Annotated in this window: 58 protein-coding genes (1 of these 58 cut by a window edge); 25 read left to right on the top strand and 33 right to left on the bottom strand. The window is 55.4% G+C overall.

Going from position 1 to position 56,058, the window contains the following annotated elements; all coding sequences use genetic code 11:
* The first annotated feature begins 111 nt into the window (after positions 1-111).
* The 6 genes from PUV47_RS12930 (at position 112) to PUV47_RS12905 (ending at position 5,880) form a co-directional block, all read left to right on the top strand.
* On the top strand, positions 112-1,182 hold the full coding sequence (locus tag PUV47_RS12930) for a LacI family DNA-binding transcriptional regulator (protein WP_274218984.1): 1,071 nt from the start codon (positions 112-114) through the stop codon (positions 1,180-1,182).
* Between the two features lie 14 nt (positions 1,183-1,196).
* Positions 1,197-2,210 carry an ABC transporter substrate-binding protein gene (locus PUV47_RS12925; protein WP_413697797.1) on the top strand — a complete coding sequence of 338 codons (1,014 nt, stop codon included), beginning with the start codon at positions 1,197-1,199 and terminating at the stop codon, positions 2,208-2,210.
* A 108-nt stretch (positions 2,211-2,318) separates the two neighbouring features.
* A complete protein-coding gene (locus PUV47_RS12920) occupies positions 2,319-3,137 on the top strand; it encodes an ABC transporter permease (RefSeq protein WP_274218983.1) in 819 nt (272 codons plus the stop codon).
* Between the two features lie 5 nt (positions 3,138-3,142).
* Positions 3,143-3,943, top strand: coding sequence for an ABC transporter permease (locus PUV47_RS12915; protein WP_274218982.1), 801 nt, complete (start codon positions 3,143-3,145; stop codon positions 3,941-3,943).
* A 27-nt stretch (positions 3,944-3,970) separates the two neighbouring features.
* Positions 3,971-5,065, top strand: coding sequence for an ABC transporter ATP-binding protein (locus tag PUV47_RS12910; RefSeq protein WP_425313766.1), 1,095 nt, complete (start codon positions 3,971-3,973; stop codon positions 5,063-5,065).
* Entirely contained in the window at positions 5,062-5,880 is an 819-nt protein-coding gene (locus tag PUV47_RS12905) for a phosphodiesterase (RefSeq protein ID WP_274218981.1), read from the top strand. Before PUV47_RS12910 ends, PUV47_RS12905 begins: the two co-directional genes overlap by 4 nt.
* Before the next feature lie 68 nt (positions 5,881-5,948).
* Here PUV47_RS12905 and PUV47_RS12900 read toward each other — a convergent pair whose 3' ends face one another.
* A complete protein-coding gene (locus PUV47_RS12900; protein ID WP_274218980.1) occupies positions 5,949-6,860 on the bottom strand; it encodes a LysR family transcriptional regulator in 912 nt (303 codons plus the stop codon).
* A 171-nt stretch (positions 6,861-7,031) separates the two neighbouring features.
* Between PUV47_RS12900 and PUV47_RS12895 the strand changes: the two genes are divergently transcribed.
* A complete protein-coding gene (locus PUV47_RS12895; protein WP_274218979.1) occupies positions 7,032-7,727 on the top strand; it encodes an NAD(P)H-dependent oxidoreductase in 696 nt (231 codons plus the stop codon).
* Positions 7,728-7,943: 216 nt separating this feature from the next.
* Positions 7,944-8,237, top strand: a complete 294-nt coding sequence (locus tag PUV47_RS12890; protein ID WP_274218978.1) for a putative quinol monooxygenase — start codon at positions 7,944-7,946, stop codon at positions 8,235-8,237.
* Between the two features lie 70 nt (positions 8,238-8,307).
* Here PUV47_RS12890 and PUV47_RS12885 read toward each other — a convergent pair whose 3' ends face one another.
* Complete coding sequence (locus PUV47_RS12885; protein ID WP_274218977.1) at positions 8,308-8,850, bottom strand: PaaI family thioesterase; 543 nt, start codon at positions 8,848-8,850, stop codon at positions 8,308-8,310.
* Between the two features lie 69 nt (positions 8,851-8,919).
* Positions 8,920-9,816, bottom strand: coding sequence for a LysR family transcriptional regulator (locus PUV47_RS12880; protein ID WP_274218976.1), 897 nt, complete (start codon positions 9,814-9,816; stop codon positions 8,920-8,922).
* Between the two features lie 110 nt (positions 9,817-9,926).
* Between PUV47_RS12880 and PUV47_RS12875 the strand changes: the two genes are divergently transcribed.
* Together PUV47_RS12875 and PUV47_RS12870 are read left to right on the top strand one after the other, a co-directional pair.
* Positions 9,927-10,502: a flavodoxin family protein gene (locus tag PUV47_RS12875; protein WP_274218975.1), complete on the top strand. Its 576-nt coding sequence runs from the start codon at positions 9,927-9,929 to the stop codon at positions 10,500-10,502.
* A gap of 157 nt (positions 10,503-10,659) precedes the next feature.
* The gene (locus PUV47_RS12870; protein ID WP_274218974.1) at positions 10,660-11,445 is read left to right on the top strand and encodes a nitroreductase family protein; all 786 of its coding nucleotides are present in this window, start codon (positions 10,660-10,662) and stop codon (positions 11,443-11,445) included.
* 65 nt (positions 11,446-11,510) lie between these two features.
* Here the strand turns inward: PUV47_RS12870 and PUV47_RS12865 are convergent, their stop codons facing one another.
* The 12 genes from PUV47_RS12865 to PUV47_RS12810 form a co-directional block, all read right to left on the bottom strand.
* Positions 11,511-11,954 carry a MarR family winged helix-turn-helix transcriptional regulator gene (locus tag PUV47_RS12865; RefSeq protein WP_274218973.1) on the bottom strand — a complete coding sequence of 148 codons (444 nt, stop codon included), beginning with the start codon at positions 11,952-11,954 and terminating at the stop codon, positions 11,511-11,513.
* A 219-nt stretch (positions 11,955-12,173) separates the two neighbouring features.
* Positions 12,174-12,959 carry a maleate cis-trans isomerase family protein gene (locus tag PUV47_RS12860; RefSeq protein WP_274218972.1) on the bottom strand — a complete coding sequence of 262 codons (786 nt, stop codon included), beginning with the start codon at positions 12,957-12,959 and terminating at the stop codon, positions 12,174-12,176.
* Between the two features lie 15 nt (positions 12,960-12,974).
* Complete coding sequence (locus PUV47_RS12855; protein ID WP_274218971.1) at positions 12,975-13,466, bottom strand: nucleoside deaminase; 492 nt, start codon at positions 13,464-13,466, stop codon at positions 12,975-12,977.
* Positions 13,467-13,656: 190 nt separating this feature from the next.
* The gene (locus tag PUV47_RS12850) at positions 13,657-14,034 is read right to left on the bottom strand and encodes a DMT family transporter (RefSeq protein WP_274218970.1); all 378 of its coding nucleotides are present in this window, start codon (positions 14,032-14,034) and stop codon (positions 13,657-13,659) included.
* Between the two features lie 51 nt (positions 14,035-14,085).
* Positions 14,086-14,406 carry a DMT family transporter gene (locus PUV47_RS12845; RefSeq protein ID WP_274218969.1) on the bottom strand — a complete coding sequence of 107 codons (321 nt, stop codon included), beginning with the start codon at positions 14,404-14,406 and terminating at the stop codon, positions 14,086-14,088.
* An 11-nt stretch (positions 14,407-14,417) separates the two neighbouring features.
* Positions 14,418-15,086 (bottom strand): DsbA family oxidoreductase, encoded by a 669-nt coding sequence (locus tag PUV47_RS12840; protein WP_274218968.1) that lies wholly within the window; start codon positions 15,084-15,086, stop codon positions 14,418-14,420.
* 28 nt (positions 15,087-15,114) lie between these two features.
* Positions 15,115-15,840 (bottom strand): transglutaminase-like domain-containing protein, encoded by a 726-nt coding sequence (locus tag PUV47_RS12835; RefSeq protein WP_208974991.1) that lies wholly within the window; start codon positions 15,838-15,840, stop codon positions 15,115-15,117.
* Positions 15,837-16,973 (bottom strand): acyl-CoA dehydrogenase family protein, encoded by a 1,137-nt coding sequence (locus PUV47_RS12830; RefSeq protein WP_274218967.1) that lies wholly within the window; start codon positions 16,971-16,973, stop codon positions 15,837-15,839. Before PUV47_RS12830 ends, PUV47_RS12835 begins: the two co-directional genes overlap by 4 nt.
* Positions 16,974-16,994: 21 nt before the next feature.
* Positions 16,995-17,372, bottom strand: a complete 378-nt coding sequence (locus tag PUV47_RS12825; RefSeq protein WP_274218966.1) for an ectoine synthase — start codon at positions 17,370-17,372, stop codon at positions 16,995-16,997.
* Between the two features lie 33 nt (positions 17,373-17,405).
* The gene (locus PUV47_RS12820; protein ID WP_274218965.1) at positions 17,406-17,663 is read right to left on the bottom strand and encodes an acyl carrier protein; all 258 of its coding nucleotides are present in this window, start codon (positions 17,661-17,663) and stop codon (positions 17,406-17,408) included.
* On the bottom strand, positions 17,660-19,150 hold the full coding sequence (locus tag PUV47_RS12815) for an AMP-binding protein (RefSeq protein ID WP_274218964.1): 1,491 nt from the start codon (positions 19,148-19,150) through the stop codon (positions 17,660-17,662). The genes PUV47_RS12820 and PUV47_RS12815 overlap by 4 nt, the downstream gene beginning before the upstream one ends.
* A 684-nt stretch (positions 19,151-19,834) precedes the next feature.
* Entirely contained in the window at positions 19,835-20,224 is a 390-nt protein-coding gene (locus PUV47_RS12810; protein WP_274218963.1) for a VOC family protein, read from the bottom strand.
* Between the two features lie 85 nt (positions 20,225-20,309).
* Between PUV47_RS12810 and soxR the strand changes: the two genes are divergently transcribed.
* Together soxR and PUV47_RS12800 are read left to right on the top strand one after the other, a co-directional pair.
* A complete protein-coding gene (gene soxR / locus PUV47_RS12805) occupies positions 20,310-20,801 on the top strand; it encodes a redox-sensitive transcriptional activator SoxR (protein WP_274218962.1) in 492 nt (163 codons plus the stop codon).
* Positions 20,798-21,259 carry a GNAT family N-acetyltransferase gene (locus PUV47_RS12800; protein ID WP_274218961.1) on the top strand — a complete coding sequence of 154 codons (462 nt, stop codon included), beginning with the start codon at positions 20,798-20,800 and terminating at the stop codon, positions 21,257-21,259. Before soxR ends, PUV47_RS12800 begins: the two co-directional genes overlap by 4 nt.
* Before the next feature lie 66 nt (positions 21,260-21,325).
* Here the strand turns inward: PUV47_RS12800 and PUV47_RS12795 are convergent, their stop codons facing one another.
* The 6 genes from PUV47_RS12795 to PUV47_RS12770 all read right to left on the bottom strand — a co-directional run bounded on the left by PUV47_RS12795 (position 21,326) and on the right by PUV47_RS12770 (position 27,256).
* On the bottom strand, positions 21,326-22,156 hold the full coding sequence (locus tag PUV47_RS12795; RefSeq protein ID WP_028481622.1) for an inositol monophosphatase family protein: 831 nt from the start codon (positions 22,154-22,156) through the stop codon (positions 21,326-21,328).
* Entirely contained in the window at positions 22,156-22,995 is an 840-nt protein-coding gene (locus tag PUV47_RS12790; protein ID WP_274218960.1) for a glycerophosphodiester phosphodiesterase family protein, read from the bottom strand. The genes PUV47_RS12795 and PUV47_RS12790 overlap by 1 nt, the downstream gene beginning before the upstream one ends.
* 27 nt (positions 22,996-23,022) lie before the next feature.
* Positions 23,023-24,087, bottom strand: a complete 1,065-nt coding sequence (locus PUV47_RS12785; RefSeq protein ID WP_274218959.1) for an ABC transporter ATP-binding protein — start codon at positions 24,085-24,087, stop codon at positions 23,023-23,025.
* 2 nt (positions 24,088-24,089) lie between these two features.
* Entirely contained in the window at positions 24,090-25,001 is a 912-nt protein-coding gene (locus PUV47_RS12780; RefSeq protein ID WP_274218958.1) for a carbohydrate ABC transporter permease, read from the bottom strand.
* Positions 24,998-25,882: a carbohydrate ABC transporter permease gene (locus PUV47_RS12775; protein ID WP_274218957.1), complete on the bottom strand. Its 885-nt coding sequence runs from the start codon at positions 25,880-25,882 to the stop codon at positions 24,998-25,000. Before PUV47_RS12775 ends, PUV47_RS12780 begins: the two co-directional genes overlap by 4 nt.
* Before the next feature lie 69 nt (positions 25,883-25,951).
* Positions 25,952-27,256, bottom strand: a complete 1,305-nt coding sequence (locus PUV47_RS12770; RefSeq protein WP_274218956.1) for an extracellular solute-binding protein — start codon at positions 27,254-27,256, stop codon at positions 25,952-25,954.
* Between the two features lie 185 nt (positions 27,257-27,441).
* On the opposite strand from PUV47_RS12770, the gene PUV47_RS12765 reads away from it, so the two are divergent.
* Positions 27,442-28,614 (top strand): ROK family transcriptional regulator, encoded by a 1,173-nt coding sequence (locus PUV47_RS12765; RefSeq protein ID WP_337994503.1) that lies wholly within the window; start codon positions 27,442-27,444, stop codon positions 28,612-28,614.
* 170 nt (positions 28,615-28,784) lie between these two features.
* Here the strand turns inward: PUV47_RS12765 and PUV47_RS12760 are convergent, their stop codons facing one another.
* The 5 genes from PUV47_RS12760 to PUV47_RS12740 all read right to left on the bottom strand — a co-directional run bounded on the left by PUV47_RS12760 (position 28,785) and on the right by PUV47_RS12740 (position 33,367).
* Positions 28,785-29,210, bottom strand: coding sequence for a DUF134 domain-containing protein (locus PUV47_RS12760; protein WP_274218955.1), 426 nt, complete (start codon positions 29,208-29,210; stop codon positions 28,785-28,787).
* Positions 29,211-29,291: 81 nt separating this feature from the next.
* Complete coding sequence (locus PUV47_RS12755) at positions 29,292-29,714, bottom strand: PaaI family thioesterase (RefSeq protein WP_274218954.1); 423 nt, start codon at positions 29,712-29,714, stop codon at positions 29,292-29,294.
* Between the two features lie 242 nt (positions 29,715-29,956).
* A complete protein-coding gene (locus tag PUV47_RS12750) occupies positions 29,957-30,787 on the bottom strand; it encodes a siderophore-interacting protein (protein ID WP_274218953.1) in 831 nt (276 codons plus the stop codon).
* Between the two features lie 276 nt (positions 30,788-31,063).
* Positions 31,064-32,566, bottom strand: a complete 1,503-nt coding sequence (locus tag PUV47_RS12745; RefSeq protein WP_274218952.1) for an NCS1 family transporter — start codon at positions 32,564-32,566, stop codon at positions 31,064-31,066.
* Between the two features lie 411 nt (positions 32,567-32,977).
* Complete coding sequence (locus tag PUV47_RS12740) at positions 32,978-33,367, bottom strand: winged helix-turn-helix transcriptional regulator (RefSeq protein ID WP_274218951.1); 390 nt, start codon at positions 33,365-33,367, stop codon at positions 32,978-32,980.
* A gap of 85 nt (positions 33,368-33,452) precedes the next feature.
* Between PUV47_RS12740 and PUV47_RS12735 the strand changes: the two genes are divergently transcribed.
* On the top strand, positions 33,453-34,331 hold the full coding sequence (locus tag PUV47_RS12735; protein ID WP_274218950.1) for an alpha/beta hydrolase: 879 nt from the start codon (positions 33,453-33,455) through the stop codon (positions 34,329-34,331).
* Positions 34,332-34,424: 93 nt separating this feature from the next.
* Here the strand turns inward: PUV47_RS12735 and PUV47_RS12730 are convergent, their stop codons facing one another.
* Positions 34,425-35,084, bottom strand: a complete 660-nt coding sequence (locus PUV47_RS12730; protein ID WP_274218949.1) for a type 1 glutamine amidotransferase domain-containing protein — start codon at positions 35,082-35,084, stop codon at positions 34,425-34,427.
* A gap of 116 nt (positions 35,085-35,200) precedes the next feature.
* Between PUV47_RS12730 and PUV47_RS12725 the strand changes: the two genes are divergently transcribed.
* Both PUV47_RS12725 and pdxY read left to right on the top strand, forming a co-directional pair.
* Complete coding sequence (locus PUV47_RS12725) at positions 35,201-36,097, top strand: LysR family transcriptional regulator (protein ID WP_274218948.1); 897 nt, start codon at positions 35,201-35,203, stop codon at positions 36,095-36,097.
* 122 nt (positions 36,098-36,219) lie between these two features.
* Positions 36,220-37,077 (top strand): pyridoxal kinase PdxY, encoded by an 858-nt coding sequence (gene pdxY / locus PUV47_RS12720; protein ID WP_274218947.1) that lies wholly within the window; start codon positions 36,220-36,222, stop codon positions 37,075-37,077.
* A 61-nt stretch (positions 37,078-37,138) separates the two neighbouring features.
* On the opposite strand, the gene PUV47_RS12715 is transcribed toward pdxY, so the two are convergent.
* Positions 37,139-37,648: a hypothetical protein gene (locus tag PUV47_RS12715; protein ID WP_274218946.1), complete on the bottom strand. Its 510-nt coding sequence runs from the start codon at positions 37,646-37,648 to the stop codon at positions 37,139-37,141.
* Between the two features lie 279 nt (positions 37,649-37,927).
* Between PUV47_RS12715 and PUV47_RS12710 the strand changes: the two genes are divergently transcribed.
* On the top strand, positions 37,928-38,401 hold the full coding sequence (locus PUV47_RS12710) for a fasciclin domain-containing protein (RefSeq protein ID WP_274218945.1): 474 nt from the start codon (positions 37,928-37,930) through the stop codon (positions 38,399-38,401).
* 150 nt (positions 38,402-38,551) lie between these two features.
* Here PUV47_RS12710 and PUV47_RS12705 read toward each other — a convergent pair whose 3' ends face one another.
* Positions 38,552-39,448: a dienelactone hydrolase family protein gene (locus tag PUV47_RS12705; RefSeq protein ID WP_274218944.1), complete on the bottom strand. Its 897-nt coding sequence runs from the start codon at positions 39,446-39,448 to the stop codon at positions 38,552-38,554.
* Positions 39,449-39,713: 265 nt separating this feature from the next.
* Here PUV47_RS12705 and PUV47_RS12700 point away from each other — a divergent pair, with 265 nt between their 5' ends.
* Together PUV47_RS12700 and PUV47_RS12695 are read left to right on the top strand one after the other, a co-directional pair.
* A complete protein-coding gene (locus PUV47_RS12700; RefSeq protein WP_274218943.1) occupies positions 39,714-41,594 on the top strand; it encodes a glycosyltransferase in 1,881 nt (626 codons plus the stop codon).
* The gene (locus PUV47_RS12695) at positions 41,591-41,956 is read left to right on the top strand and encodes a hypothetical protein (RefSeq protein ID WP_274218942.1); all 366 of its coding nucleotides are present in this window, start codon (positions 41,591-41,593) and stop codon (positions 41,954-41,956) included. Before PUV47_RS12700 ends, PUV47_RS12695 begins: the two co-directional genes overlap by 4 nt.
* A gap of 68 nt (positions 41,957-42,024) precedes the next feature.
* Here PUV47_RS12695 and PUV47_RS12690 read toward each other — a convergent pair whose 3' ends face one another.
* Both PUV47_RS12690 and PUV47_RS12685 read right to left on the bottom strand, forming a co-directional pair.
* Positions 42,025-43,008 (bottom strand): TRAP transporter substrate-binding protein, encoded by a 984-nt coding sequence (locus tag PUV47_RS12690; RefSeq protein ID WP_274218941.1) that lies wholly within the window; start codon positions 43,006-43,008, stop codon positions 42,025-42,027.
* A gap of 407 nt (positions 43,009-43,415) precedes the next feature.
* Positions 43,416-44,411: a TRAP transporter substrate-binding protein gene (locus PUV47_RS12685; protein WP_274218940.1), complete on the bottom strand. Its 996-nt coding sequence runs from the start codon at positions 44,409-44,411 to the stop codon at positions 43,416-43,418.
* Positions 44,412-44,748: 337 nt separating this feature from the next.
* Between PUV47_RS12685 and PUV47_RS12680 the strand changes: the two genes are divergently transcribed.
* The 5 genes from PUV47_RS12680 (at position 44,749) to uxaC (ending at position 52,040) form a co-directional block, all read left to right on the top strand.
* Positions 44,749-45,264 carry a TRAP transporter small permease gene (locus PUV47_RS12680; RefSeq protein WP_274218939.1) on the top strand — a complete coding sequence of 172 codons (516 nt, stop codon included), beginning with the start codon at positions 44,749-44,751 and terminating at the stop codon, positions 45,262-45,264.
* 21 nt (positions 45,265-45,285) lie between these two features.
* On the top strand, positions 45,286-46,593 hold the full coding sequence (locus PUV47_RS12675) for a TRAP transporter large permease (RefSeq protein ID WP_274218938.1): 1,308 nt from the start codon (positions 45,286-45,288) through the stop codon (positions 46,591-46,593).
* A 4-nt stretch (positions 46,594-46,597) separates the two neighbouring features.
* Positions 46,598-48,997, top strand: coding sequence for a glycoside hydrolase family 31 protein (locus PUV47_RS12670; RefSeq protein ID WP_274218937.1), 2,400 nt, complete (start codon positions 46,598-46,600; stop codon positions 48,995-48,997).
* Positions 48,998-49,010: 13 nt separating this feature from the next.
* On the top strand, positions 49,011-50,489 hold the full coding sequence (locus tag PUV47_RS12665) for a mannitol dehydrogenase family protein (protein ID WP_274218936.1): 1,479 nt from the start codon (positions 49,011-49,013) through the stop codon (positions 50,487-50,489).
* 138 nt (positions 50,490-50,627) lie between these two features.
* Positions 50,628-52,040, top strand: coding sequence for a glucuronate isomerase (gene uxaC, locus PUV47_RS12660; protein ID WP_274218935.1), 1,413 nt, complete (start codon positions 50,628-50,630; stop codon positions 52,038-52,040).
* A 56-nt stretch (positions 52,041-52,096) separates the two neighbouring features.
* Here the strand turns inward: uxaC and PUV47_RS12655 are convergent, their stop codons facing one another.
* Both PUV47_RS12655 and PUV47_RS12650 read right to left on the bottom strand, forming a co-directional pair.
* Positions 52,097-53,917, bottom strand: coding sequence for an AMP-dependent synthetase/ligase (locus PUV47_RS12655; RefSeq protein WP_274218934.1), 1,821 nt, complete (start codon positions 53,915-53,917; stop codon positions 52,097-52,099).
* Positions 53,918-54,028: 111 nt separating this feature from the next.
* A complete protein-coding gene (locus PUV47_RS12650) occupies positions 54,029-55,057 on the bottom strand; it encodes a hypothetical protein (RefSeq protein ID WP_274218933.1) in 1,029 nt (342 codons plus the stop codon).
* Positions 55,058-55,273: 216 nt separating this feature from the next.
* Between PUV47_RS12650 and PUV47_RS12645 the strand changes: the two genes are divergently transcribed.
* Positions 55,274-56,058, top strand: partial view of a GAK system CofD-like protein gene (locus PUV47_RS12645; protein ID WP_274218932.1) — the 5' portion only. Its footprint extends 391 nt past the window's final position; only the first 785 of its 1,176 coding nucleotides appear in the window; the start codon lies at positions 55,274-55,276; the stop codon falls past the right edge of the window.

Below are 56,058 nucleotides of genomic sequence, written 5' to 3'. Positions count from 1 at the left end.
CACCTAAGCCTCTGACATTTCATCTCAAAAAACGTCATCAAAAGTTCACTTGAACCCTAGAGGTAAACGTTTACCTTCGCCCCTCGAGATTAACGAGGATGACTGTCCACCATGGCCGGTTCAACGACCATCAAAGATGTTGCACAACACGCAGGTGTTTCTGTTGCCACCGTCTCGCGTTTGCTGAATGGCAAAGGCAAAGGGCGTGTGAGCACTGAAGTTGCCGCTAAGGTGCATGCCGCAGTGGAAGCTCTTGGCTATCGGCCCTCTGCGGCCGGTCGGTCGTTAAAAACCCGCCAAACGCGCAATATCGGCATCCTAATTCCCTCGCTTTCCAACCCTGTCTTCGCTGAAATCTTCGCAGGGGTGAACGATCATGCCCGCCGTGAAGGCTACACCTTGCTCGCAACCGTTTCCGAGTATGACAGGGAGCTGGAGCTGGACGGCATACAGACATTCCTGAACCATCAGGTGGACGCCGCAATCCTGACCGTGACCAACCCGTCCCAATGCGAAGGTTTGGCGCTGTTGAAAGCCGCAAAAGTACCCTCAGTGCTGGTGTTCAATCAGGAAAACGATGCAACACGCGATGCCATGCCGCTGGTGACCGTTGACAATGAGCAGGTTGGCCGGGATGTGGCAAAGAAGCTGATCGCCTTGGGGCACAAGTCCATGGCCATGATCGCCGGGCACTTTTCCGCGTCAGACCGAAGCCGCGCACGCCGCATGGGCTTTGAACGCGCACTGACGGAAGCGGGCTTGCCGAACCCTCGCGTGTGCGAAGTGGATTTCGTAAGCGCCGAAGTTGCCAGCGCGCTGGACAGTCTGAATGTGGGCTCTGCCACCGGCCCGACCGCGCTGTTTTGCTCCAATGACCTTCTTGCCATTGCTGTGATGAAGGAGCTGCGCCGCCGCAGCGTCCGCGTCCCCGGCGATGTCTCTGTAATCGGGGTGGATGGCATTGCCATCGGCTCCCTCATGTCTCCCACTCTCGCATCCATAACCCAGCCGTCGCGAGAGATGGGTGAAAAGGCTGCTGCCCTCGTGCTCAGCCAGTTGAAAGGGGAGGCCTGTGCTGCAACGCAGTTGCTTGCCCACGACTATCAAGAGGGCGAGTCGGTGGGGCCGGCTGCAACCAAGTCCCCACCATCGTCCTCAGACCCATTGCAACCAAAAGCATGAACAGGGGTACTGTTATGTTTTCGAAGGTACTGAAGTCCGTCGCGCTCGGCGCAACTCTCATGGTTAGTGCGCCTTTCGCTTCAGCGCAAGCGGCAGACGCGATTTGCTACAATTGTCCTCCTCAATGGGCAGACTGGGCAGGCCAGCTGAAGAACATCGAGAAAGAACTCGGGTATGTTCTGCCACACGACAACAAGAACTCCGGCCAAACCCTTTCCCAGCTGCTGGCTGAAAAGGACAACCCGGTCGCAGACATTGCCTACTATGGCGTGTCATTTGGCATTCAGGCCGGTGAAAAGGGCGTCGTTGAGGCTTACAAGCCAGCGCATTTCGACGAAATTCCGGAAGGCCTGAAGGATCCGGAAGGCCGTTGGTTCACCATTCACTCTGGCACTCTGGGCTTCTTCGTGAACAAGGACGCTCTGGGCGGGGCACCAGTCCCAACCTCATGGGCCGATCTTCTCAAGGAAGAGTACCGCGGCATGGTGGGCTACCTTGACCCAACCTCCGCATTCGTCGGCTATGCTGGCGCAGTTGCCGTGAACCGCGCCATGGGCGGTGATTTCGACAACTGGCAGCCGGGCATCAACTGGTTCAAGGAACTGGGTGAAAACGACCCGATCGTTCCAAAGCAAACCTCCTATGCCCGCGTCCTGTCCGGCGAAATCCCGATCCTGCTGGACTACGACTTCAACGCCTACCGCGCAAAGTACACTGACGAAGCCAATGTTGAGTTCGTCATTCCAGCGGAAGGCACCGTTGTGGTTCCCTATGTGATGAGCTTGGTCAAGAACTCTCCGAACCCGGAAAAGGGCAAGGAAATCCTTGATTTCATCATGTCAGACAAGGGTCAGGCTGTTTGGGCAAACGCGTTCCTGCGTCCAGTGCGCGCCTCTGCAATGTCTGAGGAAGCGGCTGCCAAGTTCCTGCCAGAAGCAGAATACGCCCGCGCCAAGCCAGTGGACTACGCCAAAATGGCGACAGCCCAGGAAGCTTTCAAAGAGGCCTATCTGAACGAAGTACGCTAATCCGCACTTCGTCTCCCCCTTCAGGGTCTCCCACCCATCGGCTCTGAAGGGGCTTTCAAAACGCGCTACAAACGCGCGCAGCCCATCCCAACTCTCTGGACCTATCCAATGAAACACTCCTCGCTTTCAATGGGGCTTTTGCTGCTTCCGGCGAGCATTCTGGTTCTGGCGTTCTTTGCGCTGCCCATGGTGCAACTGGTGATCACCGGTGCCAGCGGAGAAGAGGGGCTGGCCGCCTATTGGAGCATCCTGACCGTGCCGCGCCACCGCGAAGCGCTGATTGCAACGCTGGTGCTCTCCCTCGTGGTGACACTGACCGCGCTGGTCATTTCCACCATCGTGGGCGTGTTCTTGGTACGCAACAAGTTTCCAGGGTCCAATCTGCTTGTGTCCATGCTGACCTTCCCGCTGGCGTTTCCCGGTGTCGTCATAGGCTTTCTCATCATCATGCTCGCGGGCCGTCAGGGCCTCATCGGAACGGTGAGCCAAGCGGTGACCGGCAGCAAGCTGGTGTTTGCCTACTCCATGACCGGCCTGTTCCTCGGCTATCTGTACTTCTCGATCCCACGGGTGATCTTGACCGTTATGGCGGCAGCCGAGAAGCTCGACATTTCGCTGGAAGAAGCCGCGCGTTCTCTGGGTGCGAGCCAGTGGCGCGTCATCAAAGACGTGCTTCTGCCCGCTTTGAAACCCGGACTGATTGCTTCAGGCGCCATCTGCTTTGCCACATCCGTTGGCGCGTTTGGCACGGCTTTCACACTTGCAACCAAAATCGATGTGCTGGCGATGACCATCTATACCGAGTTCACGCTTGGCGCGAACATGGCAAGTGCCGCCAGCCTTTCCGTTGTGCTGGGGCTGATCACGTGGGCCGCGTTGTTCATTGCGCGTTCGCTCTCCGGCAACAACGTTGCCGCAGCGGGGTAGGGACCATGCAACGCAAGACACTGTTTTATTCCGCGCTCGCGCTTACCCTTCTCACCGTGGCCTTTCTGGTGGTGCCGGTAATCATGTCCGTCATGGCGGGCCTGACAAAGAACTTCTTTCTCGGCATCAAAAGCGGCCTGACGCTGGAATGGGTCGTGCAGGTCTGGGACCTCTATCAGGACACCATCTGGCGCTCCATGGGCATCGCCCTGGCATGCCTCATCATCACGCTGGTGGCAGGTGTTCCAGCCGCCTATGCATTGGCTCTTTCCAAAAGCCGTTGGGCGCGCATCTTTGAGGAAACGCTAATCCTGCCCGTTGCCATTCCCGGCCTTGCGATCGCACTGGCGCTGATCCAGACCTATGGCGGCTTTCGCGAATTCCGCATGAGCTGGGCGTTCATTCTGGTGGGCCATGTGCTTTACACCCTGCCGTTCATGGTGCGCTCCGTGCTGGCGGTACTGTCCTCCATTCCGCTCCATGAGTATGAGGAGGCCGCTGCAAGTTTGGGGGCCGCCAAACGCCGCCGCTTCTTTGACATTGTGGTACCCAATGCCATGCCGGGCATTTTGGCGGGCAGCTTGATGGTGGTGACCCTTTCAATTGGTGAGTTCAACCTCTCGTGGATGCTTCACACGCCGCTGACCAAGACCTTGCCGGTGGGGCTGGCAGACTCCTATGCCTCCATGCGGCTGGAAGTGGCCAGCGCGTACACCCTTGTCTTCTTCATCATGATCGTGCCGCTCTTGATCGCCATGCAGAAATTTGGCGAGACGGGCCGCGCACGCAAGTCAGCCCGGCGCTGACGCTGAGTTTCAAAGGATCTTTTCATCATGACGATGACCCAGACTGGCTCCGGCAGCACCGAAATTTCCTTGATGAACTGCGCAAAGAGCTTTGGCGGCCAACAGGTCCTCAAGCCTGTGACGCTTACGATTGAGGCCGGTGAAACGCTGGTGTTGCTTGGCCCTTCCGGGTGCGGCAAGACCACTTTGCTGCGCATCATCTCCGGCTTGGAAAGCCCGGATAACGGAAGCGCGGTGCTCTTCAACGGTGAGGATGTAACCCGTCTGCCAATTGAAAAGCGCCACGTGGGCATGGTGTTCCAATCCTACGCGCTGTTTCCCAACATGACCGTGCGCCAAAACGTGGGGTACGGCCTGACAACGGGGCAGGGCAACGAACGTCTTTCAAAGGCCGAGCGGGACGCCCGTGTTGAGGACATGCTCAAGATGATGCGCATCCATGAGCTGGCAGACCGCTCCATCGATCAACTTTCAGGGGGACAGCGCCAGCGTGTGGCGCTTGCGCGCGCCATCGCGCCCCGTCCCCGTGTGTTGCTGCTGGATGAGCCACTGACCGCGCTGGATGCCACCTTGCGTGATGACCTGCGCATGGAAATCAACGCCCTTTTGCGCAGCCTTGGCATTACCGCCATCTACGTGACCCATGACCAAGCAGAGGCCATGGCCCTTGGCGACCGGATCGTGGTGATGAGCAAAGGCACCATCGAACAGATCGGCTCGCCGGAGGAAATCTACCACCAGCCCGTGAACATGTTCGTTGCAACCTTCATCGGCGCAACCAATGCGCTCTCCGGCAAGTGGACGCGGGAGGGATTTGTGCCAGATGGGCAGGAGAAGCCTGTGGCCACGCCGCGCTCTTCCGCGTTTGGCGGCAATACCCTTTGTTTCAGGCCGGAAACCATTGAGCGGATTGAAGAGAGCCACAACGCAGACGGCAGCCTTGAGGGCACCGTGAAAACGGCAGCATTCCTCGGTTCCTGCCACAGGGTTGTGGTGGAAATGCCCGGCGGGCAGCGCCTCACGCTTGAAGGGGCATGGGCGAGTGCGCCAGCGCCGGGTGACGTGTTCAAGTTCAAAATTGACGAGGGCGGTGTACTGCCCGTTTGGAGTACAAACCAATGATCATTGCGCAGCTTACCGACCTTCACATCAAGGCGGAGGGCCGTCTTGCCTACGGACACGTGGATACGCTCGGGGCACTGGCAAGGGCAGTCGACCATCTCAACGCCTTCCAACCGGCAATCGACCTTGTGGTTGTGAGCGGGGACTTGGGTGACTACGGCACGCGTGAAGAATATGCGGTCCTGCGCAAGGAGCTTGACCGTCTGTCAATGCCCTACCATGTGATCCCCGGCAATCATGACGACTACCGCGTCATGCGCGAGGCGTTTTCCGATCACGACTACCTGTCACAACAGGGCGCACTGACGTTCTCCATTGAGCGGGAAGGCCTTCGGATCATTGGCCTCGACAGCTCGGTTCCCGGTAAGTCCGAGGGTCACTTTGGTGCAGATAAACAGGCATGGCTGAAAGCCGAACTTGAGGCCCACGAAGACCAGCCGACACTGATCTTCATTCACCATCCGCCGTTTGAAACCGGCATCAAGCACATGGATCGCATCATGCTGCAAAATGCTGACGAGGACTTTTGGCCGCTGTTCCGCGATCAGGTGCAAGTGCTTCACATTGCGTGCGGGCACGTTCACCGCAACATCGATTCCATGAAGAACGGCATTCCGGTAAGCATCGGTTCATGTGTTGCGCATATCGTTACACTGGATCTGGATCCTGAGGGCGCTTCCTCCTTCACCATGGATCCGCCAAGCCTGCGACTGTTTTATTGGAATAACGATACGCTGGTGTCTCATCAGAGTTTCATCGGCAACTTTTCCGGGCCTCACCCCTTTTTCGGCCCGGATGGTAAGCTGATCGACTGATCTGTCGACTGGCTGACCTCCAGAGAGGGGCGGGCGTAGCGCGCCCCTCGACCCTTGCTTTCCGAAAGCTAACGCAGCGCTTCCTCCCATATCGGCTGTTGCAGCTTGAGTTCGGCCTCCATGAACTCACGGAAAACCCGAACACGTGCCGGGGTATGGCCCGTGCTTGTCTGCACTGCATAGATGTTCCAATCGGGTAGCAGCTCGACCTCTGGCAGGACCACACGCAGCGCGCCCTGTTTTAGCGCCTCATGCGCATGCCAAAGGGACAAGGCCGCAATACCGAAACCATCCAGCGCAGCGGCGGAAAACGCCTCTCCGATGTTTGACTTGAAACGTCCACTGACACGCACGTTCTCCTCACGCCCGTCCGGGTGACGGAACCGCCAACTGTTTTTGTAGCCATCCACCAAACACTCATGCACGCTCAAGTCTGCGGGAGTTGAAATCGGCGGGTGCTTTTCCAGATAACAGGGCGAGGCCACAAGAACGCGCCGACAGGGGGCAAGCTTTTTGGCGAGGAGCTGAGAGTCTCGAAGCACCCCGATACGCAAGGCCAGATCGAACCCGCCCTCAACCATGTCCAAGACCGTATCACTGAGGTTCAACTCCAGCTCAAGTTTCGGATGCAAGTCCATAAAGCGGCGCAGATGCGGCATGATATAGAGCCGTCCAAACGTTGCGGAGGAGGTGACCCGCAAGGTGCCGGAGACCTCCGCTTCGCCAGATAGCTCGGAATACGCTTCATCCATGCTGGCGACGATATTCGTGGCGTGTCGCAAAAAGGCCTCGCCATCGGGCGTTAGCGAAACGGAACGCGTGCTTCGGTTCAAAAGGCGGGTGCCCAGAACATTCTCAAGCGCTTTTATCCGCTGCGTCGCCGAGGTTGGAGAGAGCCGGAACTCCCGGCCCGCAGCACCAATCTGACCCAATGCCGCGATGCGCGTGAAGAGTTGAATAGATTTCAGATCGAAACTCATTATTTGGATTTTCCAAATTCTTTTTGCGCAACAAGCGATATTGTTTCGATTTTGCCAACCTCTTATGTTCCGGTCAACATCAATCGTGTGCTGTAAGCGAGGCAATAAGTAATTGTCTCTAATAAGCTTTAGGGCCTCGCTGTGGCCGCACACCAGAAAAAGGAATGACCTGTGACTGTTCCAGCCATCTCGCGCGAGGCCCTCATCGAAGCCATGACGTTTCGCCATGCAACCAAGGTTTTCGATCCGGCACGACACATTTCAGAGGAAGACTTCAACACCATTTTGGAGGCCGCACGGTTGTCTCCAAGTTCCTTCGGCTTTGAGCCCTGGCAGATCCTTGTCATCGACACGCCAGAGCAACGTGAAAAGCTGCGGGAGTTCTCTTGGGGGGCGAATGGCAAGTTCAGTGGTTCTACCGGTCAGCTTGGCACCGCAAGCCGCTTTATGGTGATCCTGACCCACACCGAAAAGCAAATGCGCCATGACAGTGACTACCTGCAGACTTTCATGCGTGATATCAAGCAGCTTCCAGAAGATGCTTTGGCGTTCCGCACGACCGCCTACAAGACGTTCCAGGTGAGCGACTTCAAGATTACATCGCCAGAACAAATCAGCGACTGGGCTGGAAAGCAGGCCTATATCGCCCTTGCCAACATGATGACTGCGGCTGCGCTGCTTGGTATCGACTCCTGCCCAATTGAAGGGTTTGACATGGACGAAGCAAACCGAGTGGCACGAGAAGACTATGGTGTAGACACCGACAAATACCGGGTTTGCGTGATGGCCGCCTTCGGATACCGCGCTTCCGAACCGTCCGTCGAAAAGACACGCCGCCCGATGGCGCAGATTGTGCGCACAATCTAATTCATTGGGAAAAATATAATATCGGGACGGTATACCTTCGCATTCACACGTAGGCCACTTCCCTTGCCCCAATAAGTTGCTGGTTTATCGTAGAGGGAGAGTCGTCTCCCTCCTTTTTAGTCGGCTTTGTTAGCTGGGATAAGAGCGCCAGCACTGTTTTCTGGGTTGCCTGTTTTGGAGGTCAGTAATGGGGCCCAAGCCAACGAAAGATGAATTATGTCGGAAAAAATCATTATTGTTGCCGAAATCATTTCCAAACCAGGTGAAATCGAAAACCTGAAGGCAGAAGTTCTCAAGCTCATCGAACCTTCGCGCGCGGAACCTGGCAACATTTCCTATGAACTTCATCGCGACCTAGAAGATGACAATAAGCTAGTCATGATCGAACAGTTCAAAGACGAAGAAGCTTTCGAAAAGCACGCAGCCTCTGAGCACTTCCAGTCGTTCGGTGAGAGTGCGAAGCCATACCTGGCGGGCGTGAACATCAAGAAGCTCAACCGCCTCGCATAAGCTCCCGGCTTCCAGAGAGCAGGAAACCTCCAGCCGCTAAACGGCGGCTCGGAGGTTTTGTTATTACCAGTTACCCTGCCACCTGCCCCTTGTGCAGCTTTAGCGGAAACAGAAAACATGTGGTTGTGGCGTGTGCGTAGAGCTTGCCATCCTCAACCCCATGCAGGTAGCCCTCGGCTGTTGCCATTTGCCGTCCTGAATGGATCACCTTGCCCTGAGCGCGCAATTTGCCGGTGCTCGGCAATATGGCGCGGGTGTAGTTGAGGTTCAGCTGTGCGGTGGTGTAGCCAATGCCTTTTGGCAGCGACGTGTGAACGGCAATACCCACGACCGTATCCAAGATGGTGGCGGCAAATCCGCCATGCACAAACCCCATTGGATTAAGCAGGAAGTCCGCAGGATAGGCCTCTACAATGGCACTGCCTTCTTCCAGCGCGAAGGGCAGGGACATGTTGACCGTCTGCGCAATGGGGGGCGGGGCGCCGATTTCGCCTGCGGCGAGGGCACGCATGTACTCCAGCCCGCTCATGTTCATGGCCGCTTCAATGTTGAACTTGGCCACCGCGTATTCATAGCTGCGGCTCTTGGTTGTCAGCGTGTCGTTGTTGTCCATTGCATCCTCCTCTTTCGGGGAGGAACCTATGGGCGGAACCGCAGCCAGACAATTGCGCCTTTAGACCGGTCACGCCGAGGTATCGCGCAAAGCCGTGCGAAGCTCCGCCTGTAGCAGCTCCACGAAGCTTTTTGCCGCAACCGAGACGTAACGCCCCGGCGGATGAATGGCCCAGATGCTCATGTTTGTTGTTACTGGGTACGTCGGGAGCACCTGTACCAAAGTGCCGGACGCCAACTCCTCGCGAATGCTCCATTTGGAGCGAAGAGCGATGCCAAGGCCATTGACGGCAGCAAACTTGTCGATTTCGGCGCTGTCTGTGCGCAGCGTTCCTGACACCAGGATGATCCTTGGTCCATCTGCGGTCTCCAGTGTCCATTTGTTCTGACCGGCAAAAACCATACAGTTGTGGTCCTTCAGGTCCTCGGGCGTTTGCGGTGCCCCATATCTTTCAAGATAAGCCGGAGAGGCCACCAACACGGAGACATTGTCACCCAGCTTGCGTCCGCGATAGCTGCTATCGGGAATGTTGCCGATGCGAATAGCGAGATCAAACCCCCTCGCAGCGTAGTCTTCCACGTGATCGGAAAGAGACAGGTCCAGTGCCGCCTTCGGATAGCGGGTCAAGAACGCCTCGATAACGGTTGGCAGAAACAGCCGCCCGAAGAATGACGGCGCCGTAACACGCAAAGATCCTGTTGGCTCCTGCGAGCGCGTTCCAACGCTGTGCCGGGCTTCCTCGTAAGCCTCCAGGAGCACCTTTGCCCGTTCCAGAAACTGACGCCCCTCATCGGTGAGTGACAAGCTCCGCGTGGTTCTGGTGGCAAGCGTACAAGACAAGGTACGCTCCAGGCGCGCAAGACGCTCACTTGCCAGATTAGGCGTAATGCCAAGCGCCTCGCCCGCTGCGGAAACAGAGCCCAGCTCCGCTATGCGTTCAAAGAGTGCAACATCTTCGATTTTCATTTTCCGATAAATCCGATAAGTGTTTCCTCCACACTCCTGCTTTTTTTGATAAATGCAAGTGCTAGTGTGCAACCGACAAAACAGTCCTCACCGAGTAAGGAAAGACAAAGATGGCGACAACGGCAATCGTTTATCACAGCGGCTATGGCCATACCCAGCGTCAGGCAGAAGCAGTACGCGACGGCGCACAGAGTGTACCGGGCGCTGAGGTGCTGTTCTTCCATACCGACGAGTTCGAAGGTGAAGGCGCAGATGCGGCTTGGGCGGCACTTGATAAGGCTGACGCTATCATCTTTGGCGCGCCAACCTACATGGGCTCAGCCTCTGCGCAGATGAAAGTCTTCATGGACAAGACCTCCGGTGCATGGATGGAGCAGCGTTGGGCCAATAAGCTGGCCGCTGGCTTCACCAACTCCGGTGCAATGTCCGGCGACAAGCTCAACACCCTGATCGGTTTCTCGCTGCTTGCAGCTCAGCATGGCATGATCTGGGTGAACCTCAACCTGATGCCGGGCAACAACAGCTCTCAAGGCTCTGAAAGCGACCTGAACCGCGTTGGTGGTTTCATCGGTGCCATGGCGCAGTCCAACGTGGACCAAGGCGCAGATGCCATGAGCGAAGCGGATCTGGCCACAGCCAAGCACCTTGGCCAGCGCGTTGCCACAATGGCGGCGAAGCTTCGCTGAACCGGGTAGGTGGTTCCCCCCACTTGTTCGAGGGTGGGTACTCGACCGACATCTTGGATGACACGTGCATTCATGCATTGCCCAGGAGAAGGCCCGCGTTTCCGCGGGTCTTTGCTGTTTACCGCCAAGACCGATTTGAACCATCAGGATTTAAGCGATGACCAACAAGACAATTGAGCAGATGATGAGCCGCCGCTCCGTGCGCGCCTTTACTGGCGAAGCGGTCAAGCAGGACGATCTCAACCTGATCCTGAAAGCGGGCCAGCAGGCTCCAACCTCCATCAACGGCCAGCAAATCTCGCTTGTTGTGACGCAGGACAAGGAGACCATCAAAAAGATCGCTGAGATCGCAGGTGGCCAGCCGCAAGTTGCGGGCGCAGATGTGTTCATCACGGTTGTGATGGATTATGTACGGCCGGGCTTTGCGACCTATCTGGCCGGCGAGGAAATTGTCATTGAGAAGTCCGCCGAGGGCCTGCTTGTGGGTGCCGTTGACGCTGGCATCATGACCAACGCCTTGCAAACAGCCGCCGAAAGCCTCGGCTATGGCTCCACTGCAATTGGCGGCATTCGCCGTGCACCGGAAGCCATGATTGAGCTGCTTGGCCTGCCTCAGCGCACTTTCCCGATCAACGGCCTGACGCTTGGCGTACCAGACAAGGCAAAGCTCTCCGGCGTGAAGCCGCGCGTTCCATTGGAGAGTTTCGCCATGTTTGAAAAGTATGACGCGCAGAAGGTCGCCGACGGCGTCAAGCGTTATGAGGCAACTTTGCAGGAATGGTGGAACGAACAAGGCCTGCCGGAAATGCCAAGCTATTCCGCCTCTACCGCAGGGTACTACAAGAGCATTTACTTCCCGAAAGTGGCGCCGGTTTTGAGGTCACAAGGCTTCGATATGGAGCGGCCTGAATGGATGCCGGAAAGCGATGTCTTCGACGGATAAGCCAATCCGCCGTCACCCTAAAAACAAAGCCCTCCGTCTCTGCAAAGAACGGAGGGCTTTCGGGTTCAGCTGGCCTCAACTTCTTCTTTGGCGGAGAGCGCATTCAGCAAAGTAAGCACGTCCCCTGCACTAAACTTGTCCTTGGCTTCTTCAAGAGCCGCACAGAGCGCTTTTTCGTAGTCAACCCTGGCCTCTGAAAGACGCTTGCGCCCCCGGTTCGTGAGAACAGTATAGATGCCGCGCTTGTCGTCAGGGCACAGGTCTCTCACCGTATAGCCATTGTTCTCAAGCCGCCCGACCAGACGGGTGACGGAACTCTGGTTCAATCCCAGAAGGCCAGCCAATTCTTGCATACGCAGTTCAGAATCCTTGGCGACCTCCAAGAACTTAAGGGCACGAAACTCCGAGAGTCCGATGTTGTGTTTGCGCTGCATATCCTTGGCGACAAAGCTTTCGACAAAATCAACCAGGTAAATCAACCGCTCCCATGCGGCACTCTGGAGGGACATGGTATTGCTCGCTTCCTGCGCATCGATTCATTTAGACTTTTTATATATGCACATGCAAATGAATAAGGAAAGAGGCAGAGCGCGTTGCGAAGAAATTACGAGGGTTCATCAATTCCCCAAGCGCGCAATGCCGACCATAATATGACTTCGGAAAAACAAAGAGTTATGCGCCCAGCAGGCCAGAAACCATGACCGGGCGCAGAATTACTTTAAGCAGGTTCACCCGAACAGGCGTCCGTATCCCGTCACCGCTGGCTTTTCTGAAAGCGCGGAGAGCGTATCCCAGAACAGCACCTGGTTTGCAGAAGTCATGGTGACATTGAGGTTCTTTTCGACGGCATCGATAATCCCCACAGCGCGCTGGCCATTGCCAGCAACGAATACGGTATCGACATCGTTTTCTGCGACCACTTTGGCAACCCAATCATAAAGCCCGGCAGGGGTGATATGCGGCTGTCCGCTCGGCAAACCACAAGGCCCATGGTAAGCAACAGGAACGCCAGCCTTCTCAAAATAATCCGCCCCCTCTTGGGACAGAGCATCATCAAACCAGGGTGGATTGATCAAAGCCAACCGTTTGGTCCCAAGCTTCTGAAAGGCCTTGGCCGCAGCACTGCAGGTTGTTGTAGTGGGGATGCCGCGCAGAACCGGCTTCAAGCGCTCAAGCAACGCGGCCTCGCCGTCCGGCCCGTGTTTGTAGGCAGAACTAGTAAAGGCAAGGCCGATGGCGTCCAGAGGAGAGGTGGCGAGGGACGCAACCGCCTCATCCAGATGCGGCGGCGCAGTGAAAGCTTCAACCGGCTGGTGAGCAATCTTCTCGTCCATGACACCACCGGCGCGCATGGCGGAAAAGTGCACGCGCCCGCCGTGAATAGACACCTCGCCGCCCGCCATTGCGCCGAACTCGGCTTCAGGCCCCACATCCGCGTGAGGTACAATCACGCCAATGCGGGCAGGGGCGCTCCATCCATCAGCCTTCCATTGCTTTTCAAGTACAGCGTCCATCAGTGCAGACCTCCATTAAAACCGCATGAAGCTGGATTTGGCCAGCCACATTCGGAAGGGTTCAAAACCATTTTCCACTTCGTGAAGTTGCGGGCGCATGGCCCAATGCTCTGTTGGCACAGCGAAAATCTCGTAGGAGCGCGAGTAGTTGAAACCACCTTGTGCAGCGCCGTCTCTGTCCACCGCATAGACAATGCGTGAGACACCGGAATAGAGCGCAGCCATGTAACACAGGGCACATGGCTCACCGGAGGCGATCAAGGTCAAACCGCTCAGACTGGGGTGCTGACGGTGCTTGCACGCGTTTCGGATGGCCACAACCTCTGCATGAGCGGTCGGGTCATGGTCTTCGGAGACACGGTTGACGCCGCTGCCATAGACCTTGCCGTTTTGGTCGGCAATCAGCGCTGTGAACGGAATGCCACCCTTTTCGACATGCTCGATAGACATGTCCACCGCCTGCTGAACCAGACTGTGAATGACGTCGTGTTCTGTTTTTGAGGGCATGAGTACTGCGCTCCCTGATAGTCTTTCGGAATTGGTGGGAGGGGAGACAAGGCTGGCACCGGGCATTCACCCCCGCGGCGAACACATGACTGAAGCTCACTAAGAACCTGTTCATGCGTTAACCGCGAGGACCAGTGCCCAAGGACGGCATCAAGCACCGAAACGACGCCAGCCTTCGATCCCGGTTGACTTAGCCGTTAAGCTGCTTGCTGTCTGCCAGCTTGAGCCAAACAACGCCGCCGATGATCACAGCAAGCCATACACCCTGGTAAAAGGTCAGGGTCTGGTCCAGCAGGATGCTGCCGAAGACCGCCGCACCGATGGCGCCGATACCTGCCCAAACGGCGTAGCCAATACCAACATCGATCTGCTTCAAGGCCACACTCAGGAAGTAGAGCGTAAGCAGGAAGAAGATGACCGCAGAGATCGACCAGCTCAGCACCGTGAAGGCCTGGCTTCCGCCAACGCTCAAAGCGTACCCTATCTCAAAAAGGCCAGCGAGGAGCAGAGCCAGCCATGCCTTACCGTGACTTTCGGTTGTTTCGTTGCGTTCTGTTGTTGCCGACATTTTAAAATTCCTTCTCTTGAAGCTTGAGGTTTGCGGGCTGAAAGCGGCCGCTTATGCCGCGCCCGTCAGACGCAGACCGACAACCCCGCCAACCACCAGGAGGATGCCAAGGGCTTTCTGCCAATTGAGACGCTGATTGAAGAACAAAGCGCCCAGGATCACGATCCCGACCCCGGAAACGGAAGTCCAGATTGCGTAACCTACACCAACGTCGAAGGTGAGGAGCGCGAGGCTGAGGAAGAACGTGGCAATTGCACCAGCTACAAGAGTTGCCGCGGTCCATTTGACATTTGTGAAACCTTTTGCATTACCTGCTGAAATCGCAACAGCGATTTCAAAGATCACTGCAACACCAAGATAAAACCAACTCATGACATACCTTTCTATGCTTTTGACTGAGTGAGGGGAGTGGTTGAGTTTTGGGCAGTTGCCTTCAACAGCCCGGCTTCTTGAAGGGCGGCGCGCAGTTCGCCCTCCGACGGAACGCCTTGCAGGCGCCTGTCTCCGATGAAAATGGTTGGAACAGCCGAGATGTTTGCTTGCTCCTTGGCCTGCTCCAATGCCTTGCGATGGGTGAACGCATAGGTGCCCTTGTCGAGAGCTTCGCGCAGCTCCGCACCATCCAAGCCGACTTCTTCGCCTAGCCGAACAATGACTTCGATGTCGCCAATGTCCTGCTCTTCTTGAAAGAAGGCCCGCAAGAACCGATTGGAGTAGGCCTCGCCAAGGCCCTTTTCCTGCGCCAGCTGGAAACCCTCGAACGCTTTTTGCGTGCGTGGTTGAGGAGAAATTTGCGGAAGCTTGATCGGCACACCGAGTTCCTCAGCCATGGGGTAGACCGAGCGCTCCCATACGGTGGGCAGGTATGGATCCTCGACCCGGAGCGTTGGCACCGGATCGGGACGCAGCTCATAAGGCCGCCATTCGATAGGCACATCGTGACCGTCGATGACACGTCGAATGACCGTCTCAGCCAAGAGGCAATACGGGCACACATAGTCGGTGTAGACGACAATGCTGTTTGATGGGTCACCGGTGTTTTTGTTGTACATGCAAATATATCCTCAAAAAAATTTGTGATCAGGCAGCCCGGAACTCACGCTCCTTCGGCACTGATCCCTTGCCTGTCACCATCAAGGGGTGCTGGGACTGAACCAGACACACAAGTTCCGAGTGCTTGGGGTTAGAGAAACGTGTCGGCTCTCCAAGGTATTCCATGGACCGACCCTTGGTATGCGGCTGATGGACCGCATCGCTGAAACCGTCGAATTCGAGCGGTTCAATCTTGTAGAGCTTGCAAAGCAAGCTATTGAAAACAGGTGCAGTCTTCAGCCATTGACCGTCTACTTTCACCTCATTGTACCAATGCAGAAACACCTTGCCGCCGACCAATTTTTCCAGGCTTGGTGTGGTGATGTGGTTCTGAACCTTAGAGGCCACAACACGGCACGGCACACTGGCGGCACGGCAACATGCAGCATACAAAATGGCCTTGTGCAAACAGAAGCCACGCCCGGCATTGATGATGCCGGAGGCCTTCAAGCCGTCTTTGCTGATGTCCGTTCCAAACACCTCGTAGAAGATGCCATCGCGGATCTTGTAGTACAGCGTGACTGCCACGGACCGGTCGGAATGATCTTTCCGACCGAGTGCATGCTTCACGTAGTTCTGAACCCCAGGGTCGAGATAATCCAGAACCTCGCCGGGCTGGCACTCGACACCGAGAAAACTAAAGTCAGTGTCCAAACCAAAATGGTTCAGAGCAACGGACGGGTCTTGATTGGAGTGGATGTGCGACGTGCTCATGCTCTGATCCCCATCATGGCTGCAATTCGGGAGCGCTGAATGTCGTTTGTTCCGGAGTAAATCGGTCCCGCCAGAGCATTGCACACCTCAGCGCCAAGTCCGTTTTCCGCCAGAAAGCCGTAACCACCGAACACATGGACCGCGTCAATGGCCGTGGACAGGGCGCTTTCGCTCACATAGACCTTTGCAATCGCAACATCGGTCGTCACGTCTTTGTTCTGGCTGACCTTTTCCGCTACGTGCAGGATCCAGTTGCGGCTCATTTCGTAGCGCATTTTCATCTCTACGATCTTGTTGGCCACAGACTGGAAAGCCCCGATGGACGTGCCAAATTGCTCGCGGGTGTTGGCATACCGAACACACCGGTCAATTCGGCGCTTCATTTCGCCGACATTCATCATGAAGGAATAGAGGATCTCACGCTTCATGACATAGCTCAGGATCAGGAAACCTGCGCCTTCGCGGCCAATGAGATTGGCTGCCGGAATGCGGCAGTCATCCAGCGTCAGCTCGCTGAGGGGAGAAGAAATCAGACCAACCTTCTTCATGGTTGGCCCAATCTTCACGCCCTTAGTGGTTGTTGGCACAAGAAACGCGGAAATGCCGCCTGCCTTGCTGTCACTGGTCTTGGCGTAAACCACGATCACGTCGGCGATCGGGCCGTTTGTTACGAATGCCTTGTGGCCATTCAGGACGTACTCATCTCCATGCTTGGCAGCCGTTGCCTGCATGGAAACAGCATCAGACCCGGCACCAGGCTCACTGATTGCGTGCGCACCGATCAACCGCCCGGCGGAAAGATCAGCCAGATAGCGGGCCTTGAGATCCTCGCTACCGAACTGTTCCAGCGCTGAAATTGTGCTCGCCAGATGGGTCGCAACGGTGAAGTTGAGGCCTGAATCCTGAGAAACCTCTCCCAGTGTTTCGCAAAGGGTCAGCATGCCCTTCAAACGATCGTTGAGGGAGAAGGCTTGATCTACAGCCGCTTCGAAGAACCCGGCATCGGAGATTGCCTGCCACTTGGACCGGGGAAATTCTGTCTCGGACGGCGCGCCCTCATTGATTGAGGGGTCGAGCTTACGAAGAGCTGAAACCAGCTCTTCGAAGCGCGCAGAAGGATTAGTTGAGAGCATGACGCTCGCACTCCTTTTGGCTTAGTAGCGGGAGAACCCTTCTGGGTCGAGCTTATGTCGTTCATCGCCGTTCAACGGCGGGTTGAAGACGCTCACGAGGTGCATGTCTTCGCCTTCGTTCGCGACGAGAATATGCGGGTCATGTTCATCGAGCGCATAGATGTCGCCAGGCTCGATGTTGAAGACGATACTGCGATCCTTGCTATAGACCTTGCCACTACCGGAAATGCAGTAGCAGGCTTCCAGATGACGCTCATACTGCAAGCGAGACTCTGAACCAGCATTTACAACAGTGTGGGCAACAGTGAAGCCCATGTTGTCCTTCTTAGTAATCAGACGGTGACTAGATCCATTGCCCCAGTTAACGCCCTCAAGTTCATCTTTCTTGCGGTAGAACATTACTCTATCCTCCTAATAGATATCTGGTTAAAACTAGGCGACTGCTTTCTGTTCATGCTTCAGAATGAAGTCGTCTATGGCCTTCACACTCAAAAAATCCTCCGGTGCAAGGTCCATTTCGTTGATCGGCAGTGAGAAAGTCTCTCCCAGCCATGCAATCAGGCGTACCAATGCCAGACTGTCCAAAACACCCGAGGCCAACAGGTCATAGTCCTCAGGGATTTCATCGGCAGAGACATCTGTGGTCAGTTCGCTACAGATGAAGCTGCGAATTTCATGGGAATAAGTCATGAAGTTGTTTCTCCGGCTTCTTGGAAGAACCCGGCAAGTGACTTGCGGTCTGGCTTGCCTGTTGAGGTTCTCGCGAGTGGATCACTTGTAATTTTGTAAAGGGAAGGTATCGCTGAGCGTGGAATGTGCTCGGCACAATAGCTGCGCAGTGTAAGGCTGTTCAACTTTGCACCAGGGGAGACCTGCACCACAGCAGCCAGCTTTGTGCCTGCAGCGGCGTCAGGTAGAGGGATCACGGCAGCCGCCTCCACATCCGGATGGGAGGTAAGGGCGATCTCGACATCGACAATGTTGGTGCGGACGCCGCGAACTTTCACAATAAAATCGCTACGGCCTTCAAGGTAAATCAGGCCATTTTTCTTCATGCGGACCAGATCTCCGGTCTTGTAGAACGTCTGAGCAACGCCCTCTACAACCCGGGTCAGAAACGCATCTTCGGTTTTTACAGGATCTGTGTATCCAGTTGCCTGAAACGGCGTAGAAACAAGCAGTTCACCGCGGGCGATATCGTCTGCCTCTGGCTCATCCGTCGGCTCCACCAGAACTTTCACATGAGGGAGCGGCATGCCAACCGGCATCACCTCAAGGTCTGTCAGCTCCTCAGCATTGCAAGAAAAGATCAGGCTGTCGTTGGTTTCGGTGGCCCCATAAACATTGCGGAAGATCGCCTTCGGAAACATATGGGCCAGCTGTAGGCGCTGTTCTTTGGAGAACTTCTCGCCGGTCATGATGACGTTCTTGACGAAGGGAGCCTTGAAAGCCGCGCTGCCATCTGTCTCCGCCAGCATTCGATAAAGCAGCGGAACACCTTCGATCAGGTCCGGCTTATGCTTGGAAACCAGCGCCCGCAGATACGCCCCATCTGCACCTTTTGCAGGATCTGCCAGGACCGAGCAGGCCCCAATGGAGAGCGGGGTCCAGATCTCAAGCAGGGCGAGATCGAAGTTCAGCGGAGCGTAGCTAAAGACCTTGCTGTTCTGCACTAAGGAGAACTGTTGTTTCGCCCAAGCGAAGAAGCTCTTCAACGCGTTTGCGGGAAGCATCACACCTTTAGGTACGCCAGTGCTGCCCGAGGTGGTGAGTATCAAAGCGCAGTTGTCGGTGCTTTTGGTAAAGCCCTTGCCACGCACTTCCTTCAGAATCTCGATGGTTCCGTGCGCATCAAGGCCGATCTGCGCGAAGATCGCTGCATCTTCAAAGACCTTGTCGCATGCTTTGTCACCAAGACCTGCGGGCACAATCATAACCGGATGGCCGTGGTGCCAGAGCGCCAGGATCAAGGCGAGGGTGCGGGCGCTTTTTTCTGCAAACAAAGCAACACGGGAGCCAGAGGGCAGCGGGAGGTTTTCGACCTGATGGCAGAAGGCACCATGCAACTCCAATAGGTCAAGATATCGTACCTCGCCATCATCGGTATGCAACGCCACCGCTTCTCTAACCTTTTGAAACTCCTCCAAGAAACCTTGGCTCAATGTCTCGCAGACCATAGCACGTCGTTCTCTCTGTCTCGTGGGGCAACTCCTGCCCGATTGCTTGCGCATACAAGTATATTTGCTGATCCCTGTCAACATGCATGTGCAAGCAATTTTATGAACTTTCGATGGCAAAGCGTGCTCGAAATAAGGCCTAAAGCTGCGAGGTACCCACAACAAGGCGGCAGGAACAGGCGCTAACCTATTGAAAATGCGTAATATGCGTTTTCACGCCCGCTAGGCATCCCTGAATTTTCGTAGAACTAATGATATGCGTGAATCTACGTGCCACCCAAATCTTGCATGCATTAGACACTTAAGCATCTGAATATACGTGTAACCACACGGCGCGCATGTCTGAGAGCTATGCAAGGCGTGAGCCGAGCCTTGGGAAAACGGCATAAAAAAGGGACCGCGCTCGTGTATTCAACACAAACACGGTCCCTGCTCAATTGGTAGGGGTAGCTTGGATCTCATGCTGTTGCGGGAATCAAACCTCTGATTCTCGATTAGCAAGACGGCCGGAAGGGCAGGTGGCGTTGCCAATCTTGCCCCTCAGGCCCATTGGGGCATTCGTTTTTCGGGCGACAGCCGCAATCTGAATACCAAAGCGGATCATAGTCCCGACGCTTCAACATTCGGTCCGGAGATCCGGAACGCAGGCGAGCGAGCGTGCCAATGAAGCTTGAAAAACTGGCGTTACGAAACATAGCTCACAACCTCAAACTCGATTTCGTCATCATCATGAAAATAGAAGCGGCGCCCCGGCTCATAGTCCCCGTGATTGTGGGTTTTGATGCCATCAGCCAGAATGCGCTTTTCCGTTGCATCCAGGTCGTCAACCACGATGGCAACGTGGTTCAGGCCACCACGGGTGATGTAAGTGTCTTGTCCAGGCAGCTGATCCACATCGGGCTTTGCGTAGAGTGCGACGTAGCTGTTTTCATTGCCAACGTGCACCGCATAGCCTTTGTCTTTGGCAGGACCGGACCATCGCACATGCCAGCCAAACCATTTAATCAGTCTTTCAGCGGTTGCATCCGGATTGGTGACGGTGAAGTTTACGTGTTCCAAAAAGCTTGTTGTCATCTCGTTTCCTCGGGGTTTGACAGCAGATGACATCCTGTTTAATTCCTCAAGTTAAGTTGAGGTCAAGGACTTTTTTGGGGGTGCTGTGAAGACTGCGAGGAGCCCGGATCTGCTGACGATTGGCGAGTTGGCAGATAGAACCGGCCTGTCCGTTTCCGCCATCCGGTTTTACGAATCCAAGGGACTTGTGACGCCAGCGCGCAATGCAGGCGGTCAACGCCGTTTCATGCGCGCCGATATCCGGCGTCTATCGCTCGTACTTGTTGCGCAGGAGTTCGGTTTTACCATTGCCGAGATTTGCGAACAGATGGCAAGTCTCCCCACAGGGCGTGCGCCCACAAAGAAGGACTGGAGCAAACTCAGCACGCAATTTCGACGCCACCTTGATGAACGCATTGCAAAAATGACCCGACTTCGCGACAAGCTCGACAGCTGCATTGGCTGCGGGTGTCTGTCGCTGCAGTCCTGTAAACTTTACAATGCGGGTGACGCTGCCGCCGCTTATGGCCGTGGCCCGCGCTACATCATTGGCGACAAGCCCATTGTCACAGAACCCAAGGATACAACCAAGGCATGACGAGCCTCTCTCAAAACCGGCGTATCATCCGCCCAGTTACGCTTCAAGACTATGAAGAGGTCGTCGATCTCTATTTCCAGCTGACGGAAGGCCGCCCCGTTGCTTCAGGAGCAGAAGGTCGTACCCACTTCCAAAAGCTGCTCGCGCATCCGGGAACGGTGATCTTTGGCGCAGAAGTTGATCGCTGCATCCGATCCATGGCAACGCTGCATCTCTTGCCCAACATGACCACCCTTGGCAGGCCTTACGCGCTGGTTGAGAACGTGGTCACTCATGAGGCATACCGCGGGATCGGACTGGGAAGGGCTGTCTTGGAAGCCTTGATCGCGGCTGCTTGGGCAGAAGGCGCCTACAAGATCATGCTGCTGACCGGCAAGCAACGGACGGCCGTTCAATTCTATGAAAAGATCGGATTTGTTGCTGACCAGAAGCACGGGATGGTTCTGCGCCGCGATTGAAGGAGCGGGAGCCCACGTGAAAAGCCCGGTTCCATACATTACCAAGAACCGGGCTTTTTAGATTGCTCAAACCTGCAAGGCAGGCCGTAGACGCGAGAGCGCGTCCTCCATCATTTGCGGACTTGCGGCAGTCAGCAGCATGCCCTCAGACATGGTTGGACGATACCGCTCGCCAGTAATCAACTGCGCCGCGCCTCCCGCTTCTTCAACAATAAGCGCCCCCGCTGCGTGGTCCCATGGCTTCAGGTTGGCAGCCAGGCAGAAGCCAATTCGGCCTTGCGATACCAACCGATACTCGTGACAGGAACACCGCAGGGAGTTAAGGCGATTGAACTCCGACAAACGCGCTCCGACCGCCAGACGCTGGTCAGGCGACAGCAGGTACAAGGGCACCATGCCAGTAAGAAGCCCCGGCCCCTCAAGACTGGAGATCTTTCTGGTATGACCCGCTGCTGTTTGAAACCGGCTGCCAGCACCTTTTTCCGCGCAGATCCAGTCATCCAGAACTGGGTCATAGAGCAGGCCGAATACCGTCTCACCCTTGTACGTAACGGCGATAATAACGCCGAAGGTCGCAAGGCCATTGGCGTAATTCCAGGTCCCGTCAACGGGATCGACAATCACGCAAATGTCTTCACGGTCAATCAGGGAGAGCCGGGACGGATCATCGGAGACCGCTTCCTCACCCACCACAGCAGCACTCGGCAACAGGCGGCCCACAGCCTCAGTCAGGCGCTCTTCAGAGCGTTTGTCAGCGATGGTCACCAGATCATCGGGCGCAGTCTTGCTGTCGATCTGCGTGGTTTCCAAGTTCCGAAAGCGCGGCATGATCTCTTCACGAGCGATCTGCCGCACTTCGTTGATCAGCGCTTCATAAAAGGCTGGTGTCAGCTTCATCAAGCTACTTTCGCCAGTTGGGAGCGGTAAGCCTGAAGGGCTTCCGGCTCGTCGGTTTGAATAACACTCACACCTGCGTCCATGAGACGGCCCCATACGGCTGCAGGTTCTTGCGCACCCAATGTGTCCGTCAGGCCGCAACAGGCAACACCATCCAGCGTGTTAACCCAGACAGCCAGTCCCGCCTCACGAAAGCGGTCCGCCCGTGAGGCAATGGTGTTCAGGTCATCAAACTTGGTTTCAACGATGGAAGCACCCGTTTCAGCAAGCAAATCAATGAGTACGTCCACATTGTGCGCTTCAAAGCGTGTCATTGGCATGACCATGACCCCATTGGCCTGTTGCAGTTCCAGCAGGAGTGACGCTTGCTCGGCGGTCTGCACCTTCACCTTCAAGTCCACATGCTCGCTCATGCCATAGTCTGAGACGAGCCGGGACGCATCGGTAAGATCGCGGCCGATCTTCACATCGATGTCGAGATAGACACGGTCCTTGGCCGCTTCCAGAGCCTCTCCAAGTGTCGGGATCAGGTGCTCCGTGAAGGGTTGGTTTTCACCACCATCGCGCGCCTTGAGACGCAGCTCTTTCAGCTCCGCGATGGTCAGGCTTTCAGCAGGTACATCCATGCCGGCCATACGCTCCAGAGTGTCATCGTGGCAAATGAACAGAACATCATCACGAGAGCGGCGCACGTCGATCTCCACGATTTCATAGCCTGCTTCAGCCGCGTTGAGGATCGACTGGACGGAGTTCTCAGGTGCGTTGTGCCACGCGCCCCGGTGGGCCACGATGGTTGGGGTAGCACGGACGCCGCGGATAAAGTCGCGATAAGGTTTCATCTCAATATCCTTTTGTTCTTGATTGGCTTAGTCGCTGCGAAGGGCGTCGCCCGTGGCGGCGTCGAAAAAGTGCAGCTTGTCTTCTGGGATGGTGATATGAACCCATTCACCACCGCGAATGGGTTCGCCCAATTGCGTTGCAAGGCGCAGGGTCTGACCGTTCTCCATCTCCACCACCATGGTGCTGTGGGAGCCAAGATCTTCCCTGTAGGCCACGTGCACTGGAATGCCGCTTTCCGTAACCTTGATGTGTTCCGGCCGAATGCCGACTGTCACATCCCCGCTGGTTTCAGTTGCCGCAAGGCGCACACCACCCACGCTCACCGCACCGTTCGAGGCTTGAGCCTCAACAAGGTTCATGGGAGGGGAGCCTATGAACCCCGCGACAAAGGTATTGGCAGGCTTGTGGTAGATGTTGTTCGGGGTGTCAAACTGCTGAATGCGACCGTGATTGAGGATCAGAATGCGGTCAGCCAGCGTCATGGCCTCAACCTGATCATGGGTTACGAAAACGCTGGTTGCGCCAATGCGGCGGTGCAGGGACGACAGTTCCATGCGCATGTCGTGACGCAACTTGGCATCCAGATTTGACAGCGGTTCATCGAACAGAAGCACCTGCGGTTCACGCACGATCGCGCGGGCAATCGCAACACGCTGGCGCTGTCCGCCGGAAAGCTCTGAAGGTCGGCGATCAAGGTAGTCACCCAGATTCACGACGTTTGCAGCCGCCTGAATCCGGCTGGTGCGCTCATCCTTTGGCACACCAGCAACCTTCAGCGCGTAGCCAATGTTGTCTGCTACGCTCATGTGCGGGTAGAGGGCATAGTTTTGGAAAACCATGGCAAGGCCACGGTCCTTGGGCGGGATGTCTTGCACCTCGCGCGACCCGATCATGATCTTGCCACCGGAGACTTTCTCAAGACCGGCGATCATGTTGAGCAAAGTGGACTTCCCACATCCGGACGGACCGAGAATTACCGTGAACTCGCCAGATGCAAGGTCGGCAGTGAGGCCCGGAATGACCGGCGTTTTGCTGTAGGTCTTTTGCAAATCGACCAGATGAATGCCTGCGGCATGGGCTAAAGCGGTCATGATTATTTCTCCGAGAGAACCAGCCCGCGCACAATGAGGCGCTGGGTCAGGGCGATCAGAACGAGCGGGATGGCGGTGACCATGATGGCGCCGGCCATTTGCAACGGGAAGTTGGGGATCTCGTCTTCTCCCATGCCGCTATCCAATGCGGTGAGGCCCACCACAGCGGTCTGCATGTCGGGAGAGGAGATGGAGACCAGTGGCCACATGTAGGCAACCCACCCACCAATAAAGAGATAGATGAACAGGCTGAGCAGCGGTCCCTTGCTGAGCGGCAAAAGAATGTCCACCATGAAGCGCAGAGGGCTCGCCCCATCCAGAGTGGCCGCCTTTGCGAGATCCACCGGAAGGGTCTTGAAGTACTGCACCATAATCAGCGTGCCAGTCCCTTGCGCCATCAGTGGGATCGCAGCACCGGCGTAGGTATTGAGCAGGTTGAGCTGCAAATCCAGTGGCGCTCCGAAAAGAGTTTCCCAGGCACCACCCAGATTGGCCACCGCGTTGATGGGCATGGCAACGTTGGCCGCGACCTGATAGGCCGGGATCACCATGAGATCGAGCGGCAGCATGATGGAGGCGAGCACCGCAGCATAAATAAATATGCTGTAGCGCGGCGCAAAGAACACCACCGCGTAGGCCGTGGTGAATGCCAGAAAGCAACGCCCGAATGCGGAAACGAAAGCCACCACGAAACTGTTGAAGGTCTGCCGTGGCAGGAGCGTGAGTTCCCAGACTTGCTGGAGGTTTTCAAAAAAGTGGGTCCCAGGCACCAGCGAAAAGTTGTTGCGCAGGAAGTCGCCATAACTTTGCGTTGCCGTGATGACCACGAAGACAAGAGGTGCCAGAACAAAGGCACAGCCAGCCAGAAGAAGCAGTGTCGCCGTGGTGTTGATGGAGCGGGTATCTTCAATCATCTTTCGTATTTCACCCGTTTTTCGACGACCAGATACTGGAACGCGGTTACGGCAGCGACGACGATCATCAGCATGGCCGTTTGTGTGGCTGCACCGGACAGGTCGTAAGCTTTGAAACCATCCACGTAGATCTTGTAGACAAGCAGATTGGTGGCGCCGCCAGGGCCGCCTTGGCTCATTGTGTCGATCAGTGCGAACGAGCCAGACAGACTGTCAGCAATTTCCAGCACCACCACGATGAAGAGCTGCGGGGTTAGCAATGGCAGCTGAATGTCAAACAACCGCCGCCATGGGCCCGCCCCATCAATGGCTGCCGCTTTGTGAAGCGTGTCTGGAATGGATTGCAGCCCGGTAAGCAGGATGATGAAGGTGAACGGGATCGCGCTCCAGATGTTGGCGATGTAGATCATGATCCACGTATGCACCGGGTTGATGCGTGGGTTCCAAAACCCCGGAAACATCTCGTTCAGCGGCGCAAGAATGCCCATGAACGGGTTGAAGATGAACAGAAAGATGACACCGATAGAGGCAGCAGCAACAGCCTTTGGCCAGATCAGGACGTTGCGCGCCAACGGCGACATGCGAATGCCGCGATCGGCAGCAAGTGCAAGGACCAGAGCACAAATGATGGAGGTGGAGGACGCCACAACCATGTAGGTCAGCGTGCGCCAAAGCGACGTCCAAAATTCAGGATCGCTCAGGACACGCTCAAAGTTCTGCCAGCCCACGAACTGGGAGCCGCCACCAAAGGGGCGCTCCAAATAAAACGACCAGAAGAACGCCAGAAACACCGGCAGATAGAAGAAGAAAAACAACACCACAAGCTGCGGACTAGCCAGCCAGAGCGGAAGCCATTTGTTTCTGTAAAAGCGGTTTGACATGGAAGTCGGCCTTTAACGGGAAAAGGGGGCCGGATGCACCGGCCCGCCATGGTTCGCGTGATTGGGGAGTTAAGGCAGTTCAACGCCGCGGTAGGTCTGTTCGAAGCGACGCAGCAGGGCATCACCACGGGCCTTGGCTGCATCGAGGGCCGCCTGCATGGTCTGGCCGCCGTTAAAGGCCTTTTGGGTTTCTTCCATGAAGATGTCGCGGAACTGCACGTAGAAGCCAAGTCGCAGGCCACGGCTGTTCACGTCACCCGGCTGGTTCAAGGAGTTCACGCCCATTTCGGCGGTTGCAAACTCTTTCATGTCCGCCTTGCCGCTTTCTTTAAGCTTGGTCAGCGCTGACTGGGTGACAGGCATGTAACCGGTCATGCGGGTGAACTCGATCTGCACGTCATCCTGGCGCAGGTAGTTCAGGAACGCTTTTGCAGCTTCCAGCTTTTCGCCTTCGTGGCCCTTCATGACCCACAAGGACGCGCCACCGATCAGGGTGTTGCGGCGCTCAACTCCTTCATACATTGGCGCCATTGCGATCTCGACCTTGTCGCCCAGAGCTTCAAAGGCAGAACGGTAGGAACCGGTAGAGGCTTCCATCATGGCGCATTCGCCCTGATTGAAGGCAACGTTGTACTTGCCTGCCTTGGTGTCCTGATTGAGCTTAAGGAGGCCTTCTTCGCGCCACTGGGCAAGGTTGTTCAGATGGTCAGCAACCGGGCCTTCGTTAAAGATGTATTCGGCATCCAGACCGCCGTAACCGTTGTTGTTGGAAGCAATTGGCGCACCGTGACGGGCAGAGAACTGCTCCAGAACGCGCCATGGATGCGCATCTGTGGTTACAGGGCATTCGTGGCCAGCTTCCTTCAGCTTGCGCGCCGCTTCAACCATTGCCTCATAGGTGGCCGGCACTTCGGTAACACCAACTTCGCCCAGTTGCTCCATGTTGGCATAGAAGATCAGCGTGGAGCCGTTATATGGCTGGGAGAACAGCTCACCCGTGGAGGTCTCGTAGTAAGAGCGTGCACCAGTCAGATAGTCGCCCCAATTGACGTCTGGCATGATGTCCTGAACTGGAACCACAGCATCTGAAAGCATCAGATCCAGCGTGCCCGCATCAAAGAACTGAATGAGAACCGGGTGCTTGCCAGAACGGTAGGCCGCGATCGCCTTCTGCATGCCGGCTTCATAACCACCCTGACCGATGCAGTTTGCAGTGTGTTCTTCCTGAGACGCGTTGAACGCATCGCAAGCGGCCTGAATTGCAGTTTCTACAGAACCGGTGTTGCCGTACCAGAATTCGAACTGCGCAGCGTTAACCGCTGTGGCTGCAGTGGAGAGCATCAACGCGGATGCTGCGATCTTCAAGAGTTTCATTTGCGCCCCCAAATTGTTTGGACCAGAAGTGAATTGGCGCGGCAGTTATCACAGTTTCGGTGTGACAACATAATGACACATAAAGTGTGATAATAAGCTCAAACTTAAGAAAACTCATGGGAAACAGGCGACAATCCAGAAAGATAAATCTTTCATGACGCCATTTCCACACCTATGCTGTGATAATGGTACATCTGTCCTACACTCCACGTCATTTGATTCGAGCCCCATTTCTAAGAGGGGGCCGCAATGCCGACGTCGCCTCTCGGAATGAGCGTCATCTGCTTTCGGAAATTCACCGCAAGCCGGGGCTGGCGCGGGCGGAGCTGATCAGCCACCTAGACCTGACCCAGCAATCAGTGCATCGCTTGGTCGAAACGTTGGCGGAGCGTGGCCTATTGAGGATCGGCGATCCGGTTCCACCAAAGGGGCGAGGGCAGCCGAGCCCGGCCGTGTTCCTCAATCCGGATTACGCCTACACCCTCGGTATCTCCGTGAACACGGACAAGGCGGGTGTCTGCCTTATGGACTTCGCCGGAGGCCATGACACCCTAACCGTTGATATCGAAGGCCTGAACAGAGAAACCGCACTGGACCGAATAGAGGAGGCCGTCGCCAAGCTGATTACGTCCTCTGGTCGTTCGGAAGACAAACTCTTTGGTGTTGGCTTTGCAATTGCGGGCTATCACGTTACCGGGACACAGTATAATGCACCGCTGCCTTTGCAGGATTGGTCCCTCATCGAGCTGGGCCCCTTGCTTTCCGGCCGCTTTAAAGCGCCGGTCTGGCTCGAAAATGGGGCTAACGCAGCTGCAATCTGCGAAAATCTCATGGGGGTGGGACGGCACATCTCCGACTTCGCCTACCTGTCATTCAACTATGGCTTCGGCGGCGGCGTCGTCGTCAACGGCAAACTCATGCGCGGCGCTCATGGCAACGCCGGTGAGTTCAGCGGCATGTTCGATGATGAAAACAACTACAAACGACCGGCACTTGAACTGCTGATCCGACGCCTGAATGAGAATGGCGTCTCCATTACCTCTGTTGACCGATTGAAACGCGAGTTCAATCCAGATTGGCCAGGGGTTGCCGAGTGGATTGAGGAAGTGGTGCCGAACTACAACCTCATGATGAACGCCATCTGCGCCATTGTTGATCCGCAGGCCATTGTCTTTGGGGGCGAAATACCCCGCGCTTTGGCCGAGGCTTTCATCGCCCGAACCCAGTGGTTCAGTCGTCCCAGATATGGCGTGCCAAGGGTGGTAGCCAAACCGATCATCTCCGAAATAGAACGGGATGCATCAGCAATCGGCGCAGCGGCACTGCCGTTTACCTCGGAATTTTTCCGCGGCAGTTAGATTTTCGGCAACGCTGCCGCTCATTGCAGCGTGGATGGAGCTGTTTGGCTCCGCGAGCGGCAACGTTGCCTTCTCACGAGAAAGAAAACCGGGAGGAGGCCCGACGAGAATGGGCCTGGGACTTTAAGGTTTTCCTTCTCGTTTCCCTGATGCAGGTGTTTGACAGCAGCTCAAAGATCGCTTTCGCGCGCATGTACAGGCTCGACTTCCTCAGTCACCAAGGAAGCGCGCCCGCAGAACCCACGACGGCGGCGCATTCTGCGGCAATGACCGTTGTCCTCGTCCTCGATGAGCCCTGTTCCTTCGAGAATCTCGACCTCTCCACCCTCAATTTTGAGCGCAAGCCCCTCTGTCAACGCGGTCGCCACCGTCGTGCGCGCGTGCGAGACGAGGCGCGAAAAGGTCGGGCGGGAAATACCCATCAGCTCGGCGGCCGTTGCTTGCTCCAGACCTTCCGCATCAGCGAGCCTCAAGGCTTCCAAGCCATCTTCTGGCAGCACAACAGCTCTCAGCTCTCGCATCGGGATGCCTTGCGGCTTGTAAAAGCGGACGCGGGTTTCTTCCTGGATGCGGCGCATCTTTCTTGGACGTGGCATTGTTGGCACTCCGTGTAATGAACTTATGTTCACTATAATATCCAGACCCTGAGTCGCGCAAGGATAATGAACATAGGTTCATTACATAGGCCCGCGCGGCAGGAACTTGCCCTTGGCCCACGCGAGAACATCCCCAGTCTCACTGCGAACTTCAGCAACAAGCAGGTGAAGATTACGGCGCTGCCCTTCACGTTTGGCGCGCACGCTAAGATTGCCCTCAACAGGGACAGGCTTTACATAGCGCACTTGAAGCTCAGCGGTGACGGCCTCCACGCCCTCAAAAAAAAGCAACTGCGCCATGGCACCGTCCAATAAGGTAGCAATCACACCGCCATGAACCTGACCGGCATAGCCTTGCACTTTGGTACTCGGCATGAACGGGGCTGAGACGGTCCCGTCTGAACTGGCAGAAAAACGCAGCGCTAAACCGTTCTCGACATTTTGTCCGCACACGCAGCACCCGCTGTGGGAACTCGGTGTATTGATGAATGCAGGATGGGACATGGTGCACTCTCTCTCGATTTGTTTATCGGAGCGCTGGACACGAAAAAGGGCCCAACGCTGGGTTAGGCCCTAACTTTAGATCCCACGAGTCAAGTGCGCCATGATTTAGAACATATGTTCATAATTACCATAGACAGCAAGCGTGTATTGTTGGTTCAGTGCGTCCCCTTGAGAGCCACTAACCATGTCGGCGACATACGGATCACCCTATCTGGGGAGTTGCGCGGAAAATTGTGAAAGCGTCAAGCTGCTGCAGCGTCCTCGCGCTTCATCTTCTGGTGCTCATCTTCAACAAGACCGATTTTCCAATAGCCCGAGATGTAAGTATCCTTGGCAGGAAGGCTTTTTTCTTTCAGCAAAAACTCGCGAAAACCCTTGATCACACTATGCTCACCTGCAATGCAGGTCTGGATCGGACCGTCGGGCCAGCTGATCGACTTCAGAAGATCAAGCTGCGCGGTTGACGGTTTGTGCGGGTCCGGATTGATGAGCCAGCGAACATCGAAGCCTTCGGGAATATCAATCGCCTGCTTGTCGTCCTCCGACATCACTTCGAAAATGGCGATGCCTTTCGCGTCCCGTGGCATGGCTTCCAGAGCCGCCGCCGCAACGGGCAGGGCGCTCATGTCCGCCGCGACAATGTAGTAGCGGGCGTAAAACAGCGACATCTTCACGGGCCCCGGTCCCATCAACATGAGATAGTCGCCCGGCTTGGCAGCCTGCGCCCAACGTGTGGCCGGCCCTTCATCACCGTGGGCAACGAAATCAATGTCCAGTTCCTGTGCCTCTTCGCGATAATGGCGGATGGTGTAGGTACGCACAGGGAAGGTGCCTTTTTTCGGCGGTCCCTCCTCAAAATGCGAGAGAAACTCCGCTTTGCTCCCCATGCCCTCTGGAAAAATAAGTTTGCAATTTGCCCCTTCCCGACCCTTCGGAAAGTCCTTGAGGCCGCCACCAATGAACGTGACGCGGATCATGTTCTTGGTCAGGTATCGAGCAGACTTGACCGTCAGCAAGCGGGGTCCACGTTTTTCAGAGGGCTGTGGCGCAGGCGCGCTGGGGGTTGGTGCCATTGTCGTGGCTCCTTTCTCCGGCATTGTTCTGTAGGTTTTTCTGGAATATGCCTAATAAGTTGAATTTCATACTCATATTTATTTCCAAGTACGCAGAAACGCAATACCCCATAGAAAGTTAGCCCGATCAAGGTGCAGCAGTGGATGTCCGCAGTCCTCTTTTAGGCGTTCGCGCGAGAAGGCTCGGGCTGGGTCTCTGCGCTCGCACGGGAAAAAAGAAAACCCGGCGGAAGACGCCTCCCACCGGGTTTCAATTCTCTTCATTTGCGGCAAAGCCTAGAGGTCTTCACGGGCCAGCGCATGTGCAGGAATTGCTGAGGTTTCCATCTGCACCATGCCGTTGCCTTCTACATAGACCCAGTTGCGATCGATGCTGGTGGCCAGATATTTGTCCATGTCCGGATGTTCCACTTCGTCCTGCTTGAAACGCGGCAGAACCCAAGCCTTCATCAGGAGGTAGTAAAGCCCAAAGCCAACCGGGAAGCCCACCAGATAGGAGTAGTCGATGAAGGCCACCGCCAGCACACCGCCTACAGCCCATGCAATCAGACCCGCCGGGTTCCAGCCGCCAAAGTAGCGGAATTGACCTTCTTCTTCAAAAAGATCCGGCACGTTCAAGCGGCGACGGCGGATGACAAAGTAATCGCAGATCATGATGCCGCCGAGCGAAGCCAGCATTCCGCCGTAGAAGCTGAGGTAGGTGAAGAGGTGATCAAGGATCAACCACGGCATGGCGATGGTGCCCACGATGGCCGCCAAAATCAGACCCATGAAGTAGTTGATCCACGGCGCGCCTGCGTTGATGAAGGTCAGCGCGGCCGGAATAAGGTTCGCACTGGTGTTGGTGGACCATTGCGCCAAGACGACCATCACCAACAGCACCACAAGAGTGAAACCCGCCCCTTGGCTCTGGATCACGGCGATTGGGTTCCAATCTCCGGCAGCGATAAAGGAAATAGCGCCGATAAAGGCAATCCAAACCTGCACCACAGGAAGCGCGAGAAACTGCGCGGCGAAGATGTTCTTGTTGCGCTTGAAGAAGTTCTTGGTGCCGCTCTCAACCTTGATGAAGCGCGTGATGTTAGGGATATCGACCGCTAGGGACGACCAGAACGCCATGTTTGCTACCAAAAGCGCGACCACTGACATTTCCGCGTCACCCACGAACGTCCAGATGTCCTTGCCACTTGCCGTCGCCAGGTTGTCCAGCGTGAAGTACATCCATACGGAGATTGCGAGGATGGCAGGCGCGGCAATCTTGGCCAGAAGCTCAACCGCGCGAATGCCCATGGCGGTGTTTGCCACCTGAAGCACCGCAAACCCGATGTACCACGGCACCCAGTTATCAAAGCCGGTCAGGTGCGCAAAGATGCCGTTCAGAGCCAGCGCACCAAGGTAAGTCTGGATGCCAAACCAGATCGCCGCCACCACGCCGCGTGTGATGGAGGGGATGTGGGTGCCAACCGTACCGAACGGCGCACGCAGGTAAACCGCGAAGGAGATACCATGCTCTGTACCGATGTCTGCGGTCATGGCCATGACAACACCGAGAAGCACATTGGCCGCGAAGATGGTGATCAGAACAGTGGAGAGCGGGAGGCCAGCTACGCCGCCTGCGCCAAGCTGGAATGTGGCGATGATCACCGCCATGGAAATCCAGAGACCGATATATCCTTTGTTGGAAATGGCGCGTTGATTGAGCCAAACGGGAAGGATTGCCTGTTCAAGTAGGCGTGACTTGCCATACGAAGTCTCATTCAGAACTTCGGTTTGCGCCATAATTCTGTTCCTCAGCAGTATAAAAATGTCTAGTGCAGATAATAAAATAGCCGGCACCAGTAATGCTTAAGCATTACTTGGATATGCGCACGAAAAAGCGCAGCACTGACCATTGCCAGTAACTACACTAGACGCACATGTGGACCCGATCCGGCCCGACTAAATTTTGCTGCTGAAGTCAGCTCTTTAACCTGATCTTCAAAAACGCGCAAGTACCCACATGAGATATTTTAAAGAACTTGAACTTGGCTGTTTGCCCCGCGACAATCATCTACCGGCAAGCCAAAGAGAACGTTGGGGCAGATCTCATGGAACAGCCATGACCGAGGCGGCGCAGCTTAGCCACTTAACAAAGCCAAATAGCAAGTCAGCGCCTCGGGAGGGGGAATCGAACCCGTTTTTACGTGCCGCTCAACCAGCCTCTTGAAAAGCAGGATCAAGTTTGATTTCTCCGCTTCTTACCCGCTCCACCACCACCCCTTCAGCCCAGGTTTTGAGCGCAGTGATAAGCGGCACAAGTTCCTCTCCTTTGGGTGTGAGGGTGTATTCAACCCGAAGCGGCATCTCATCATAGAGCTTGCGGGTCAGCAGACCGTCGCTCTCAAGGTTTTTCAGCGACTGTGTCAGCATTTTCTTTGAAACGCCCTCGATCCGGCGATGCAAGGCACCAAAGCGCACCGAGCCCTCGGCCAATGCCACGATGATGAGCATGGTCCATTTCTCGCCAATTCGGGTCAGTAGACCTCTGGACGGACAATGCGCCACAAAAGCGTCTGCTACCGGATTTTCAGGTTCTTGCATGGTTACCTCAAGGTACCTAGTTGACTGTAGAGACTCAAGCTTACACCTTGCAACCAATCTCTCATCAAGTAAAGAGGATGGCCTGATGACAACACCAGAGCGTATCGTGTTTTCGGTCGAAGGAGTGAAGGTGGTTGGGGATCTTCACCTTCCCGAAGGCAATGGTCCTTTTTCCTCTGTACTCGTTGCGGGGCCCATGACATCCGTCAAGGAACAGGTCACCGGCACTTATGCCCGCGCTCTTGCCGCACACGGTTTTGCCGCGCTGGCAATCGATCACCGTCATTATGGTGAAAGCGGTGGGGAGCCCCGCCAATGGGAATACTATCCGCACAAACTGGCGGATCTCGTTGAAGCGGTGGCTTGGTTGAAAGCAGATGCACGCGTGAACGCAAACAGGATTGGGGCGGTTGGCATCTGTCTTGGTGCGGGCTACGCATTGCAAGCTCTGGCGGGTCATCCGGATGTGAACGCCATCGCAGCGGTCGCAGGGTACTACCGGGATGTACCAGCCATGCAGGCGGCTGACCCGGAGGGTTTTGCCGACCGTGTGGCGCAAGGGAAAGCGGCGCGTGAGCACTATGAAAAGACCGGTGAGGTCGAACTCATCCCTGCCGTCGCACTGGAGGGAGACGCGGCAATGCTGCTTCAGTCAACCTATGACTACTATGCAGGCCGCGCCAGGCACCCAAACTACCGAAACGAGTTCGCCGTCATGTCGCGTGAGGCGTTCCTTCAGTTCGATGTGCAGTCGGCAGCTTCCAAGGTGAAACAGCCTTTCTTGATGCTGCATGGCCCAAATGCACTCAATCCATCGTGGGCGGAGAAGTTTTTCGACAACGTGCAGGGCCCAAAGGAACGAGCCTTCCTCACCTCAAAGGGACAGACGGACATCTATGATGACCCAAAGATCGTAGGCCCGGCCTCGGCGCACATTGCCCAATTTCTGGAGGAGAACCTATAGGGGCTGCACGTTTTCTGTAGGAATACCAAACGAAAACGGCGCGCTCGAAGGCGCGCCGGTTGGTCTTGAGCCGATTGTGGGGCTTACACCGCGTTACGCCAGCGCCTCTTTGAGGAGTTCGGCCACTGCAGCTGAAGACTGAGGGTTCTGACCGGTAATCAAGTTCCCGTCTCGCACCGCCTTGGGCGTCCAGTCATCAGAACGCTGGTGGATAGCGCCAAGTTCGATGAGCCGGGTTTCCAGCAAGAACGGTACATTCTTGGTCGCACCTGCGGCCTCTTCTTCGCTGTTGGTGAAGGCAGCCAATGTACGTCCCTTGACAAACGGCAGGCCGTTTTCGTCCCGCATTCCGCCAAACACCGCGGGCGCATGGCAGACACTGGACACCACTTTACCTGCCTTGTCGAACGCGAAGATCAAATCATGAAGCTTCTTGTTGAACGGCATGTCGAACACGGTGCCATGGCCGCCCGGCATGTAGATCGCATCAAATTCCTCCGCTGAGAACGCCTCAAAGCTTGGCGTGTTCTCAAGCTTCGCAATCGCAGCCGCCCATGCTTCTTTTTGCTCTTCAGAAGGCGCACTGTTCGGATCCACTGGCACTTGCCCGCCAACGACAGATGAGACTGTTACATCGTGCCCCGCGGTTGCGAGTGCCATGTAGGGCACGGCAAATTCTTCCAGCCACAGGCCGGTTGGCGTACCATCAAGCATGAAAGGGTTGCTGGTCAGGACAAACAGGATCTTGCTCATGGGGTATCTCCTTAAATAGGTGCGGGTGAGCGTGTTCTGTAAGTGGAGATAAGCCCGCCCTTTGTATTTCTCAAATTTATCCTGCTTATTCTAGATATTCATGATAGGAATATCTTATGCGATATGACCTGAACGCCATGAGAACATTCGTTACTCTGCTTGAGGAGCGCAGCGTGAGCCGTGCTGCGGAACGACTTGGGATCACGCAACCAGCGCTCAGCAACAGTTTGGCACGCCTGCGCGAGCTTCTTCAGGACCCACTGTTCGTTCGCGAGCGTTATGGCATGCGGCCAACAGAGAAGGCGGAGACCATTGGTCCTGTCATCGCTGAGGCACTGCGCCAGATTGATGGCGTAGTACAAGCGCAGCAGGACTTCGACCCACTCAGCGCCCACCGGCATTTCGTTATCGCGGCCAACAGCTACGTTGAATTCATCCTGATACCCGACCTCATGGCCCGCCTCAGAGAGCTGGCACCACACATCTCGATCCGGGTCATTCCTTTCGGAGCCAGCATATCCGAAAGTGGCTTGATGTCCGGAGACACGGCTTTTGCCTTGGGACGGATGGTAGACCCGCCGGACAATCTGGTGGTGCACCGCTTGTTTGAGGATGGCCTCCATTGCGTTGTGCGGGCAGACCTGCCGGGCATAGGAGACAGGCTGACCAAGCAACACTATGAGAACCTCAAGCATGTGAACGTGCTTCCGCCCGGCACATTGAAAGCAGGGTTGTTTCAAGTGCTGGAGCGGGAGGGATTGCACCGCGACCTTGCGGCGTCCCTTACCCACTTTCTGTCCGTGCCAGATCTCATTGCGGCAACGGATTACTGCGCGACCCTGCCGGACCGGGTATGCGAGCGACTCAAGAGCGATCCGAGACTGAAGATTGTCGCCCCGCCGGTGGACCTTGGACGGTTTCCGGTCGAGCTGGCCTGGCATAGCCGCTACCGCACCGATCCCGCCCACCGGTGGCTGCGCCGATTGATCACAAAAACCTTTGGAGAACTCTAAAATCGCGGTATTTGCACTGAGAGATATCTGCTGGTTTTTAGGGGGTAAAGCGGCTAGGACAAAGATATCTCAGAGATACTTCTCCCATTCTCGAGAAGCTCACGACTAAGAAGGGGCTGTCTATGAGCATTCTGTCGATCCAATCTCACGTGGCTTTTGGCCATGTTGGAAATGCCGCTGCGGTGTTCCCGCTCCAGCTGATGGGGCAAGACACCTGGCCAATTCATACGGTTCAGTTCTCCAACCACACGGGCTACGGCGCATGGACCGGACGCGTGTTTGATGGTGAAATGATCCGCGAACTCGTTGATGGCATTGAAGCGCGTGGAGCGCTGCCAAAATGTGATGCCATTCTCTCCGGTTACATGGGCGGCGCACCGATCGTGGAAGCGGTCGTTGACACCGTATCGCGCGTGCGGGCCGTGAGCCCAGAAGCAATTTACTGCTGCGATCCCGTGATGGGGGATGTGGGCCGAGGCATCTTTGTTCAGGAAGGCATCCCTGACCTGATCATCAACAAAGCCATCCCGCAAGCCGATATCATCACGCCAAACCTGTTCGAGCTTGAACTGGCTTCAGGACGCACCGTGAAGACCTTGGCAGATGCTCTGGAAGCAGCCCACGCGCTGCGCGCACGCGGGCCAAAGGTTGTGGTTGTTTCGTCCCTGCTGGTTGAAGAAACCGCAGACGACAGCATCAACGTTCTGGTTGTTTCCGGCGAGGGTGCTTGGATGGTGAAGACACCAATCCTTCCATTGCCAATCGCGCCAAACGGCGCTGGCGACATGTTGAGCTCTCTGTTTCTGGGCAATACGTTGCGCGGCTACAGCCCGGATGAAGCGCTGAGCCGCACTGTGTCCGCGCTCTATCAGGTGCTCAAAACCACCTTGGAAGAAGGCACCCGCGAGCTGCAGATTGTCAAAACCGGCTTCAAGCTGCTTGAGCCTGACACCTTGTTCAAGGCTGAGAAGGTCGCCTGATCCAGCCAAACGGCACATGACGCAAGGCGGGCAGGGGAGCGCTTTCCTGCCCGCCTTTTTGTTAGTACTCTACGCCTTTGAAGTTGTAGTGCACCAACGGATCCGCGCCGGGCGACAGGGCCGCACTTGGGGTGTAGATCGTGCCATGGTGTGACGTGCGACGCTCAAGATCTTCGGCCAAGTTATGCGCAAACCGCGTGTCGGCGGCCTTTTCACCGCACACAGACAAAATCACTTTGTTCTTCCGGTAGCCCATATCCATGAGCATGCTCGCCACATGATGCGGCTGAAGGTTCGGGCCGGGCACTGACGCATTGGGCCGACCAATCTCATGGCCATCTCCGTAGCCAGCAAACGCAATGCACTGATCCATGTCAGTGGTCATTTGGGGCGGGCTCTCCATGGGGAGCCACTGTCCATTTTCCGGATCATAAATGGCGTAGCCCTTTTCGCTGTGCACCTTGTAGGAGTAAACGGCTTCAGCCCGCGGCTTGTGTGACATGCCAAGTGTTTCGGTCGCTGCACCAATGATGCTTGGGTCATTTGCAACTACCACAATAAAATTACCCATGGGGCCCTCCAGATTTTTGTTGGCATCTGGAGGGACGAGAAAAGGCACCCGCTTGTGACCGATGTCATGCCAGCAGGGTTAACCAGTCGTTTTCAATAGGGCCTTGACGTGATGAGAAAGGCCTTCATTACGAAGCAAGAAAGCGTCTAGATCATTCAAATCGCAGCGGCATTTAAGCACAAACTTGTGACCAGCCTCCACACCGATTTTTAAAACCATACCGAGCAAACCTGTCGTAGAGGGTCACGTCAATTACATAACCACTTGGAGGTTAGCCCCATGAAGTTTCTAAAGGTCACCGCAGCCGCCGCACTGCTTTCTGCTTCTGTTGCATCCACCGCCCTTGCTGCCAACATCGTTGACACTGCCAAGAGCGCTGGTCAGTTTAACACTCTGCTCGCCGCTGCAACGGCCGCCGGTCTGGTAGAAACCCTGTCCGGTCCGGGCCCCTTCACTGTGTTTGCCCCAACCGATGAAGCATTTGCCGCGTTGCCAGATGGCACCGTAGAAAGCTTGCTTCAGCCAGAAAACAAAGATCAGCTTGTCGCCGTGCTGACCTACCACGTCGTGGCTGGGAAGGTTATGTCCTCCGATCTACAGGACGATATGACGGCAACGACCGTGCAGGGTAGTGATATCACCATCGATTTGGACAACGGTCCAATGGTGAACGATGCGAAGGTCGTTTCCGCAGATATCGAAGCGGATAACGGTGTCATCCACGTCATCGACAAGGTGATCTTGCCGAAATAAAGGTCGGGCTCAAGCCGGAACGATCCGGCCAGCCGCTAACTGCGGCTGGCTTTTTTTGCGTTTTCGCTCTGGCCTCTACAGCACTTCGACAAGGCCTTGGTTTAGTTAGACGAAAGTCGGCAAAGCCTTGATACTCTAGGACCGCAACCTTTAGGACTGCAGCTTCTCCTTGAAAAACGCCAATGTGCGCTTCCATGCCAACTCTGCGGCCTTCTCATCATACCGCGCCTCAGAAGTGTCGTTGTTGAAGGCATGGTTGACGCCCTCATACATGTAAATGGTGAAGTCCTTGCCGTGATCGGTCAACGCACTGCGGAAGTCCTCAATGCCCGCGTTAATGCGGTCGTCGAGCCCTGCGTAGTGCAGCAAGAGCGCGGCGGAGATCTGCGGCACCAGTGTTGTGTCTGGTTGCCTGCCATAATAGGAGACCGCTGCTTTAAGCTCCGGCGAAACCACGGCGAGATTGTTCACCAGATAGCCACCCCAGCAAAAACCAATAGCCCCAACCGCGCCTGTGCTGTCCGCTCTGATGCCGAGATAGGCCACGGCTTCCTCTGCATTTTGCAGGGTCTGCTGCGCGTCAAGAGCACGGATCTTTTGCCGGGCTTCATCCTCGTCGTCCGGCGTGCCGCCAACAGGAGAGAGGAAGTCTACCGCCATTGCCATGTAGCCCGCGATCGCAAGGCGGCGGGCGACATCTCTCAGGTGCTCATTCAAACCTCGGTTTTCATGCACCACGAGAATGGCGGGCAGCTTGTCCGTGTTGCCTGCCGGGCGCACGAGGTAGCCCTCAACCTTGCTTGTTGCCCCCTGAAAGCGCACTGTCTCACTCGATATGCGACTGTCGTCCGGTGCAACGAGAGCAGCCCGAGCCCCGTTAGCCTGTAGCAAAGGCACAATGGCTGCAGCAGCTGCGCTGGAACCGGCGAGCTTGTTCAACTGCCTCATGAAACCACGCCGGTCCAAAGTAAGATGAGTGTACTCGTCATAAGCCTTGATCATCTCTTGAGTAATCACAGGGCGGCTGTTTGGTGAGGTCTTGGACATGACAGGCTCCGAGAAGGGCGCTTGGCGCACTCGTTTTCTTTGGAGCTTAATGGGTCATTCCCTAAGGTCAACGGATATGATCACCCTCCTGCTGCTGAGGTTAACAAGACCATCAGCGAGGGGCACCGGCACCGATTTTTCTCTCCCTCAGTGCCATTAGTCAATTACGCCTAGTGCCACGCTGCGGGCCATTTCACCCAGAAGTCGGCGTCTGTGAATCCGACTAATACTTGCATCAGGTTTATTCACGACTTGGTGCCATCACATGCTTTTCGACTTTACTTTAGTGACCGCTGTGCGCCTGCATGATGGGAACCCCTGGGTCGCAGAGCGGCTGCGCAGAATTGGACGCTATTACACCGCTTTACCGCCGGTCATTGTTGTAGATTTCGGTTCTGAAGAGCAGTTCGCTACAACGATCCAAGACATCTGCAAGGAGCATGATTTCCAATATGTTCATGTTCCGGATCATGGCGTCTTTTCTTTGGCGCAGGCTCGAAATGCTGCCGTCGAGCACGTAAAGACTCCATTGATCTTTTTTACCGACCCGGACTTCTTTTTGTTCCGCAATAGCTTTGAACGCCTGCAAGGGCTTTCGAAGGATCTTCACCTTTGCGAAAACATGGACCGCATCATCAACTTGCCTGCCTATCATTTATCAAAGGCAACGACAGAGGCCTTTGATAAAGCCGAAGATAGTGATGCATTCTTGAACAAACTGGCGTTCAACGGCCTCTTTGAAAAGTTCGGCGGTTCATTCGAGTTCGTTGCACCCTATTCAAACATCTTTTTGATCCATAAGGACTACCTGAAGCTGGTGGGCGGATGGAACGCGATCTTTCGCGGCCACGGCTCTGAAGACTTCGACTTTCTGTTGCGTGCCATGCTGTTAACAGGCGACATCCCTCTTGCAAATGAACCGGGCTTTCATGGCTATGGTCCAACAAAGGGGCGCTTTTTCCATACGCGCGCTTACAGGGGATACCGCAGGATGCTTGAGGTCCTGAGCCTTCCCGCAGAACTCAGCGGCCTAAAGGCATTTCACCTTTGGCACGATAGAAATAAATCAGATCAATGGTTTCGACAGAATGACTGGAAGCGCGACAATCTCACTCGTGTGATGGAACCTTACCTGCAGGATCGCCGAAAGCTCTTGGAGCAGGACTTCCTTCCCACCTCATACAAGCCCTCGGTGCTTTGCATCATCAAGGATCCAGCCCACTATGAGTACCACCTGCCGCTCAAAAGCGCTGGCTACAAGTTGATCACCATGGGTGACTTTAGTGACACAAGCTTGAAATGGGCGACCAAGCTTATCAAGAGCCGCGCTATCGACGCGCTGGCAATCTACAATCCCTACATGAAAAGCCATTCGAGAGCCAAACCGTTGTTTGACCTTGCAAAACAACTTGGCCTTGAAACGTTGGTGATCGAAAGAGGTGCGCTTCCAAGCACAATCTACTACGCTGACGACATTTGCTATGCATCAGAAGATTTCTCCAAGGCCCGCTTTAAAGCTTACGAAGCAACGCCGGAACACCAGAGTGGCGCGAAGCAGTACATGGCTCAACTTCGAAAGGGAGCAGACACTTTGGAGGCGAACGCACCTTATGCGGCGACCCTTTCCAAGTATCCGCCACGCACTTGGAAAGGAAAACCCACTTGCTTCATCCCACTTCAACTGGAAGACGACACTGCAGTTACGCTTTTCAACGAAGGTTTTGAGAGCTATCAGAGTTTCCTTGACCAACTGCCCCAGCTTTGCAATCGGCATAAAGACACAACATTTGTCATCAAGCCTCACCCCTTGTCTAAACAAAGTACTCGGTTCGAGGCACCCAACGTCGTTTGGGCGGATCAGGAAGACAACATTCACTGCCTTCTGGAGCTGGCTCAGGCTGTGATCTGTTACAACTCGGGCGTAGGTTTGCTGGCGCTGTTACACGGCAAGCCCACCATCACTATCGGAAACGCCTTCTACAACCTTGTTCCAAACGCGCTCGTTGCATCTTCCACGCAACATGCATTCGTCCTGGCGAGCAACAGACCTGCGCCACCGAACCAGCCAGACCTCGAAAAACTGTGCGCATGGTTCCTGTACCAACGGTACAGCAGATTTACAGCAGATTTACAGCAGAGGATGTGATCAAAGAAACCAGTTCAAGGAAGATCCATCACTACAAGCGTATCCGGGTTACAGAACTGGCACTCTCCGGAAGTCGGCACACTCTCCCGTGGCAGGGCGAGGCACCGAGCTATGAGGCCTTCAGCTATGGCGGCGCGCGCGTGGGTATGCTTCATGAGGAACCGCAGCCCTTTGGAAAGCGGAGGGCCGAAGCCTCCCTCAAGAGCGCCAAGCACAAAACCGAGTTGGCAGTGGTTTCTCTGTTCTGGAATGAGGCGCAAGTTGAAAAGTACCTGACCGACCGCAAGGCATTTTTCGAGCAAGGCTCAAACAGTCTCGCCAGCAGATTGTGCTCGGCGTACATCAAGCTCTTTCCAGGTTGACCCAAAAGCAAAAAGGCGCCCCGGATGAGGCGCCTTCTTAAAACTCAGCTCAGTAAACCCGAGGGGTCTTACTTGGCCATGCCCTTGATGCGTTCGATCAGGTCTGCAAGCTGATCAGACTTTGCAGCCAGCTCTTCGTGCATTGGCAGAACTGCTTCAATGAACGGACCCTTTTCAACTTCGATGAACTTCACACCCAGCTCGTCCTGAGCGATCTGCGCCATCTTCTTGGTCTGCTCGTTGTAGATGTCGCGGTGGTAAGCCATCATTTCCTTACCAGCTTCCTGCAGTGCTGCCTGCTGATCTTCAGGCAGAGTGTCCCAAACCTGAGAGGAGATCATCAGAACACCTGGGATCATGGTGTGTTCGTCCTGAGAGTAGACTTTAGCTACTTCACCGTGACGTACGTCAACCAGAGCCTGCGGGTTGTTTTCAGCACCATCTACGACGCCCTGCTGCAGTGCGGAGTACAGCTCACCAAATGCGATTGGTGTAGGTGCACCACCGAGCAGTTCAACCATCTGAATAGCGGATGGGGAAGGCTGCACGCGGATCTTCATGCCCTTCAGATCTGCAGGTGTTCTGATTTCCTTGTTCGCATAGAACGAACGGGAACCATCCACCATGAATGCCAGGCCGATGAAGCCCTTGTCCTTGGATGCCATGAAGATTTCATCGGCAACGTCAGACATCAGAACGTCAAAGTAGTGTGGCTCGGACTCGAAGATGTAAGGCAGGTTCATGACGCCGTATGTAGGCTCGAAAGCTTCCATTTCAGCAGCGTTGGAACGAGCCATGTCGAGAAGGCCGTTCTGCACCAGTTCAACGGACTCACGCTGAGTGCCGAGCTGGGCGTTAGGGAAGATGCGCATCTTCAGTGCGCCGTCGGTCTTTTCTTCGACCAGGTCAGCCATGTACTCGAGAGAAATGTGAGCAGGGTTCTCTGTAGGCAGGTTGTGGCTTACACGCAGCGTCTTTGCGTCAGCGGTAGTCGCGCCAACCATCACGACTGAGGTCAGAAGCGCGCCGAGAAGATGTGTCTTGCGGAACATTAAATATTTCTCCCGTTGTATTCGTGGCCATCTGGCTCAGGGTACAGACGATCACCCTCGTTTACCCCAAGTGAGAATCGACTGCATGGGAGGAGATATCAAACCTTTTGCCCCATTTGGTCAACCTATTTTGATGCGCCTTAGTGTTATCACCTAATATTTCAAGGTGGGTCTCGCATGCGGAAAAACTGAATAATTCACTACAAAATCAGCATTTTTCAGCGCATACGTTATCTGACTGCCTTACCATACAAGAAAGGCCAGTCGTTAATATTGGACAACCACTTGATGAATGCGCGTGGAACTAGCGTCATGCACCCATCTCTTTCAAAAGGATATGTCCAAATTCTGCACGGGTTGTGACACCTGCAAATTTCTCTTCGATCTAGCTTAACAGAATGCCTCAGCTACTGACTAGCTTGGGAAGCTTTGGCATTGATGCGCTGAAGCAAGTCCGCCATCTGCTCGGACCGCCCTGCAAGCTCCTCATACATGGGCTGCACGGCCTCGATGAACGCCTCCTTGTTGACCGAAACAAACTCAACACCAAGCTCAGTCCTAGCTTCTTCGATCACCTTTTCCGTCTGCGCGTTATATAGCGCGCGATGATAATCCATCATTTCGCGCGCAGCTTGCCTCAGCGCCTCTTGCTGCTCTTTGGGCAACGTGTCCCAAACGCGCGTTGAGATCATCAACACACCCGGAATCATGGTGTGCTCATCCTGCGAATAGACTTTGGCAACCTCCCCATGGCGCACCTCAATCAGCGCCCGCGGGTTGTTCTCGGCACCGTCAACCAGTCCGGTTTGAAGGGCAGAATACAGCTCACCGAACGAGATCGGCGTAGGTGTCCCGCCCAACAGCTCGACCATCTGAATGGAAGAGGGCGCGGGTTGCACGCGTATCCGCATACCTTCGAGATCTTTCGGAGAGTTGATCGGGGTATTGGCATAAAATGAGCGGGAACCATCCACCATGAAGGCGAGGCCAATAAAACCCTTCCCTCTTGATGCCTCAAGGATCTCATCGGCGATATCGCTTGTCAGCACATCATAATAGTGCTGTTCACTCTCAAAGACGTAAGGCAGGTTCATGACCGCGTATGCAGGTTCAAACGCTTCCATTTCTGCGGCGTTGGAGCGGGCCATATCAAGTAACCCCTCCTGCATCAACAAAACGGTTTCCTTCTGCGTACCAAGCTCCCCCTCTGGAAAAACCCGAATGCGCAGATCACCATCCGTGAGCTCCTTTACGCGATCAGCTAAAAATTCCAGAGAGACATGCGCAGGATTCGCCGTAGGCAAATTGTGGCTCAGCCGCAACAATTTGGTGTTGGCCGCCACTGAAGAGGCAACCAGACAACTTGAGATGACAAACGAGAGAAGAAAGGGGGTCGCTCGCATTCTTTTTGTTTCTCCCAAGGGGATTTTAGCGCACACACCAGATTTACGCGTTTTTTGCTTGATGATCCACCCAAACCTCACGCAAGGTATATCAGCTTTATACCAAACGGGGCGTATCGGCCAAAAGGGCAAATAGGTCGACCAAAATTGCAATCTAAGTGTTCTTGCGGGCTGCCTTTGGGGGGCAAAGTCGCTAGCATTGCGGCAATTCAGTCGAAGTTGAAGGGCAAATTCGACGACAATCCGGGCACTGGCGCGCAGGTTGAACCCTCCCGATAATTGGCGGACCAATTGTAGCGACACTGCTGAACCCTTCAGTGACAGATGGATGATCGAAATGAAATCACTATCGAATATTGTTAATCGCTTACTCAGCACAGTTACGGTTTTTGTTTTTGCTGTGCTTGTTGTTTGTGTTGTGTGGCAGGTTGTGTCGCGCTTTATCCTTGGTCAGCCCAGCACGGTGACCGATGAGATGGCGCGGTTCATGTTCATGTGGATTGGTCTGATTGGCGCGGCGTATACGCTTGGCCAGCGCCGCCACCTTGCCATTGACCTTTTGACCGGCTCTCTTGTCGGGCGCACCAAGCTGCTGTCCGACCTGTTCATCACCCTGGCCATTGCCGTGTTCGCCATCACCATCATGCTGTATGGCGGCTCCAATCTGGTCACAAAGACCCTCGCCACCGGCCAACTGTCTCCGGCCCTACGCATCCCCATGGGCTACATCTACGCAGCCATTCCGTTCTCCGGAGCCGTGATCCTGTTTTACTGCGTGGAATTCGCAATCGGTCTGATCAACGGCACCGGCACCGGGCCCAACGATCAACCCGTCGAAGACGCCGCTGAATAGCAGAGAGTTAGAGAGATCCCCATGGAACTGCAAAGCGCACTTATCCTGTTTGGCGTATTCGCCGTGCTGGTGACCTTCGGCGTGCCGATTTCCTTTGCCATCGGCTTGGCAACCGTCACCTGCATCACCGTTCTCATGTCCTTCGACCAAGCCGTGTTCGTGGTGGCACAGCGCATGGCCACCGGTCTGGACAGCTTCACCCTTCTGGCCATTCCGTTCTTCATTCTGGCCGGCAACGTCATGAACCGGGGCGGCATCGCAGCCCGCATGATCGAGCTTGCCAAGGTTCTGGGCGGCCGCCTGCCGGGCGCACTGGCCCACTGTAACGTGCTGGCCAACATGCTGTTTGGCGCCATCTCCGGTTCGGCCGTGGCATCGGCTGCTGCGGTCGGCGGCATCATGTCCCCGCTGCAGAAGAAGGAAGGCTACGACCCGGCTTATTCCGCAGCCGTCAACGCCGCCTCTTGCCCAACCGGCATGCTCATTCCGCCATCCTCCACCTTGATCGTCTACTCCCTGATCTCAGGCGGCACCTCTGTGGCCACCCTGTTTGTGGCGGGCTACATTCCCGGCATTCTCATGGGGCTGGGCGTAATGGTCGTGGCCGGCATCATTGCCGCCAAACGCGGCTATCCCATCATCCCCATGCCGCCCATGAAGGAAGTGCTCTACAAGACCCTCGACGCCATCTTGCCCCTGATGCTCATTGTCATCATCATGGGCGGCATCATCGGCGGCATCTTCACCGCAACGGAAGCCTCCGCGGTGGCCGTGGTCTACTCGCTCGTACTTGCGGTGTTCATCTACCGGGAAGTGAAAATCACCGATCTGCCAAGCGTGATCCTGGAATCGGCCATCACCTCTTCCATCGTGCTGCTGCTGATCGGCTGTTCCATCGGCATGTCCTGGGCCATGGCGTTCTCCGACATTCCTTACGCCATCGCCGATGCGCTGGCCAATGTCTCCCAGAACCCGCTGATCATCATGCTGGTCATCAACCTGTGCCTGCTGGTCATCGGCACCTTCATGGACATGACCCCAGCACTCTTGATCTTCACGCCAATCTTCCTGCCGGTGGCAACCGAGCTCGGCATGGACCCGGTCCACTTCGGCATCATGATGACCTACAACCTGTGTATCGGCATCATCACTCCGCCGGTGGGCAGCGCCCTGTTCATCTCATGCTCCGTGGGCAAGGTCGCCATCAAGGACATCATCAAGCCGATGCTCCCGTTCTACGTGGCCGTGATTTCAATCCTCATGCTCGTCACATTCGTCCCGGAAATCAGCCTGTTCCTGCCACGGGTAATCCTAGGATACGGAGGGTAAAAAAATGAAAGCACTGAAGCACTGGTCTCATCTCTCCACCGATGGCAACCGCGTCGATCTTGAAGTCGACGGCCGCCACCTGTTCTCCATCTTTGTTCTGGAAGACGACGTTGTCCGCGTCCTGCTTCAGAACAACAAGGAACTGCGTCAGGGCCGCACCTGGTCCATTCAGCCCCACGGGACAACCGTTCCGTGGGAGGGACGGTCACGCCTTTCAACTGACGGCTTCTCGCTTCCGCAGTTCAAACAGGAAGTGAGCGACGACAAACTGGTCATCGAAACCGCCAAACTTCGCGTCACTGTGGTGACACCGCTCGCACTGATCTGGGATGCGAAGGACGAAAACGGCGAGTGGATCAACATCGCTGCGGACCGTCCAACGCATGCATACATGCTTGGCCTGCGCGATAACAAGAACTCCCACTTCCTGCGCCGTTACAAGAGTGACCGGTACTACGGACTGGGAGAAAAAGCAGGCAATCTGCAACGGAACGGTCGTCGCTATGAAATGCGCAACCTCGACGCCATGGGGTATGACGCTGAGACAACAGATCCGCTCTACAAGCACCTGCCCTTCACCATAACCAAGAGTGAAAGCGGCATCGCCTACGGTGTGTTCTACGACAATCTGGCCACATGCTGGTTCGATCTCGGCAACGAGCTCGACAACTACCATGTCGCTTACCGCGCCTACCGCTGTGAAGACGGGGATCTGGACTACTACTTCACCCTCGGTCCGACCATTAAAGAGGTCACAAAGGCGCAAGTGCGTCTGACCGGTAAGACAGCATTCCCTCCGAAGTGGTCTTTGGGCTATTCCGGCTCGACCATGTCTTACACCGACGCGCCCAATGCGCAGGAGCAACTTGAAGGCTTTATCGATCTGGTCGAAGAGCACGCCATTCCATGCGACAGCTTCCAGCTTTCCTCCGGCTATACTTCCATCGGCAACCTGCGCTACGTCTTCAACTGGAACTACGACAAGATCCCTGATCCAAAGGGAATGACCGACAAGTTCCTCAAGGCGGGCATTAATCTGGCGGCCAATATCAAGCCATGCCTGCTGACCAGCCATCCAGCCTACGGGGATCTGGCCAAGCGGGGCCTGTTCATCAAGGACAGTGAAGCCGACCAGCCCGAAATCTCTCTCTATTGGGACTCTGACGGCTCGCATCTGGACTTCACCAAACAGGAAACCATTGATTGGTGGAAACAGAACGTCACCGATCAATTGTTGGCCCGTGGCATTGGATCCACCTGGAACGACAACAACGAGTATGAAATCTGGGACTTCAAGGCGCAATGCGATGGATTTGGCGAACCAATTGACGTTGGCCTTATTCGCCCGCTGTTCTCCTTGCTCATGATGCGTGCATCAGAAGAAGCTCAGTTGGAGTTTGCGCCAGCAGAACGTCCATACCTGATCTCAAGAAGCGGGTGCCCAGGCCTTCAGCGCCACGTTCAAACGTGGACCGGCGACAACCGCACCGCCTGGAACAATCTGAAGTACAACGTGAAAATGGGCCTCGGCCTGTCCATGTCAGGCATCTACAACATCGGCCATGATGTTGGTGGCTTTTCTGGCGATCGCCCGGATCCGGAACTGTTTGTGCGCTGGGTTCAGAACGGTGTCATGCATCCGCGCTTCACCATTCACTCCTGGAACGACGACCATACGGTGAACGAAGCTTGGATGTATCCGGAAGTCACGCCGATGATCCGTGCGGCCATGCAGGTACGTCAACAGCTCCTGCCCTACTTCTACACCCTGCTATGGCGCGCCCACGTAAATGATGAACCCATGATCCGCCCTACTTTGATGGATCATGAAGACGACACCAACACCTTTGCGGAGAATGATGACTTCATGCTCGGCGACGACATTCTGGTGGCTTCTGTCGTCGAAAAAGGAGCGCGCACCCGTGAAGTTTACCTGCCAAACAATGGTACTGGTTGGTATGAGTTTGACACTGGTATTTATCACGCCGGTGGTCAAACCATAACAGTTGACGCCCCTCTTGAGCGTCTGCCACTGTTTGTCCGCGCAGGTACGGTAATTCCGCTGGCAAACGCATTTGCCAAGAACACAACTGAATGCCACGTGGAAGAGCTGGCCGTATTCCCGTTCCAGGGAACTGGTACACGCACCACAACCGTCTTTGAAGACGATGGCATCAGTCATCAATGGGAACAGGGAGAGCACTCAACTCTCGAAATACAATTGACCGGAAAATCATCCGGCAATGAGCTCGTCGTGAAACGGTCGGGCACCCTCGAGCCCGGCGAACGACAGATCACAGTCAGTGTTGCAGGACTTGGCACCAATGGATTGGATATTCCTCTGTCAATGAACGGGGAAACTTTGCCAAGCGCATCCATGACTTTTGCCCTCAGCGAATTTTAAAGGTTGATCACCAATGGGAACAGAATTCAAAGCTCTCGATTTGAACACGCTACCAAGCAGTGTCGAACGGCCAGCCTATGACCGCTCCAAGCTGAAGGCACGCGTTGCACACATTGGCTTTGGCGCCTTTGCCCGGGCTCACATTGCAATGCACCTGCATGAAACACTCGTTGCCAGTGGCGACGACTGGGGCATGCGAGTGATTGAACTGTTCGGCACACCGGACCTGTTCAACATGCTGGACGAAAATCAACGCCTCTACACACTTGTAGAGACCAGCGACGAAGGCAAATCCACCCGCCTTCTTGGCGCTGTGTGCGAAACTCAGCACGTTGCGCGGGATGGCATTCAGGCCATCATCGATGGTCTCGCAGAAGAAGACCTCAAAGTGATCTCAATGACGATCACGGAGAAAGGCTACTGCGTCAAGAATGAGCATCTGGACACGGACAACCCGATGATCCAGCATGACCTTGAAAACCTCAACACCCCAAAGACCGCAATCGGCCTTATCGTTGCAGCTCTCGCAAAACGGCGCGAACTGGGAATTGGGGCCGTCACCGTGATGTCCTGCGATAACCTGCCCCACAACGGGCATTTGACCAGTATTGCCGTACAGGAATTTGCAGCTAAGGTGGATCCGGACCTCGCCACTTGGGTGAAGGAAAACGTCTCCTTCCCGTCCACAATGGTCGACCGCATCGTACCGGCGCTGACAGATGAGTCCCGCGATATCGTCCGCGCAGAATTGGGCGGTCAGGCTGACCCGAACTGCATCGTTTGCGAACCGTTCCGTCAGTGGGTCATTGAAGACAACTTCAAGGTTGGCCGCCCGAAATGGGAGCTGGCCGGAGCGCAGCTTGTTGCCGATGTTGAGCCGTTTGAAGAAATGAAGCTGCGTACGCTGAATGGATCGCACTCCTTCTTGGCCTACCTTGGCTTCCTCGCTGGTAAGGAAACCATTGCCGATTGCGCAGCAGATCCTGTGTTCTATGCAGAAGCTCGCAAACTCATGGTTGATGAACAGCGCCCAACCCTGAACGTACCGGGTGATGTGGACCTTGTTGCGTATGCAGACATGCTCTTGAAGCGTTATTCCAACTCTCAACTGAAGCACCGCACCTGGCAGATTGCAGCAGACGGCACCCAGAAAATGCCTCAGCGCTGGTTGAACTCAGTCCGCTATCACCTTCAGCATGGAACTGATCATCGCCACCTGATCCTCGGAATCGGCGGCTGGATGAACTACATCAAAGGCAAGCGGGGTGAGGAAACCTTTGAGGTCGTGGACCCAATGAAAGATGTCCTTGCCGAGATCGTGTCAAAATATGGCGACGATCGCGAAGCGTATGTGAATGCTCTTCTGGCACTGGATGCAGTCTTCCCGGCTGATCTTGTGGCCAACGAGCAGTTCACTCAATCTGTCCACGCAGCCTATGCTGAAGTAGCTGACAAGGGCGCAGGTCAAGCCGTCGCCGACCTTGCCAACTAGACAGGTCCCAAACGTCAGGACCTCTGCGACCGGCCACGATTTGCTACAGGCGACAGATCGGGCCGGTCAGCTTCCTTCATCACACATTCAAGATGCAGGCCGCCGCCGTATCTTAAGAAAATAGAAGGCCAGATCGTTATGCAGCCATTCCTAGGAAAAGACTTCCTGCTTGAAACAGAAGCGGCTCAGAAGCTTTATCATGAATATGCGGCAGACATGCCGATCGTTGACTACCATAACCACCTCGATCCGAAGGCGATTGCCGAGAACCAGCAGTTTGAAGATATTGGCAGCACCTGGCTTGCAGGAGATCACTACAAGTGGCGTGCCATGCGTTGGGCCGGTGTGAATGAGCGCTTCATCACAGGCACCGAAACCACGTTTCGCGACAAGTTCAATGCCTATGCTGAGGTGATGCCAAAGTTTATTGGCAACCCGCTTTATCACTGGTCCCATTTGGAAATGTACCGCTACTTCGGCCTCGAAGGCACGGTTCTGTCTTCAAAGACGGCTGACCATGTTTGGGAGGCTTGTAACGCCAAATTGGCCAAGCCGGAGTTCGGCGCGCGCGGCCTTCTGGAAATGCAGAAGGTGGTCATGCTCGGCACCACGGACGACCCGGCTGACGACCTGCGTTATCACAAGCAGATCGCCGAGGACGCCAACATTTCCATGAAAGTGCGTCCAACCTTCCGCCCAGACAACGCATTCAAGATCAACAAGCCAGCTTTCCCGGGTTATATCGAACGCCTCGGCGGTGTTGTAGGTTTCGAAATCTCTTCCTACGAGAAGCTTCTTGAAGCACTCAAGCTGCGTCTTGATCATTTCGATGCGCACGGCTGCCGCGCCGCAGATCATGGCCTCGATTGCATGTTGTTCTCGCCAGTTCCAGGCTCAGCGGAGTTGGAGCGTATTTTCAAGCTCGGCCTCGATGCTGAGAGCCTGAACCTTGACGACATCACCGCATTCCAGTCTGCCGTGCAGGTGTTTCTTGGCAAGGAATACGCCAGACGCGGTTGGGTAATGCAGATCCACGTGGGGGCAACTCGTAACAATCGCACGCGCCTGTTCAAGGCACTTGGTCCAGATGTAGGCGTTGATGGCATAGATGACCGCGAGCTGGCAAATCCACTGAACCAGTTCCTTGACACACTGGATCAGGAAGACCTGCTGCCACGCACCGTCCTTTACAGCCTGGACCCAACCAAGAACGAAGTTGTCGTCACGACCGCAGGCAATTTCCAGGATGGCTCTATCGGCGGCAAGGTACAGGCAGGCACAGGCTGGTGGCACAATGACCAGCTCGACGGCATGGAACGCCAGATGACACAGCTGGCACAGATGGGTCTTCTCTCCCAGTTCTTGGGCATGTTGACCGACAGCCGCTCGTTCCTGTCTTTCCCGCGCCACGAATACTTCCGTCGTCTGCTCTGTAAGATGGTGGGAGAATGGATGGCAAAGGGCCATATTCCTGCTGATTTTGATCTGGCAGGCGGCATCATTCAGGACATTTGCTACCGCAACGCAGCTAAGTGGTTCCTCGAAGATTAAGACTTGGATGAATAGGTAAAAAGAAGCCCCGCAGAAGTTCTGCGGGGCTTTGTTTTTCAAGAAGCATAAATCTTGTCAACGAGTGCGCCATGCTTATCAAGCACACCAGCGCGCCTTACTTTCATGGTCGCGGTAAGCTCGCCAGCATTGATTGACAGGCCATCTCGAATAATCTGGAAACCTCTGATCTGTTCCGCACGGCCCACAGAAGCGTTTACCCGCTCAATCCCTTGACTGAGCGTCTCATGCAACTCTGGGGAGTCCAAGACCTTGTCCGAGGCAATTCCACGCGCCTCTGCAAACTCTGCGAGCGCTTGAGGATCCAACGACAGGAGTGCCCCCAAATAGTTTCGGTTGTTGCCAACAACGACAGAATACTCAATCAACGGAATACCACCGAGGAGCCCTTCAAGCTTGGCCGGGGCAATGTTCTTGCCACCTGACGTAACAATGATGTCTTTCTTGCGCCCTGTGATGAACAGATAACCATCACTATCGATATACCCAATGTCGCCTGTTCTCAGCCAACCATCATCAAAGACCTCATCGGTCGCCTCAGGATCGTGGGAGTAGCCCGTAAAATTCGCGCCGCCCCGGCAAAGGATTTCACCATCCTCGGCGATCTTCACTTCCATGCCTTCGATTGGCTTGCCGACAGAACCTATGCGCGTGTTTTCCGGAGAATTGAAGGTTGTCGCACCGCAGGTCTCCGACATTCCGTAGACCACGCGCAACACGACGCCAAGCCCCAGAAAGAACCGCTGAACCTCAACAGGAAGTGGCGCACCGCCGCTGATAATGATGTGCTGCTGATCAAATCCGATGGTGCGCTGAACCTTGTCTATAACCAATGCCTTCGCAATCTTTGCCTTGAAATCAAGCAGCGGCCCGGTTGCACGTCCCTCAATGCGGCGCTCGTACCATTCTCTCATGGTGCTCAACGACCACAATGCCAGCCTCTTCTTGAACCCTTCGGCCTGATCCAGACGCTCCTGGATCTTGACCATCATCTTCTCATAGACGCGCGGGACGCCAAAGAAGATGGAGGGTCTGACTTCTCTAAGGTCTTCTGGCACCTGAGGGATTGAGCGCGCAAAGTACACCCGATAGCCGTGATCGCTGTGCTGGATGATCGTACCCACCTGCTCCGCAACATGTGCCAACGGCAAATAGCAGAGATATCGATCTTCATTTGTCATGCGCTGGACTGAGGTCAGGCCGTTCGACTCCTCGCGCAGCGCACGATGGCTAAGTTGCACAGCCTTGGGTTTTCCAGTGGTGCCTGACGTATAAATCTGCAACGCGATATCTTCGGGCTCAATACGAGCGAGACGTCGCTGACGCTCTTCTTCCAGCTCCCCTATCGGGGCCCCGAGATCCATAAAGCTCTGCCAGTCGAGCTCCAAGTCAGAAGCGGGAGAACCATTAAGGCGCACTATTCGGCGCAGGTGCGGAAAGTCCTGCAAATGCTCCTCAAGTTGCGCCAGCTGCGCCTCATCTTCCACCACCAGAACCCGGCCCTCGCTGTGGCGCAGGATGTAGCGCACTTCATCGAGGGAAGCTGTCCAGTAGATGCCCGTGGGCGCGGCGCCAATCATCATCGCCGCGAGATCTGTAATCGCCCATTCCGGCCGGTTATAGCTCAGGATGCAAACCGTATCTCCGGGCCTAACCCCGCTGGCAATCAGGGCTCTGGCCGCCTGACATACTTCTTCAGCATAGCCGGTCCAGCTTGTGGGTTCCCACACTTGGGTGCCGCGAACATAGTACGCAGGATCAGAGCCCAATCTTTTAGCTGTGTTCAGGAATGCTACCGGAATGGAGACAAAGCCATCCGTGGCGCTTGTCGCTGCGCCGTTCGGACGTGAGATGCTCATACATACTCTTTCTTTATTGTTTTAGAATGCTGATATTCCAGCTCATTGCCTTTCAAATGGGGTCAGCAGATGGCAAAGCCCATAAGCACTAACAAGTAATTTTATTCATTCTTAAGCAGCTGATCCCAACAGAGCCAGACCGGCCTGCGTTACATCTGACGAGGAGCCGTCAATCCGCGCTTCATAGCAGGCAACATTTTGTAGCTGCTGCACATAGCTACGTACTTCAGGCCCTTCGCCGGGGCTTAAGAAGGTGCCATCGGTTTTTTGAAGGAACGGACTGCTTTCCACCATCAGTGAATTGATAAGGCCAGGCCGAGCCAACGGATTGATGCGGCGAAGCTCAATATCCTGCTCACCCCCGTCCGTTCTTGTCGACATGACCAAAGCCGTCAGCGGCACTTCACTGGTCGACGTGACCGAAAGCTCGTGGGCTTTATCTGCTGCCCGGTTCTTTTTCTTTGCCTTTTTGTGCTTGTTCTCGCCATCCATCGAAGGCGTAATGCACCAGGAATCTGCCGCCTGCGCAAGCGCCCGCAGCCCTGGCTTTCCAGTGAGCAGCATGCTGTGCTCTGTCATCAGCTGGGCGCGTGGATCTGCGAGCATGGCCTTGATCAGATTGTTTGCCCCAGACCAGTCCGGGCCAGCAATTGCCAAGGCTCGATCTCCAATCCGAATACAGGTCGCATCGCAAATAACGCCGCCGTCAAGCAAGAAGGCGTTTGCGAACTGCTGGCACACAAACTTCTCAATGTCATCCAGATGCGCCGAACAAGCACCACGGACAACACAAGACTTGCGGTTTTGCAGAAAGAAAAGGCCGCTGGAGCCGTCCAAGATCACTCGCGTCTTCCTGAAATCGCGAAAACGCAGGCTCTCCTGTTGCGTCTGATCCCATCGCCGAAGGGAGAACGGCAGTTCAGGCGCCTCGCCTTCAAAGATGACAATCTCCTGAAGCTCGTCAAGCGACGTGATTGAAGGATCAATCAGATTACGCAGCCGAACCTTTAGCTCATCAAGAACGGACTGGTTGTTTGATAGAAGCTTGAAAGACTTGCCCGATCGGCTGACGATCAACACCTCCTCAAGGAGTTGCTTGTTTTCAACCATGAGCTTACGGATATCGCGCAGTTTCATCATTGCGCTTCCACCTTTTTTCAATCTATCTCGAGATTAAATCGAGATTGAACTGCGTAAGTCGCCCCTATAGCAAGCTATCATCGAGATTCCTAGCAGGCTATCGAAGAGCGTTGCAAAATGGAGTTTCGCCGAGCGCTACCTGCCACATCAGAAATTGCTAGAGCGCTGTAATAGAGCTAAAACGGCACCAAGCCACTATCTAAGCCTAGGAAATACATGCAGATTACCCGCCAGCTGACGATCCCGGATCCAGTCCGCATCAGCCGCTACCAGCGCCTTCCCGAGCTAGGCCCAAACCTACTGTTCTTCAGCGGAGGCACTGCTCTGAATGGTATTTCCCGTGTTTTAAAGCACTTTACCCACAACAGTGCACACCTGATCACGCCGTTTGACAGCGGAGGCAGCTCGGCCACACTGCGTCAAGCCTTTGACATGCCGGCGATTGGTGATGTGCGCAGCCGCCTCATGGCATTGGCAGATGAAAGCTTGCTGGGACATCCTGAAGTCTATCAGCTGTTCTCACACCGCTTTCCGAAAACCGCCACGCAGAACACCTTGCGCCATGAGTTGGCCGGACTGGTTGGCGGAAGCCATCCGCTCATCACCGCCATTCCCATGCCCATGCGCGGCCTCATTCAAAACCAACTGCAATACTTTGCAGTCGCTATGCCAGCAGATTTCGACCTGCATGGCGCCAGCATCGGAAACCTGATCCTTGCAGGCGGGTACTTGAACAACAACCGTGAGCTTGATCCCATTCTTTTCCTTTTCTCCAAGCTCGTGAACACGTTAGGCCACGTCACGGTTACCACAAATGAGAAACTTCATCTGGCAGCCCGCCTTTCCGACCACTCGGTCGTCGTAGGACAGCACGCGATGACTGGTAAAGAGGTAGAGCCCCTTACCAGCCGCATTGAGGAGATTTTTCTCACGACCTCGCTTGAAAGCACCGATCCAGTCGACGTGCCGTTCCCACTGCGGCGGCAAGCTCTGGTCCGTCA

Source organism: Pseudovibrio exalbescens, from assembly GCF_028737195.1.
Classification (GTDB): Bacteria; Pseudomonadota; Alphaproteobacteria; order Rhizobiales; family Stappiaceae; genus Pseudovibrio; species Pseudovibrio zosterae.
The sequence above is the reverse complement of the archived record's forward strand: the minus strand, read 5'-3'. Positions and strand labels throughout refer to the sequence as shown.

Coding starts and splice junctions, on each gene's coding strand:
- PUV47_RS12930 (WP_274218984.1), top strand. CDS start 112: ATGGCCGGTTCAACGACCATCAAAGATGTTGCACAACACGCAGGTGTT.
- PUV47_RS12925 (WP_413697797.1), top strand. CDS start 1,197: ATGTTTTCGAAGGTACTGAAGTCCGTCGCGCTCGGCGCAACTCTCATG.
- PUV47_RS12920 (WP_274218983.1), top strand. CDS start 2,319: ATGAAACACTCCTCGCTTTCAATGGGGCTTTTGCTGCTTCCGGCGAGC.
- PUV47_RS12915 (WP_274218982.1), top strand. CDS start 3,143: ATGCAACGCAAGACACTGTTTTATTCCGCGCTCGCGCTTACCCTTCTC.
- PUV47_RS12910 (WP_425313766.1), top strand. CDS start 3,971: ATGACGATGACCCAGACTGGCTCCGGCAGCACCGAAATTTCCTTGATG.
- PUV47_RS12905 (WP_274218981.1), top strand. CDS start 5,062: ATGATCATTGCGCAGCTTACCGACCTTCACATCAAGGCGGAGGGCCGT.
- PUV47_RS12900 (WP_274218980.1), bottom strand. CDS start 6,860: ATGAGTTTCGATCTGAAATCTATTCAACTCTTCACGCGCATCGCGGCA.
- PUV47_RS12890 (WP_274218978.1), top strand. CDS start 7,944: ATGTCGGAAAAAATCATTATTGTTGCCGAAATCATTTCCAAACCAGGT.
- PUV47_RS12885 (WP_274218977.1), bottom strand. CDS start 8,850: ATGGACAACAACGACACGCTGACAACCAAGAGCCGCAGCTATGAATAC.
- PUV47_RS12880 (WP_274218976.1), bottom strand. CDS start 9,816: ATGAAAATCGAAGATGTTGCACTCTTTGAACGCATAGCGGAGCTGGGC.
- PUV47_RS12875 (WP_274218975.1), top strand. CDS start 9,927: ATGGCGACAACGGCAATCGTTTATCACAGCGGCTATGGCCATACCCAG.
- PUV47_RS12870 (WP_274218974.1), top strand. CDS start 10,660: ATGACCAACAAGACAATTGAGCAGATGATGAGCCGCCGCTCCGTGCGC.
- PUV47_RS12865 (WP_274218973.1), bottom strand. CDS start 11,954: ATGTCCCTCCAGAGTGCCGCATGGGAGCGGTTGATTTACCTGGTTGAT.
- PUV47_RS12860 (WP_274218972.1), bottom strand. CDS start 12,959: ATGGACGCTGTACTTGAAAAGCAATGGAAGGCTGATGGATGGAGCGCC.
- PUV47_RS12855 (WP_274218971.1), bottom strand. CDS start 13,466: ATGCCCTCAAAAACAGAACACGACGTCATTCACAGTCTGGTTCAGCAG.
- PUV47_RS12850 (WP_274218970.1), bottom strand. CDS start 14,034: ATGTCGGCAACAACAGAACGCAACGAAACAACCGAAAGTCACGGTAAG.
- PUV47_RS12845 (WP_274218969.1), bottom strand. CDS start 14,406: ATGAGTTGGTTTTATCTTGGTGTTGCAGTGATCTTTGAAATCGCTGTT.
- PUV47_RS12840 (WP_274218968.1), bottom strand. CDS start 15,086: ATGTACAACAAAAACACCGGTGACCCATCAAACAGCATTGTCGTCTAC.
- PUV47_RS12835 (WP_208974991.1), bottom strand. CDS start 15,840: ATGAGCACGTCGCACATCCACTCCAATCAAGACCCGTCCGTTGCTCTG.
- PUV47_RS12830 (WP_274218967.1), bottom strand. CDS start 16,973: ATGCTCTCAACTAATCCTTCTGCGCGCTTCGAAGAGCTGGTTTCAGCT.
- PUV47_RS12825 (WP_274218966.1), bottom strand. CDS start 17,372: ATGTTCTACCGCAAGAAAGATGAACTTGAGGGCGTTAACTGGGGCAAT.
- PUV47_RS12820 (WP_274218965.1), bottom strand. CDS start 17,663: ATGACTTATTCCCATGAAATTCGCAGCTTCATCTGTAGCGAACTGACC.
- PUV47_RS12815 (WP_274218964.1), bottom strand. CDS start 19,150: ATGGTCTGCGAGACATTGAGCCAAGGTTTCTTGGAGGAGTTTCAAAAG.
- PUV47_RS12810 (WP_274218963.1), bottom strand. CDS start 20,224: ATGACAACAAGCTTTTTGGAACACGTAAACTTCACCGTCACCAATCCG.
- PUV47_RS12800 (WP_274218961.1), top strand. CDS start 20,798: ATGACGAGCCTCTCTCAAAACCGGCGTATCATCCGCCCAGTTACGCTT.
- PUV47_RS12795 (WP_028481622.1), bottom strand. CDS start 22,156: ATGAAGCTGACACCAGCCTTTTATGAAGCGCTGATCAACGAAGTGCGG.
- PUV47_RS12790 (WP_274218960.1), bottom strand. CDS start 22,995: ATGAAACCTTATCGCGACTTTATCCGCGGCGTCCGTGCTACCCCAACC.
- PUV47_RS12785 (WP_274218959.1), bottom strand. CDS start 24,087: ATGACCGCTTTAGCCCATGCCGCAGGCATTCATCTGGTCGATTTGCAA.
- PUV47_RS12780 (WP_274218958.1), bottom strand. CDS start 25,001: ATGATTGAAGATACCCGCTCCATCAACACCACGGCGACACTGCTTCTT.
- PUV47_RS12775 (WP_274218957.1), bottom strand. CDS start 25,882: ATGTCAAACCGCTTTTACAGAAACAAATGGCTTCCGCTCTGGCTGGCT.
- PUV47_RS12770 (WP_274218956.1), bottom strand. CDS start 27,256: ATGAAACTCTTGAAGATCGCAGCATCCGCGTTGATGCTCTCCACTGCA.
- PUV47_RS12765 (WP_337994503.1), top strand. CDS start 27,442: ATGGTACATCTGTCCTACACTCCACGTCATTTGATTCGAGCCCCATTT.
- PUV47_RS12760 (WP_274218955.1), bottom strand. CDS start 29,210: ATGCCACGTCCAAGAAAGATGCGCCGCATCCAGGAAGAAACCCGCGTC.
- PUV47_RS12755 (WP_274218954.1), bottom strand. CDS start 29,714: ATGTCCCATCCTGCATTCATCAATACACCGAGTTCCCACAGCGGGTGC.
- PUV47_RS12750 (WP_274218953.1), bottom strand. CDS start 30,787: ATGGCACCAACCCCCAGCGCGCCTGCGCCACAGCCCTCTGAAAAACGT.
- PUV47_RS12745 (WP_274218952.1), bottom strand. CDS start 32,566: ATGGCGCAAACCGAAGTTCTGAATGAGACTTCGTATGGCAAGTCACGC.
- PUV47_RS12740 (WP_274218951.1), bottom strand. CDS start 33,367: ATGCAAGAACCTGAAAATCCGGTAGCAGACGCTTTTGTGGCGCATTGT.
- PUV47_RS12735 (WP_274218950.1), top strand. CDS start 33,453: ATGACAACACCAGAGCGTATCGTGTTTTCGGTCGAAGGAGTGAAGGTG.
- PUV47_RS12730 (WP_274218949.1), bottom strand. CDS start 35,084: ATGAGCAAGATCCTGTTTGTCCTGACCAGCAACCCTTTCATGCTTGAT.
- PUV47_RS12725 (WP_274218948.1), top strand. CDS start 35,201: ATGCGATATGACCTGAACGCCATGAGAACATTCGTTACTCTGCTTGAG.
- pdxY (WP_274218947.1), top strand. CDS start 36,220: ATGAGCATTCTGTCGATCCAATCTCACGTGGCTTTTGGCCATGTTGGA.
- PUV47_RS12715 (WP_274218946.1), bottom strand. CDS start 37,648: ATGGGTAATTTTATTGTGGTAGTTGCAAATGACCCAAGCATCATTGGT.
- PUV47_RS12710 (WP_274218945.1), top strand. CDS start 37,928: ATGAAGTTTCTAAAGGTCACCGCAGCCGCCGCACTGCTTTCTGCTTCT.
- PUV47_RS12705 (WP_274218944.1), bottom strand. CDS start 39,448: ATGTCCAAGACCTCACCAAACAGCCGCCCTGTGATTACTCAAGAGATG.
- PUV47_RS12700 (WP_274218943.1), top strand. CDS start 39,714: ATGCTTTTCGACTTTACTTTAGTGACCGCTGTGCGCCTGCATGATGGG.
- PUV47_RS12690 (WP_274218941.1), bottom strand. CDS start 43,008: ATGTTCCGCAAGACACATCTTCTCGGCGCGCTTCTGACCTCAGTCGTG.
- PUV47_RS12685 (WP_274218940.1), bottom strand. CDS start 44,411: ATGCGAGCGACCCCCTTTCTTCTCTCGTTTGTCATCTCAAGTTGTCTG.
- PUV47_RS12680 (WP_274218939.1), top strand. CDS start 44,749: ATGAAATCACTATCGAATATTGTTAATCGCTTACTCAGCACAGTTACG.
- PUV47_RS12675 (WP_274218938.1), top strand. CDS start 45,286: ATGGAACTGCAAAGCGCACTTATCCTGTTTGGCGTATTCGCCGTGCTG.
- PUV47_RS12670 (WP_274218937.1), top strand. CDS start 46,598: ATGAAAGCACTGAAGCACTGGTCTCATCTCTCCACCGATGGCAACCGC.
- PUV47_RS12665 (WP_274218936.1), top strand. CDS start 49,011: ATGGGAACAGAATTCAAAGCTCTCGATTTGAACACGCTACCAAGCAGT.
- uxaC (WP_274218935.1), top strand. CDS start 50,628: ATGCAGCCATTCCTAGGAAAAGACTTCCTGCTTGAAACAGAAGCGGCT.
- PUV47_RS12655 (WP_274218934.1), bottom strand. CDS start 53,917: ATGAGCATCTCACGTCCGAACGGCGCAGCGACAAGCGCCACGGATGGC.
- PUV47_RS12650 (WP_274218933.1), bottom strand. CDS start 55,057: ATGATGAAACTGCGCGATATCCGTAAGCTCATGGTTGAAAACAAGCAA.